The 46,986-nt window shown below is 46.7% G+C and carries 42 protein-coding genes, 2 rRNA genes and 2 pseudogenes (1 of these 46 running past the window's edge); 13 read left to right on the forward strand and 33 right to left on the reverse strand.

What is annotated here, in order from left to right; translation table 11 throughout:
* Positions 1-580: 580 nt before the first annotated feature.
* From glpX to G7035_RS23730, 7 genes are all read right to left on the reverse strand, one after another.
* Positions 581-1,558: a class II fructose-bisphosphatase gene (gene glpX / locus G7035_RS23700; protein WP_016818476.1), complete on the reverse strand. Its 978-nt coding sequence runs from the start codon at positions 1,556-1,558 to the stop codon at positions 581-583.
* Between the two features lie 217 nt (positions 1,559-1,775).
* Entirely contained in the window at positions 1,776-2,579 is an 804-nt protein-coding gene (locus G7035_RS23705) for a pyruvate, water dikinase regulatory protein (RefSeq protein WP_016818475.1), read from the reverse strand.
* A gap of 13 nt (positions 2,580-2,592) precedes the next feature.
* The gene (locus tag G7035_RS23710; RefSeq protein WP_223822107.1) at positions 2,593-3,207 is read right to left on the reverse strand and encodes a helix-turn-helix transcriptional regulator; all 615 of its coding nucleotides are present in this window, start codon (positions 3,205-3,207) and stop codon (positions 2,593-2,595) included.
* Positions 3,208-3,445: 238 nt separating this feature from the next.
* Positions 3,446-4,657 (reverse strand): ABC transporter permease, encoded by a 1,212-nt coding sequence (locus G7035_RS23715; protein ID WP_017428484.1) that lies wholly within the window; start codon positions 4,655-4,657, stop codon positions 3,446-3,448.
* Positions 4,654-5,373, reverse strand: a complete 720-nt coding sequence (locus G7035_RS23720) for an ABC transporter ATP-binding protein (protein ID WP_016818473.1) — start codon at positions 5,371-5,373, stop codon at positions 4,654-4,656. The genes G7035_RS23715 and G7035_RS23720 overlap by 4 nt, the downstream gene beginning before the upstream one ends.
* 6 nt (positions 5,374-5,379) lie before the next feature.
* The gene (locus G7035_RS23725) at positions 5,380-6,837 is read right to left on the reverse strand and encodes an efflux RND transporter periplasmic adaptor subunit (protein ID WP_019687138.1); all 1,458 of its coding nucleotides are present in this window, start codon (positions 6,835-6,837) and stop codon (positions 5,380-5,382) included.
* Positions 6,838-6,850: 13 nt separating this feature from the next.
* Positions 6,851-8,014, reverse strand: coding sequence for a TolC family protein (locus G7035_RS23730; protein WP_017428482.1), 1,164 nt, complete (start codon positions 8,012-8,014; stop codon positions 6,851-6,853).
* Positions 8,015-8,332: 318 nt separating this feature from the next.
* Between G7035_RS23730 and G7035_RS23735 the strand changes: the two genes are divergently transcribed.
* Complete coding sequence (locus tag G7035_RS23735) at positions 8,333-8,521, forward strand: hypothetical protein (RefSeq protein WP_019687137.1); 189 nt, start codon at positions 8,333-8,335, stop codon at positions 8,519-8,521.
* 181 nt (positions 8,522-8,702) lie between these two features.
* Here the strand turns inward: G7035_RS23735 and G7035_RS23740 are convergent, their stop codons facing one another.
* From G7035_RS23740 to G7035_RS23750, 3 genes are all read right to left on the reverse strand, one after another.
* Positions 8,703-9,026, reverse strand: coding sequence for an MGMT family protein (locus tag G7035_RS23740; protein ID WP_016818470.1), 324 nt, complete (start codon positions 9,024-9,026; stop codon positions 8,703-8,705).
* Positions 9,027-9,143: 117 nt separating this feature from the next.
* The gene (locus tag G7035_RS23745; protein ID WP_019687136.1) at positions 9,144-10,304 is read right to left on the reverse strand and encodes a rhamnogalacturonan acetylesterase; all 1,161 of its coding nucleotides are present in this window, start codon (positions 10,302-10,304) and stop codon (positions 9,144-9,146) included.
* 267 nt (positions 10,305-10,571) lie between these two features.
* Positions 10,572-10,994, reverse strand: a complete 423-nt coding sequence (locus G7035_RS23750; protein ID WP_019687135.1) for a hypothetical protein — start codon at positions 10,992-10,994, stop codon at positions 10,572-10,574.
* 168 nt (positions 10,995-11,162) lie between these two features.
* Between G7035_RS23750 and G7035_RS23755 the strand changes: the two genes are divergently transcribed.
* The 4 genes from G7035_RS23755 to G7035_RS23770 all read left to right on the forward strand — a co-directional run bounded on the left by G7035_RS23755 (position 11,163) and on the right by G7035_RS23770 (position 14,921).
* On the forward strand, positions 11,163-11,588 hold the full coding sequence (locus G7035_RS23755; RefSeq protein ID WP_016818467.1) for a CHRD domain-containing protein: 426 nt from the start codon (positions 11,163-11,165) through the stop codon (positions 11,586-11,588).
* A 199-nt stretch (positions 11,589-11,787) separates the two neighbouring features.
* Positions 11,788-12,981, forward strand: coding sequence for an acyltransferase (locus G7035_RS23760; protein WP_019687134.1), 1,194 nt, complete (start codon positions 11,788-11,790; stop codon positions 12,979-12,981).
* A 116-nt stretch (positions 12,982-13,097) separates the two neighbouring features.
* On the forward strand, positions 13,098-13,799 hold the full coding sequence (locus G7035_RS23765) for a response regulator transcription factor (RefSeq protein WP_029515018.1): 702 nt from the start codon (positions 13,098-13,100) through the stop codon (positions 13,797-13,799).
* Positions 13,800-13,814: 15 nt separating this feature from the next.
* Positions 13,815-14,921, forward strand: coding sequence for a sensor histidine kinase (locus G7035_RS23770; RefSeq protein ID WP_019687132.1), 1,107 nt, complete (start codon positions 13,815-13,817; stop codon positions 14,919-14,921).
* 15 nt (positions 14,922-14,936) lie between these two features.
* Here G7035_RS23770 and G7035_RS23775 read toward each other — a convergent pair whose 3' ends face one another.
* The 8 genes and pseudogenes from G7035_RS23775 to G7035_RS23810 form a co-directional block, all read right to left on the reverse strand.
* Entirely contained in the window at positions 14,937-15,692 is a 756-nt protein-coding gene (locus G7035_RS23775) for a LutC/YkgG family protein (RefSeq protein WP_019687131.1), read from the reverse strand.
* Positions 15,685-17,204, reverse strand: a pseudogene (locus G7035_RS23780) (LutB/LldF family L-lactate oxidation iron-sulfur protein). Before G7035_RS23780 ends, G7035_RS23775 begins: the two are co-directional and overlap by 8 nt.
* Positions 17,201-17,929, reverse strand: coding sequence for a (Fe-S)-binding protein (locus G7035_RS23785; protein ID WP_019687129.1), 729 nt, complete (start codon positions 17,927-17,929; stop codon positions 17,201-17,203). The pseudogene G7035_RS23780 and the gene G7035_RS23785 overlap by 4 nt, the downstream one beginning before the upstream one ends.
* Before the next feature lie 166 nt (positions 17,930-18,095).
* A complete protein-coding gene (locus G7035_RS23790; RefSeq protein ID WP_019687128.1) occupies positions 18,096-18,854 on the reverse strand; it encodes a DeoR/GlpR family DNA-binding transcription regulator in 759 nt (252 codons plus the stop codon).
* Between the two features lie 20 nt (positions 18,855-18,874).
* Positions 18,875-20,350, reverse strand: a complete 1,476-nt coding sequence (locus G7035_RS23795; RefSeq protein WP_019687127.1) for a rhamnulokinase — start codon at positions 20,348-20,350, stop codon at positions 18,875-18,877.
* Positions 20,347-21,567: pseudogene (gene rhaI / locus G7035_RS23800) on the reverse strand (L-rhamnose isomerase). The gene G7035_RS23795 and the pseudogene rhaI overlap by 4 nt, the downstream one beginning before the upstream one ends.
* 257 nt (positions 21,568-21,824) lie before the next feature.
* Complete coding sequence (locus tag G7035_RS23805) at positions 21,825-23,894, reverse strand: bifunctional rhamnulose-1-phosphate aldolase/short-chain dehydrogenase (protein WP_019687125.1); 2,070 nt, start codon at positions 23,892-23,894, stop codon at positions 21,825-21,827.
* Between the two features lie 273 nt (positions 23,895-24,167).
* Entirely contained in the window at positions 24,168-25,181 is a 1,014-nt protein-coding gene (locus G7035_RS23810; RefSeq protein ID WP_019687124.1) for an LLM class flavin-dependent oxidoreductase, read from the reverse strand.
* Between the two features lie 239 nt (positions 25,182-25,420).
* Here G7035_RS23810 and G7035_RS23815 point away from each other — a divergent pair, with 239 nt between their 5' ends.
* The 4 genes from G7035_RS23815 (at position 25,421) to G7035_RS27595 (ending at position 27,842) form a co-directional block, all read left to right on the forward strand.
* The gene (locus tag G7035_RS23815) at positions 25,421-25,903 is read left to right on the forward strand and encodes an Rrf2 family transcriptional regulator (protein ID WP_029515013.1); all 483 of its coding nucleotides are present in this window, start codon (positions 25,421-25,423) and stop codon (positions 25,901-25,903) included.
* A 30-nt stretch (positions 25,904-25,933) separates the two neighbouring features.
* Positions 25,934-26,815, forward strand: a complete 882-nt coding sequence (gene hslO / locus G7035_RS23820; RefSeq protein ID WP_019687122.1) for an Hsp33 family molecular chaperone HslO — start codon at positions 25,934-25,936, stop codon at positions 26,813-26,815.
* A 158-nt stretch (positions 26,816-26,973) separates the two neighbouring features.
* A complete protein-coding gene (locus tag G7035_RS27590) occupies positions 26,974-27,411 on the forward strand; it encodes a class I SAM-dependent methyltransferase (protein ID WP_230877348.1) in 438 nt (145 codons plus the stop codon).
* Between the two features lie 89 nt (positions 27,412-27,500).
* Positions 27,501-27,842, forward strand: a complete 342-nt coding sequence (locus tag G7035_RS27595) for a hypothetical protein (RefSeq protein WP_230877349.1) — start codon at positions 27,501-27,503, stop codon at positions 27,840-27,842.
* Position 27,843: 1 nt separating this feature from the next.
* Here G7035_RS27595 and G7035_RS23830 read toward each other — a convergent pair whose 3' ends face one another.
* Positions 27,844-31,173 carry an S-layer homology domain-containing protein gene (locus G7035_RS23830; protein WP_029515012.1) on the reverse strand — a complete coding sequence of 1,110 codons (3,330 nt, stop codon included), beginning with the start codon at positions 31,171-31,173 and terminating at the stop codon, positions 27,844-27,846.
* Between the two features lie 314 nt (positions 31,174-31,487).
* On the opposite strand from G7035_RS23830, the gene G7035_RS23835 reads away from it, so the two are divergent.
* Positions 31,488-32,357, forward strand: coding sequence for an aminoglycoside 6-adenylyltransferase (locus G7035_RS23835; protein ID WP_019687120.1), 870 nt, complete (start codon positions 31,488-31,490; stop codon positions 32,355-32,357).
* A gap of 103 nt (positions 32,358-32,460) precedes the next feature.
* On the opposite strand, the gene G7035_RS23840 is transcribed toward G7035_RS23835, so the two are convergent.
* The 12 genes from G7035_RS23840 to G7035_RS23895 all read right to left on the reverse strand — a co-directional run bounded on the left by G7035_RS23840 (position 32,461) and on the right by G7035_RS23895 (position 41,676).
* Positions 32,461-32,802 (reverse strand): cupin domain-containing protein, encoded by a 342-nt coding sequence (locus G7035_RS23840; RefSeq protein WP_019687119.1) that lies wholly within the window; start codon positions 32,800-32,802, stop codon positions 32,461-32,463.
* A gap of 114 nt (positions 32,803-32,916) precedes the next feature.
* Positions 32,917-33,252 (reverse strand): YolD-like family protein, encoded by a 336-nt coding sequence (locus G7035_RS23845; protein ID WP_016818450.1) that lies wholly within the window; start codon positions 33,250-33,252, stop codon positions 32,917-32,919.
* A gap of 12 nt (positions 33,253-33,264) precedes the next feature.
* Positions 33,265-33,459: a hypothetical protein gene (locus G7035_RS23850; protein WP_017428465.1), complete on the reverse strand. Its 195-nt coding sequence runs from the start codon at positions 33,457-33,459 to the stop codon at positions 33,265-33,267.
* A 104-nt stretch (positions 33,460-33,563) separates the two neighbouring features.
* Positions 33,564-34,052, reverse strand: coding sequence for a hypothetical protein (locus G7035_RS23855; protein WP_019687118.1), 489 nt, complete (start codon positions 34,050-34,052; stop codon positions 33,564-33,566).
* Between the two features lie 84 nt (positions 34,053-34,136).
* A complete protein-coding gene (locus tag G7035_RS23860; RefSeq protein WP_014599711.1) occupies positions 34,137-34,499 on the reverse strand; it encodes a response regulator in 363 nt (120 codons plus the stop codon).
* A gap of 354 nt (positions 34,500-34,853) precedes the next feature.
* Positions 34,854-35,852: a metal ABC transporter substrate-binding protein gene (locus G7035_RS23865; RefSeq protein WP_019687117.1), complete on the reverse strand. Its 999-nt coding sequence runs from the start codon at positions 35,850-35,852 to the stop codon at positions 34,854-34,856.
* A 35-nt stretch (positions 35,853-35,887) separates the two neighbouring features.
* Complete coding sequence (locus G7035_RS23870; RefSeq protein ID WP_016818447.1) at positions 35,888-36,736, reverse strand: metal ABC transporter permease; 849 nt, start codon at positions 36,734-36,736, stop codon at positions 35,888-35,890.
* Positions 36,682-37,389: a metal ABC transporter ATP-binding protein gene (locus tag G7035_RS23875; protein ID WP_170973163.1), complete on the reverse strand. Its 708-nt coding sequence runs from the start codon at positions 37,387-37,389 to the stop codon at positions 36,682-36,684. The genes G7035_RS23870 and G7035_RS23875 overlap by 55 nt, the downstream gene beginning before the upstream one ends.
* A gap of 216 nt (positions 37,390-37,605) precedes the next feature.
* The gene (locus tag G7035_RS23880; protein ID WP_019687115.1) at positions 37,606-38,625 is read right to left on the reverse strand and encodes an ABC transporter substrate-binding protein; all 1,020 of its coding nucleotides are present in this window, start codon (positions 38,623-38,625) and stop codon (positions 37,606-37,608) included.
* Positions 38,626-38,693: 68 nt separating this feature from the next.
* Positions 38,694-39,482, reverse strand: coding sequence for an ABC transporter ATP-binding protein (locus tag G7035_RS23885; protein WP_019687114.1), 789 nt, complete (start codon positions 39,480-39,482; stop codon positions 38,694-38,696).
* Complete coding sequence (locus tag G7035_RS23890) at positions 39,479-40,591, reverse strand: FecCD family ABC transporter permease (RefSeq protein WP_019687113.1); 1,113 nt, start codon at positions 40,589-40,591, stop codon at positions 39,479-39,481. Before G7035_RS23890 ends, G7035_RS23885 begins: the two co-directional genes overlap by 4 nt.
* Entirely contained in the window at positions 40,588-41,676 is a 1,089-nt protein-coding gene (locus G7035_RS23895; RefSeq protein WP_019687112.1) for a CobW family GTP-binding protein, read from the reverse strand. Before G7035_RS23895 ends, G7035_RS23890 begins: the two co-directional genes overlap by 4 nt.
* A gap of 231 nt (positions 41,677-41,907) precedes the next feature.
* Here G7035_RS23895 and G7035_RS23900 point away from each other — a divergent pair, with 231 nt between their 5' ends.
* From G7035_RS23900 to G7035_RS23910, 3 genes are read left to right on the forward strand one after another with little or no spacing between them, the layout of a single operon-like run.
* Entirely contained in the window at positions 41,908-42,909 is a 1,002-nt protein-coding gene (locus G7035_RS23900; protein ID WP_019687111.1) for a permease, read from the forward strand.
* An 8-nt stretch (positions 42,910-42,917) separates the two neighbouring features.
* Positions 42,918-43,895 carry a TIGR03943 family putative permease subunit gene (locus G7035_RS23905; protein ID WP_019687110.1) on the forward strand — a complete coding sequence of 326 codons (978 nt, stop codon included), beginning with the start codon at positions 42,918-42,920 and terminating at the stop codon, positions 43,893-43,895.
* Between the two features lie 18 nt (positions 43,896-43,913).
* On the forward strand, positions 43,914-45,023 hold the full coding sequence (locus tag G7035_RS23910; RefSeq protein WP_019687109.1) for a CobW family GTP-binding protein: 1,110 nt from the start codon (positions 43,914-43,916) through the stop codon (positions 45,021-45,023).
* 239 nt (positions 45,024-45,262) lie between these two features.
* On the opposite strand, the gene rrf is transcribed toward G7035_RS23910, so the two are convergent.
* Both rrf and G7035_RS23920 read right to left on the reverse strand, forming a co-directional pair.
* Positions 45,263-45,379, reverse strand: a 5S ribosomal RNA gene (gene rrf / locus G7035_RS23915).
* A gap of 152 nt (positions 45,380-45,531) precedes the next feature.
* Positions 45,532-46,986, reverse strand: a 23S ribosomal RNA gene (locus tag G7035_RS23920); it runs 1,493 nt beyond the window's last position.

Raw genomic sequence — 46,986 nt, forward strand, 5'->3', positions numbered from 1 at the left:
CATGATCTGTAAATCTAGCCTAAAACATAATTTCACATTTTCACGAACATTGTAAAACTAAAATCATTATGATTTACAATTACGCCCAAACCCCTTATCCTATAACAATTTTATCTTTACATGCCATTAACATAAATGTAACAAATTCAACCTGATATCATCCGACAAATTCCGCCTTTTTCCGCGCCCACCTTCAACCTCCTATATAATGGAACTAATTTAAAAAAAGCGCACACAAACCAAAATTAATAACTCTTTAAATTTTTAATAAACCGGGTTTTTAAGTAGTTCTAAAGAACTATATTATGCATAATTTTTTTTGACTCTTCGTCTAAAAAAATTAGTTCGAATTGATTTTTTCGCTTCCAAAGCTATGTTTTTTTCTTTTCAAGCCTAATAGAAACTTTTCAATTTTACTTCATAAGTACCTGTTTTTTAGAAATTTATATCCTTGATTTTACTCTTTCATCCCCCAAAAACAGTAACAGCAAACAGCAAGTCTCCCTTTAGTCAGAGACTTGCTGTTTTATAAGTTTATTATGATTGAATTCACCAGCGAGGGAAGTCTTGACTTCAAATTTCAAGAGGATGCCGCTGCCGCGAGCGTACCGGAAGAATCAGCAGTATGATGAATACTTCGCACGAAACGAATCGTTTTTGTATCTGAATGCATTACAACTGAATGGGTTTCAGCTCTGTGACCAGGCAGAGAACGAACCCCCTGCAACCACTCACCAGGCGTCACGCCTGTAGCGACAAACATCACGCCTTGGCGTCCGACCATGTCCTCCATCGACAGCAACGCCCCTGGATCAGTAATACCCATGCGTTTGCAACGTGCAATCTCTTCTTCTCCATGAGGTAGCAAGCGGCCCTGTATTTCTCCGCCCATGCATTTCAGCGCGGCCGCGGCCAATACACCCTCAGGAGCGCCGCCAGAGCCGATATGCAAATCTACACCGCTGTCCAGGCAGGTTTCAATTGCACCCATCACATCCCCATGACCAAGCAGCTTGATCCGAACGCCGCTTTCCCGCAGAAGCTGAATGATCCCGGCATGCCGTGCACGATCCAGAATGGACACCGTAAGATCGGACAAGGATTTCCCCAGTATGCGCGCTGCTTTTGACAATGTAGTCGGGATCGTGTCCTCTAGTGACAGCTTTCCAGCCAATGCCGGACCAACAGCTAATTTTTGCATGTACATATCCGGAGCGTGTAGTAGACTACCACGAGGTGCAGCAGCAATGACCGACAGTGCGTTATTCAAACCGTTCGCCACCGTTTCCGTCCCTTCGAGAGGATCAACAGCAATGTCCATGGCTGGCCCTCTGCGATTGCCTACTCTCTCCCCGATATACAGCATGGGAGCCTCATCCATTTCGCCTTCGCCAATCACGACCGTGCCGTCCATGGATACCGCATTAAAATGAGTACGAATGGCTACTGTTGCCGCCTCGTCCGCGCTATTCTTATCTCCACGCCCTGTCCATTGTGCCGATTGCAGTGCCGCTGCCTCTGTTACCCGAACGAATTCCAATGCCATTTGACTCTCCATACCTATCCCTCCACCTCTCCTAAAAATGATATTACCTACAGGCAAATAAATATTTTCAGGGCAGCTTTGCTGCCATTTTATTTATATCTTTATATAATCTCCTATATCCTACGGCCGATCCTTATCTTTAGAGCAGCTTTGCTGCCTTTTATATTTACACTCCTGTATCCCGTAATTATATTTTCTTTATAAGCGCTGCTTCTAAGTTGTTTCGCTTCTATAACATTCTGATAATCAAGCCTGCTGTCTCTTCAATGGCTTTATCTGTAACATCAATGACCGGACAATTCAGCTCTTTAAACAAAGACTGCGCATACGCGATTTCCTCTTCCACCCTTGTCGCTGTGGCGTATTGCACATTATTAGGAAGCCCCATAACCTTTAGTCGTTCACTGCGTATTTTCAACAGCAGCTCCGGCTGGATCGTCAATCCGAATACTCGGCCATGCTGAACATCCTTCAACTGAACAGGCGGTGTAAGCTCCGGTACAACCGGAATGTTGACTGTTTTATAACCTTTATGTGCGAGAAACATGGATAAAGGAGTTTTGGAAATACGTGACACTCCAAGCAATACTATATCTGCTTTGAGAATGGCGCTCACATCTTTGCCATCATCGTATTGAACTGCAAAATCCAGTGCCTCTACACGCCGAAAATAGTTGTCGTCCAGTCGGTGCAGTAGACCAGGCTTCTCTTTGGGATCGTTATGAAACGTATCGGCAAACGCCTGCATCATCGGTCCCATAATATCGACAGCCCGCACATTCAGCCGGACAGCCTCTTCTTTCATCGCCTCTCTCAATTCCGGCTGTACCAGCGTATAAGCTACAAAGCCTTTACGCTCGGCAACTTCCTCCATTACCCGACTCAGCTCGTCTTCATCCCTCACGTTCATAAATCTTTTGATCTCTGTGTCTGGTAACTCAAATTGGCGCATGGTCGCCTGTACGACAGCTTCTGCCGTCTCACCAATCGAGTCTGAACAGATCGCTATAAAATGACTGCTCGCCTGAACCATTCGATTCCTCCCATTAATCCTCTGCTACCATATCGAGCAACATTTTAATAATATTTGTTTTTGTAATACGTCCCACGACTTTCCAGTGCTCTCCTGGTTTGTCAGAATCCGAAGGGACGACGACAGGCAGGCTGTCGATTTGACGAGCAATAATTTTGCGTGCTGCCTCTAGTACGGTATCCTCTGGGGAAACAGTGACCACATTCGCCTGCCGGGTCATCACAAGACTGACAGGAATGGTTGCTGCATTGGGATTGCCTAACGTTACCTTGAGTAAATCCTTGCGGGAAGCCACCCCTGCCAAATCTCCGTCTTCATCGGTGACAATCAAATTGCTCACATTTTCCAAAAATAGAGCTACGACAGCTTCCTGAATTGTGGTTGTTTCACGTACGATGACTGGAACCCCGTGAAGATCACCGACTTTCATTTGCAAAAGCCGGAATTTTTCCTCCCGGTTCGGCGTGCCCCGCTTTCCAACAAAATAACCGACCTTGGGCTTAGCATCTATGTAATTCAGAATGCCCAATTTGGATAGGTCGGTCCGAATGGTCGCCTTACTGAGATTAAGCATTTCCGCAATCTGGTCACCCGTTATCGGGGCATGCTTTTGTACGATGTTTAAAATTTCTACTTGTCTTGCCGTAAGGTCGATGATGAACGCCCCTCCTTTTTTTGCTTGCGATCTGATATAGAATATAATACGTCATATATAATAATAAATCAACCTAAAAAAGCATATAAAACATCACATATATAAAATTAAAGTGGTTATTCATGTTTTTTTATCATTTAAAACACTTATTCCATACAAAAAACGGGTGCTTTATCCCCCCTCTTTCGAGTAAGGCAAAGCACCCTCTTTCCTATTCGTATCTTAAAGCATCAATCGGACGCAGCTTCGAAGCCTTGCGCGCCGGATATACTCCAAACAGTACGCCGACTCCCATGCAGCACAGAAAAGAGTACAACACTGGCTCTATCGAATACACAATCGGCATTTGGACGAATTTCTCAAGCAGCTTTGCACCCCCAAGACCCACCATTACACCGACTAGTCCACCCATTAGACTAAGAAAAACAGCCTCAGCCACAAACTGCAGCATAATATCACTGCGCTGCGCACCAATCGCTTTGCGAATTCCGATCTCCCTCGTACGCTCCGTGACGGACACCAGCATAATATTCATAATACCAACACCGCCAACACCGAGCGCAATTGCAGCTACACCGATCAGCAGCATATTCATAACCCGGTCAACCCCAGACACTGTTTTTAAGATTTCCGTCTGGGTCATGATTTGAAAATCATCGCCCTCTGATGGCTTTAGCTCATGTCTGGCACGCAGCACCTGCCGGATTTCAGCACTTGCCTGATCAATCCTGTCCTCCGTTGTTGCAGAGGCATTCACCTGCTGAATGCTCATATTGCCCAGCCGTTCCATTCCAGTTGTAATCGGTACATATACCTGCTGCCCGCTGTTGCTCATATTGGAATTGGAATTGGTCAGCACACCAACCACCTTAAAAGGCAACTGCTTGATCATGATGGTCTCACCGACTGCCCTGGAGGCATCCGGGCCAAAAATATTACGGGCTGCATCACTCCCCAGCACAGCCACATTCATCCGTTTATCCACTTCATAGTGAGTAAACGACCTGCCCTGAGCTAGCGACAGCTTTCTCACATGGACAAATGCCAGCGAAGTCCCCTCAATTTGCCCGCTGACCTTATTGCGACTCCACGTAATATCTGCACTGGTCATCGCACTTGGTGCTACCTCTGCGACTGCTTTTTGCTGCTCTAGCGCCTCGATATCCTCCAGAGATATCCCTTTCGTCTGATTGAACGACATGGAGCTGGACCCATCATATGGAGCATAAGGATAGATCATCAGCAGATTATTTCCCATACTATTGATCTGCGATGTAATTGTAGCGGTTGATCCTTTACCGATGGCTACAATCGCAATCACGGCGGCCACTCCGATAATAATGCCCACCATGGTCAGCAAGGATCGCAGCATATTGGTTCGCAAACTATTGAGCGATACACGAATAATTTCCTGAAATTTCATGCCTTCACTTCCTCTGCCGCCATTCTTCGTTTCTCAACAGGCTGATCCTTTTCAATCCGCCCATCTCGAAAATGAATCAGACGCTTGGCGTATTCCGCAACCTCCTGATCATGAGTAACCAGTACAACCGTTTTCCCCTGATCGTTCAGACGCTGAAAAATCCCCATGATTTCCACACTTGTTTTGGAGTCCAAAGCTCCTGTCGGTTCATCCGCCAAGAGAATAACCGGATTGTTCACAAGTGCACGCGCAATGGATACCCGTTGCTGTTGACCGCCTGACAATTCGTTTGGCCTGTTGTTCATCCGGTCGCCTAGACCTACACTTGTGAGGGCATCCATGGCCCGCAAACGACGCTCCTTGGCAGAAACTCCCGCATAGATCATAGGCAGTTCCACATTCTCCAAAGCTGTTGATCGCGGAAGCAAATGGAATTTTTGAAATACAAATCCGATTTTCTGATTACGTATAATAGCCAGTTCATCCTCGCGGGCATCTAAGATCGAATATCCATCCAAATAAAATTGTCCTGACGTAGGTAAATCCAGACAGCCGATAACATTCATCATCGTGGACTTGCCTGAACCAGACGGTCCCATAATCGCAACAAAATCACCGTCAGCAATATCAAGTTGAACCTCACGCAGAGCATGAATTTCCTGATCTCCGACATGGTACACTTTTTTCAAACCCTCAATCTGAATAACATATCTCATGCCCGTTTAAAAGCCCCCCTGCATGCCGCCCATTGCGGAAGGATCTGGCGGAGGTTCAGGAGCAGGCACAACAATCGTGTCCCCCTCCTTTACACCGGATTTAAGCTCTACTCGGTCTGGCGTGTAAAATCCGAGTTCTACGGGCTTAAATGTGCGTGCCCCGGGATTCGCAGCGTTAGCAGAAACATACACGCCATCCTGGCCTCCTTCGGATCTCAGTGCAGTCGCAGGAACGAACAGTACATTTTTGTGTACTCCCAAAATAACGGCCACATTCATAATCATGCCTGTTTTTAGCTTACCTTTCGGGTCATGTACAGACATCTCCATCAAATACGTCGTCATCCCTTCATCCGTAGAGGCTTCCGGTGAGACAAATTGCACCTTGCCTGGAAACGATTCACCCGGATATGCATTGGTCGTCAACACAGCCGTAAGCCCCTTTTTGACCTTGACAATGTCGGTCTGACTTACCTTCACAACTACCTTAAGGTCGTTGGAATCCGAGTTATTCATTACAATAAATGGAGCCGTCGGACTGGTCCCTACATCCCCGTTCACCTTTAAAATCACTCCGTCCCACGGCGCCGTGACCTGAAGCTTGTTTAACTCATTTTTTTTCTGCTCCAACTCAGTTGCCAGTCTTCGAACCTCTATCCGTGAGGATTGAATACTCGATGCATCAGCCGGAACCTGAGTCTTGTGAAGCTCAGCCATTGCAGCACGGTAGCCAATTTCAGCCTCTGAAATGGTGCGACGTTTTTGCGACATAATTTTGCGGAACTGTAAATCTAGATTATCATAGTCCGTTTGTGCTTTATCCAATGCTTGCTCAGCCTGCTCCAATTCACTATTGGATACTGCCCCGGCATCGTGTAAAAATTTTTGGTCTTCATATGCCTTCCGTGCCTGCTCCAACTGCTTTTTGGAAGCTTTCTTCTGACTCTCGGCTTCTTCCAGCTCAAATGATTCTTGCGCTGTATCGACAGCCATTTTGGCCCGAAGTACATTTGTTTTCTGAATTTCAATATCCTCCGCCTTCGGACCCTTCTCCAATTCAGCCAGCTTGGATTTCGATATCTCCAAAGAATCAGACGCACTTTGTATTTGCATTTTAATTTCTGAACTGTCCAGAAGCGCCAGCACTTGCCCTTTTTTGACCTTGTCCCCGGCTTTCACGTTCACCGCAGCCAGCTTGTTATCGCCTGCACTCGTAAAGTTCAGCTTCACTTCCTTGGATGCTTGCACGGTGCCGGACGTGTCCAGCTTCTCGCTCACATCGCCGCGCTCTACTTTAAACGTCTCGTCCTGAACTATAGGTGCTGCCTGCTCTTTGGGCATATTCAGATATACTGCTGCTCCGCCTCCGCCTACAATCAGCAAAACAATCGCAGTCCAGATCCACTTTTTTCTCCGTTTTCTCCGTAGCTTGATTAAAGCATCATTTAAAACCGTTTCTGCCAACGCCTTTTCCTCCCTATGTGCTCCATGGCTTGTTCAACGTATACTCATTTTGATCCAACTCGATCGCCAGCTCTTCCATTTGCCGTTCAATCTGGTTTACTTTCAACTGGTTGTTTTTCAATTCCATCTCAATAATTAGACCTCTGACCCACTTTTTGTGTGATAACTCCAAGGCTTCTTTTGCTGTACGCAAGCTTTCTTCCAGTTGTACGTATTTCTTTTGGTTTTCCTTAACCGTGGCATACAAATTGCGGAGTGATTCAGCAAAATCCTTTTGACCTTTGGCGAGCTCCTCCTTAGCTGTATCAACATCCATTTTAGCTAGATCGTAAGCACCTGCACCGTTATTAAAATCAAAATATCTCACATTGAGTTCCGAAGTTTTGATACTATCCTCCAGCTTCCATAAATTCGGATTCATGTCTGTCAGCTGTTGTATATGTAATTCAATATCCAGCTTCTTCGGTTCCTTGTACACGGGTCGATCCACCATTTCATAGGCTGTTCCGTTAGGCTGTCCCATAAGGAAGTTCAGAGCATCCCTGGATTTTTGCAACGCAATTTTTCCCTGCTCGACCGCTTGCTCCGCCTGGACTCTGGCCTGTGTACTCTCGTTTTTCGCATATTCAGACAGCTTGCCTCGCGCAAATTTGGCAAGTGCAATCTTTTCCTCCGCTTGGGCGATTTCAAGCGCCTCCAGATCATTTTTCACCTGATTCTCTGCTACAAACACACTTTGGTAGCTTTTCATTACATTAAAATAAATCTGGTCTTTGGCATATTGCGCTTGCTTTTTGCTGGCTAGATAGGATAGTGTCGAGGAACTGTAATTCCTCCAGGACGTTTCATTATCAACATACTCATTGTCTATATAATCGATAGGTGAATTACCCAGCTCCTTTTCGGCATTTTTCAATTCAAGTCTACGGCGCTCTACATCCCGCTCGGCGGTACGCGTATTGTAGCTGTTCGTCTGTGCCCATTCCACTGCCTGCTTAAGCGTTAATGGAGGTAGAGCCTGTCCCGTTACGGATGATGTCTTTGACGTAGCTGCAGCAGATGAATTAACTGACATATTTGCTGACATGCTTCCTGATGGACTGTCAGCCTGTACAGTGGTGACCAAACCTGTAGAAAAGGACAATACAAGCAGCACGGCAGCCGCTTTTTGCTTCATAAATGAATTTCTCCCCTTTCGGTGCATCTTCGAATCTTTTCCATTCTTTTCGACATAAATTTCCACGAATTCTTCGCATTCTAATTGTACTTTCAGGTTTATGTTGGTACAAGGTGTCAAAACAATACATTTTTGTAACCTTTGCTGCCAGATTACTCGTTGTAAACTACTTTACACCCCACCAGACATAGATTTAATCTGTTTTTACCTGAACTTTACCTAAATTTCAGCTAATTTTAAGGAAACTAACAGCATCTATTAAGGTTTGGAACATATACTAGAGAAAGAATAACAGCCGCTCACTAGGAGGGTTAATAGATGATAAAAGAATCTCGCATGACAACTACTAACGAACCGTCTGATTTATGGATGACTCGCTTTCTACGCGAATCAGATCAAAAAAAGAAACAACTCATTCGGGAAGCCCGAAAAAATAATGATATACCGCTAATGAACAGTATTTCTTTTCACCTTGCCCAGCGTGACCAGCAGCATCTGATTGGATAAGCTTAACTGGGAAATCTAGTGCTATATATGAATACCCCCCTTCGTTAATCTACATGATACGCCAGTTTAAAAAGAGACGGGACAAATCAAAACTATGATTTGTCCCGTCTCTTTTTGGCGAGGATTCAGACTAGTGTTATATTGTGTCTCAAAAACAATGCCACCTTTGCTCGTTCCTCGCCTATTCTTCCATCTCCGTCTGCGGATGATATAGATATTGATCCAGCGGGATACGTCCGTTTGCATTAAACTGTATGCCCTCTTCTTCCAAGTACAGGCGCTGCAGGGATGCGGACTCATCCTCCTGCAAAGCAATCTCGCCCAAGCGGTTGACTACTCTATGCCATGGAAGTCGATGTTTTTGGCTCAGTGTATGCAAAATTCGCACCACCTGTCTAGCACCTCTTGGGCTTCCGGCCTCTGCCGCAATTTGACCATAAGTCATTACTTTTCCCTCAGGGATCAGCAATATAATCTGAAGCACTCGGGCAGTGAAAGGCTGCATGTTCTAATTCCTCCGCGTTACTATTGCTTTTTTCCATTATTATAGCACCCTGAACAGAGGCCAAAAACCCCTGCTCCTACAAATGTAAGAAACAGGGGGGGAACCTATCATTGCAATTTAGAATCCACTCAGGCCCTGTCTTTTTAAATCCTGTGCTACCAATCGCGCCAGTTCCCTTGCACCCGCAAAGTTTGGATGTAGTGTATCACCGTTCATATACAAAGCCAGCGTAGCATCTTTGCCAATAGAGGTGAAATAAGCTGAACTAAGAACATTCAGATCGACTAAAGGCGTTTGTTCCTCTTGAGCCAGTGCCAAAATAGCGCTTCTATACCATCTGTTTTCAGCGTTGTGTACATTGTTAGCATTAAAGTCAGTGGCTCGGCCTTGCGGTGTTGACAGAATTACCGTCGCCCCCTTAGCCTTCACCTGCCGAATCATATCCCGCATCCAATCCTTAAACTCCGCTTCGCTTTCGTTATGCTTTGGATTGGTGTCATTAATGCCTAATTGGAGAATAAAATAATCCCCTGGCTTGATATATTGAACGATCGCCTCTAACTGACCATCGTGATGGAAGCCTCTAGCAATCTGGCCCCCTGACGCCATATTGCGAATTTGAAAAGTATTCGTGTTTACAAACTCTGGCAGCAGTTGACCCCATCCTGCCTGCACACTGCTATCTAGCGGATAATAGTTACATACCGTAGAATCCCCGCCGATATAAATCGTGCGATTCGTAACTGGATTGCTAGACAATTGCCTGATTTCCAGTGCACTGAGTGTGAAGACTGCGCCCTCTTTGCCTTCAGTAACTAGCAGATTTAATTGTCCGTCTGTCACTGGAATTTGAAAACGATCCTTAGCCCCATTTCCCGTCATATTTATGACCTGATACACCCCTTCGGCCGCAACACTCGAACGAGAAGTATTTCCTAAAGTAACCGACACCTCATACAAACCTGGAGGAAGATCGACGTCGAAAGTATTCTCGCTTTTCGTACCTGTAGCCAAGAATCGTACCGCATCACTTGCCACCCCAGTCCCCGATGCACTGACATTACGCATATTCTCAGGGGTACGAAAGCCATAGCCACGTGCTGAGTCATAGGACACCGAAGCGCTCACTCCGGTATACCCCGTTTCGACCGTACCCCCGCCAAAATCAAACTTGTACTCGCCAGTTGATGCATGTGCCGGGGTAGCTATACCCAGCCCCGGCGCACCACATAAAAAGGCTGCTAAAAGCATACCAGTCAATCCTTTTTTCCACTTCATTCTTCATTCCTCCTCCAGATTTTTAATTGCATGAAGCAAAGAATATTTTTGTAAGCGTATACATAAAATTCTACCCATGGTTGCAGGGTTGTACCTATGTCATTCTTATGCAATTGAAAAGTAGCTTATTCGTTAAGCTGAACTTGTACTTGTCAGCCTGCATAGTGAGTATGATCCAGTATATTATATGCCTGTACACAAAAAAGCTTCGCAGATCCAACTGCGAAGCTCCCTGAAGCAAAATTCCGTTAGTTCAAAACTACTGCATTAATCCGAAACCAAAATCCCGTCGAAGCTCTCTGGACCTACTCGTATTGTACCCAGCAGGTTAGCTGATACAAAGGCTGTATACACCAATTGTGGCGTAATCGGTGGGTTAAAATCATCTGCTGAGAACGCAATAACCTGTGGAGCTAATAAACTTAAATTAAAAGTTGACGTAGCCGAATAAACAACAGGGTCTGTTATCTGCGTACCTCTGACAATAGTAATTGTAATCCCCACTAAATCAAGTGGAATTTGAAGAGATATAGTTCCTTTAAGCAGAACCCGTGGTGTACCTGTAGCTCCTTGGGTGTTTAATCCGATCTGTCCGAACAATTGCGGCGTATTTAAAAGAGTGATTGGGATGGCAATAGAGTTGGCTGTCGAAGCATTTTGGGATGTTCTTCCATCAATAAATGTTCCCATAGTTTCTCCTCCTCTCTCTATCAGATACTCATAATCTATGAAAAAATCAGTTTTGTGCTTGGACTGAATAACTTGTAAAACACACAACTTCTGATGAATAGGCGAATGTACAGCCCCTTCTCTGATCCTGTGAATACACTAAACCAACACTGGGAAAGGAGGGACGTAATGTCCAATAAGTTTAGAGCCACGTTGAGGGGGGCTAATGAAGTGCCTCCTGTCAGAACGAATGCGACAGGAACTGCGGAATTTCGTTACCGTCCAGCGAGCCAGCAATTAAGCTTTGAGCTGACGGTTCGCAATATTTCACGGGTAACTGAAGCGCACATTCATCTGGGACGAAGAGGTGAAAATGGTCCTGTTGTTGCTACACTGTTTGGCCCTTCGAAGTTTGGGATTACCGTAAGAAGAGGTGTCGTTACCGGCGTGCTGCGTGCAATTGATCTTACCGGTCCACTCAGAGGCAGAACCATTAATGATTTGGTATGCCAAATTAGAGAGGGCAATGCCTACGTCAACGTCCACACGATCCGTCATCCGAACGGTGCCATTCGTGGGCAAATCAGACGCGCACCTATCAAACGTTGCAAATAACGAATGAACATGAGTACTAAAAAGAACTTCCATGCTGCTCATTTTGAGCCTATGGAAGTTCTTTTTTTTAATTCTTAACAAAAGTTAAGAAGTTCATAAGCGATTCTTAAGCCGCTCCCTTTCAGGTTGTTAAGAACTTTATCTTTTAATAGAAAGAGTTCAACAAGATACAGTTCACTACTGAAAGGAAATGAAGCTTATGAAGCCTACGACCAAAGAAAAAATTCCTGAATTACAGTTGGTCAGAGCCATGGCGATTTTAGCCGTCTTAATGGTACATGCCACTTCCTATGCAACAGTCCAACTTACAAATTCCAGCCTTTATGTTGTATATAATGCGCTCAATGTGTTGATGAAGTACGGTACCCCTGTATTTATCGCGCTTAGCAGTATGGTGCTGTTCTATAACTATAAGGATCGTCCGCTGGGACGACAGCTCTTGAGGCGCTTTTATAAGCAGAGATTGCTGTACATCCTCTTACCTTATGTCATGTTTTCTCTGTTTTATTTCATCCTGTCCCTTATGGCTGGCAGTACCGAACCATGGAGTATAATTACACTTGCGGAAAACCTTGCTCTGAAACTGGTTACGGGCAAAGCGTACACCCATTTATATTATATTTTTATCATGATGCAATTTTATCTTGCATTTCCATGCATACTGTGGCTGTTCCAGCGTTATCGGCAATTTCCGCAATGGTCTATTGTCATTGGGCTGCTGCTACAGTGGTCATTTATAATTAGCAACAAATTTCTTTTTCAGGTTCAAAATAAAGGCAGCTGGGCGCTGTCCTATGTGGCCTGCTACATGCTGGGCGCAGCTCTCGGCTATTACTATCCCCAGCTTCGAACTTGGTTTCTGGTACGTAAGGAGGAACGAAGCTTTACAAGTATGCTGACATGGATCGCAATTTGGGCTTTATGGCTGATTTCAGCCACCATTCATGTCTATATGTGGTACGAAAATAGATTGTACGGAACCTCGTACAATTCGCTAGTTTTTGAACTTATGTATAACATGTACAGCCTGTCTAGTACGCTGGTATTACTACAGATTTCCTTTTTAATGTATAGAAGACAACATTCCTTTGTCATTCGCAAGCTGGAACGTCTGGGCACACTGTCCTTTGGTGTGTATCTCATACATCCATTTTTCCTACTCTTGTATCGGCAGTTTTCACCACACATTGGCTCACCGCAGCTTATTCATGTGTGGTACGCTGGAGGTTTTTTCTGTGCACTTCTTTGTTCTTGGCTCGTCGTGTCGGTCATCGCCCGCTTCCTGCCATGTGCTTGGATTTTGTTTGGTCAGCTACCGGGCATAGGAAAAAGGAAATCCCCGCGAGAAGAGCGCATGTCTTCGCCCGAAACGCTACTATTCAAAGGCCGATGATATCCAACAAACGACCTGAGAAGAGTGTCCATAGCCTCCATCGCCAAAAAGGTATATAATACGCCCATATTGTATACTGCTGGAAAGAACAGAAAGGGTGCACAACCATGCATAACATGCATAACGGAACCATTTTATTAGTAGACGATGAACCTGAAATTATTAAGCTCATGCAAATATATTTAGAAAATGAAGGATATCGCTTGCTCATGGCACGGGACGGACTGGAAGCGCTGGAGCAGGTTAATCGGGAACAGATAGATGTAATGGTGCTGGATGTGATGATGCCCAACATGGACGGGATTGAAGCCTGCATGAAAATCAGGGAAACCGAGCATTTTCCGATCATTATGTTGTCTGCGAAGGGACAAGATATGGACAAAATTACAGGGCTTAGCGTTGGGGCCGATGATTATGTCACCAAGCCGTTCAGCCCGCTGGAGCTAGTGGCACGCATCAAATCCCAGCTACGTAGAGTACGGAAATATACCCACTCCTCTCCTATATTGGAGCATGAAATGGTACTGGATGAACTCTCCATTAACACTGTTACACATGAGGTCACTCTCGCTGGAGAATCCGTTAAGCTGACTCCGCGTGAATTCGCTATTGTTGAGCTTTTGGCTCGACACCGGGGTCAAGTGCTGAGCATGGAGCAGATTTATGAGAAGGTCTGGAAGGAACAATATCTGGAATCCAACAAAACGCTAATGGTACATGTGCGTAAAATTCGCGAGAAAATTGAGACTGATCCGCGAAAGCCCAAATACCTGAAAACAGTGTGGGGCATCGGCTATAAAATGGAAAAATTCGATTAATGGAGGACTTGCGTCTTGAAGGCAAAACGATACGATACGCTGGGATGGAAGCTGGCAGCCCTTAGCCTTGCCGCCTTCACTTTAACTGGACTAATTTTAATGGTGTTTTATTATGGAGCGTCTTTGCTGTTATGGCTGAATCCCTCGCGTTCTTTTTTTGGCACTCGGCTGATCCGCTGGACCGTCAATCACATTGGTTCCTCACTGATCTTGCTGGTGTGTGGGCTGCCTTTATATATTTATTTCTTTTTCCTTTTTACCAAAAATACGATTGGCTATCTACGCGAGATTACGACAGGGATGCAGAATTTCGCGGACGGAAATTTATCCTATTCGATTCCGGTATCTTCCGCAGATGAACTGGCAACCTTGGCAAAAAATATGAACACCATGGCAGACAAGCTCCGTCTTTCAATAGAAGAAGAACGGGCTTCCGCCAAAGCGAAAAACGACCTGATCACTGGTGTATCCCACGATCTTCGCACCCCGCTAACATCGGTGATTGGCTTTTTGGAGTATATTGAAACCGACCGTTACCGGGATGAAATTGAGCTACGCTATTATGTAAACATTGCTTATGAAAAATCGCTGACGCTTAAAAAGCTGATCGACGAGTTATTTGAATACACGCGTGTGAGTGGTGGTAGCCTGCCACTGGAGCTGGAGCCTGTAGACCTCGGCAAATTGCTCACTCAACTTGCTGAGGAATTTGTACCCTCACTGGAACAGGCGGACATGTCCTATCGTGTCCGAATCGTTGAGCCTGTTCGGATTTTGGCCGACACGGACGAGCTGGTGCGCCTGTATGAAAATTTATTTTCCAATGCGATTCGATACGGAAAGGATGGCAAGCGTCTCGATATCACGATAGGACGTGAAGGCGATGAAGCGATAGTGATCTGCACCAACTACGGCACCCCGATTCCACCGGAAGATGTCCCACATCTCTTTGAACGGTTTTACAGAGTGGACAAATCACGCTCCAAGGAAACCGGAGGTACCGGGCTGGGCCTTGCTATTACCAAAAGCATTACCGAACTGCACAATGGCCGCATTTCGGTTAGGAGCAATCGTAGACAAACGGATTTTGAAACCCGTTTTCCGATCTATCGCGCCCGTTAGACGGGCAGTATAACGCTAACCAACCAACAACGTATAAACGATACCTGGTCCGTGTACACCAATCGTCAAATCATTTTCGATATCCGACGAGCGGCTCGGTCCAGTAATAAAATGAATGCCTGCGGGTAATTGCTCACGCCCTGCTACGTCAAAACGGCTTAAAATCTCGCCCAGTCGTGTTCGCAGACGTTCCACGGGCAGGAGAATAATCAGCACGGTCGGCAGCAGACTGACCGAGCGCCCCTTCTCCGGCGAGGATAGCACTGCTACCGAGCCGGTGTAGGCGGCGGCCTCATCGGCCATGACGATGCCGATATCGGCCTCCGCGGCGCGTGCCTTCCAGTTTTGGGCTGGATCGGTGTTCCACACCGACAGTCGGACTTCCGGCAGCGCTGCTTCCAACTGGAGCGCATCCAGGTCCGGCTCATTCTGCCGGACGATATAGGCTGCTCCCAGCTCGCGCGCCTTGTGCGCGATCCAGTCTGCCGCCTTCTTCAGATCCGGCAGACGCACTACGTGTCCGCCAACACTTGTAAAGTTGGCGGTGAACTCCTCGATGCGCTGCTCCGCACTCCATTCGAATTCGTGCCAAAACGCAGGTGCGCCGCGAAACGGCTGCTTCGGTGGCTCTGTCTGTCGCGGACGCTTGAGCCGCGTCGCAATGCCTTCCATAAAGCGTGCCTGCTTGACACGGGATTCTGCTTGCATGTGATGAAGCCATGCTTCATGCTCCGCTTTTGCTTGCGCAGAAGGATTACGCTGTTCACTCATGCTGCATCCCTCCTTTTCTTCTATCCGCCAAGATCGTCTCCATTCGGCTGAGAATGTCCGGATGCATGACCTTGCGTTCCTGCTCCAGCTCACGCGCTAGTGTGTTCCAGTGCTGACGGAAGGACTTATTCGCCAGACTAGGAGCCACACGGTACGTATTCCAGCCTTTTAAGGGGCCAAGCTTAAGGGTAATTTCTCCCTTACGAACCACCGCTTTCTGTGCGATCTGCCCGAGACTGATCGCCGCAGCGAATCGCTTCGAGCTGGAAACTACCGCCGCAAAACCTTTCATCCCGATCGTCTCCAGCTTATCCCCTTGTCCTGCCTCCACCTTGCGTCTACGCAAATAAACCAGCATATCATGCAGTGGTATTTTGACCGGACAGGCTTCATAACACGCTCCACACAGACTGGACGCACTCGCAATATCGTTCCACTCTTCAATGTTGCCATGAAGGGCAGGCGTAAGCACTGCACCGATAGGACCGCTATATGTCCCGCCATACGCGTGCCCCCAATGTGTCGGTACACCGGACAAGCGTTCAGGCAAGCGCCGCAGCGGATGCAATTTAACAACTCTTGAAACTCAGGATTGCCTAGCTGAAGCGAACGCCCGTTATCTACGATAATAATGTGCATTTCCTCCGGTCCATCGGCATCCTGGCTGCGCCGGGGTCCTGAAATACCGGACATATACATCGTCAGCTTTTGTCCGGTAGCGGAGCGTGGCAGCAATGTAGCCATCACCTCCAAATCTGTCCAGGATGGAATAATTCGCTCCATACCCATCAGTGTGATTTGCGTTTTGGGCAGAGTAGAAACCATGCGAGCGTTGCCTTCATTTTCAAACAAAACCATGGAACCCGTCTCGGCAATGGCAAAATTGCAGCCTGTCATGCCAATATCCGCTTCTAGAAACTTTTCACGCAGCTTTTTGCGGACAAAGCCCGCCAAAATCGTCGTATCTGCGGACAGCTCCTCCCCTGCTTCTTTAGACAGCAGCTCGGCAATCTGATAGCGGTTTTTGTGAATCGCAGGGATCACGATATGAGATGGTGCCTCTCCCGCCAGTTGAATAATATACTCACCGAGGTCACTTTCAATCGTCTCGATATCCGCACCTTCCAGCGCCTGATTCAAATGCAGTTCCTCCGACACCATCGACTTGGATTTGACGACAGAACGGGCTTGATTATGCGCGGCAATGTCCAGTGTAATGCGCACGGCATCCACTGCGGTGTCGGCAAAATGGATATGCACCCCGTTGGCACGGGCATTTTCTACAAACAGATTTAGGTAATAGTCCAGATGGGCAATGGTATGAAGCCGAATTTGACGCCCCCGCTCACGCCATTCCTCCCAATTTCCATGCTGCTCTGAAGCTGTCCGCTTGCCGTTGCGCAGTCGCTCGGTAGTGAAACGAACTGCATTCCGCAAAAAATCATCATTCAGAGCCAGCTCTGCACGTTTTTTGACCTTTTGATTCATAGAGTGCGTATGTACAGCGGTCATGCGTGCTTCACCCCTTCGTATAACAGCTCTGCCAGATGCATCACCCGAACTGGCTCTTTCCGATATCTGAGATTACCGGCGATATTCATCAAACAGGCCATGTCCAGTCCGACCAGTACCTCGGCTTCCGTCTCCCTGATATGGTCCACTTTTTCAGTCACCATCGCTCCCGAAATATCGGGCATTTTCACCGCAAAAGTACCACCAAACCCACAGCAGTCCTCCGCAAAAGGAAGCGGCACTAATTGCAAACCCTTTACGCTGCCAAGCAGCTTCATCGGTTCCTCCTTTACGCCGAGCAAACGTGTTCCATGACAAGACGGATGATAGGTTACCGTATGCGGAAAAGACGCACCCACATCGGTCACGCCAAGCACCTGCACCATAAATTGTGTAAACTCATACGTCTTTTGCTCCAGCCTCCGTGCCGACTCCAGCCACTCAGGCTCATCCTTGAACAACTCCGGGTAATGATGAATCATATATGTGCAGGAACCGGAAGGAGCTACGACAAAATCACTGTTATTAAACGCTTTCAAAATCGTTTTTGCCGCTGCCCTTGTTTCATCCCAATAGCCGCTGTTATAGGACGGCTGCCCGCAGCATGTCTGCACCTTGGGAAATTCCAGCTCGACACCATATCTGGCAAGCAAGCGGGCCATCGCTTCCCCTACCTTGGGATACATCGCATCACTTAGACAGGTAATAAATAAAGATACCTTCAAACGGCACACCCCTTCCGTCCATTTTCCAAAGGAAAACTTTCATCATAAGCATAAGCTTGCAGTGGGATTCTCACCTATGTAGATCTTACTCATTAGAGAATCCCGCTGCAACAGCGATCGTAAATCAAATGAACCGCAGAGCGACCTCACGCCGGAAACTACCTGCTTACACAATCGTAACCGGAATGGACAACTCTACGAGCTGACTGCGAATCGGGTCCGACAGCCGCGAATCTGTAATAATTTCGGACACTTGCGTCAAGTTCACGACATGGGTAAACGCCTGCTGCCCGAATTTGCTCGCATCTGCCAGTAAAATTACCCGATCCGCAATGCTGACCATTTTCTGCTTCAAACGAGCTTGCAGCTCATTTGATTCACTAATGCCGCGATCCAGATGAACTCCCTGACTGGAAAAAAACAGCTTATCCACATAATAGGTTTCTAATGAACGCTCTGCGAGCGGGCCCACGAATGACAGTGAACGTTGAAGCAGCTGTCCTCCCGTCGAAATGACCTCGATTTTTTCCTTACCTGCCAGCTCTGTAGCTACCCGAATCGAATTCGTCAGTATCGTTAAAGGAATATCCGGCAGACTGGACGCCATATACCAGGCAGTCGTACTGGCATCCAGCAAAATGCGATCGTGCGGCTGAATCTGCTTGACCGCTTCCTCAGCAATCCGACGCTTTTCCTCCGCGTTCATAATTTCCCGTACCGCATAGGGCGTTTCAGGCTGCTCGTTTTTGACACTAACCGCTCCCCCATGAGAACGGCGCAGTCGTCCCGCCTGCTCCAGACGATCGAGATCGCGGCGAATCGTTTCTTCCGTTACTTTACACAGCTCACTCAATTCGGACACCCGTATGCTTCCTCTTTCATTTACGAGCTGCACTATCATCTCATATCTTTCTGCGACCAGCATGGCAATCTCACTCCACATCTTTAATGTACAAAAAGTCCTGTCACCCGCCGGAACCGCCCGTAGGCATCCTCCCACGCTTCTGACTCGGCAGGTTCATATTCCTCTACGGTAATAGAATCCGCAATGACCCGGCGTGCTTCCCATATATCGGCGAACTTTCCCTGTGTCATCCATTGTACCGCAAGATTGCCGATTGCGCTCGCTTCTGCGGGTCCTGCCCATACGGGTTTTTGAATCGAATTGGCCGTCCATTGGCACAGCAAGCGATTTTGAATCCCTCCGCCGACCATATGCAAACCATTAAAACGCTGTCCTGACACCCGTTCTGTAAGCTCCAAAATGTAGCGATACTTTAACGCCAGACTTTCCAGAATGCAGCGCGTAATCTCTCCCGGCGTCTCCGGCATTAGCTGCCCGGTATTGCGGCAGTATTGGCGTATGCGTGTTTTCATATCCCCGGCATGCAGAAACAGTTCATCATCCGGGTCAATCAAACAAGTGAACGCTGGAGCCTGTTCTGCCATATGAACCAATTCAGGAAAGGAATAGGAATTTCCCTGCCGTTCCCATTCTCTGCGCGCCTCCTGTAGAATCCACAGTCCCATGATATTTTTTAGCAGCCTGTAGGTTTGGCCTACGCCGCCTTCATTTGTAAAATTAAATCGAAGCGTATCATCATTAATTACTGGCTGTGCGGTCTCCGTTCCCATCAGGGACCATGTTCCGCAGCTCAAGTACGCAAAGGACCGCTCCAGCGCTGGTACGGCAGCCACTGCTGATCCTGTGTCATGCTCTGCTACTGCAATCACAGGAATCGCTCCAATACCCAGATCCGTCATGACCGATGAACGGATTGTACCTGCAACACTTCCCGGCTCCAGTACCTCTCCAAACCAAGAGCGGGGAATGTTGATTCCAGACAAAAGCTCATCATCCCATTTTTGCTGTAACGGATGATATAATTGCGTGCTGGTTGCATTAGAAAACTCATGATACATTTCACCTGTCAGAAAATACCGCAGCAAATCAGGGATCATCAGGAAATGTTCTGCCTGCTCCAGCAAGGGTGATCTTGCATTTCGCATAGCAGCCAGCTGATAAATCGTATTAAACGCCAAAAACTGAATGCCTGTGCGCTGAAAAATAAAATCTTTTCCCAGCCGTTCCTGTACTTCTTCCATTACTCCATGGGTGTGCCAATCCCGATAATGATAAGGGTTGCCCAACAATTCGCCGGTTTCTCCAATCAGTCCAAAATCGACCGCCCAGGAGTCAATCGCCAGGCTGGATGGATTCACTCTCATATGCTTGGCTTTGAGCAATCCTTGCTGAACCTCGTGATAGAGACGCAATATATCCCAGTGCAGGCGCTCCCCAACCTTGACCGGATCATTGGAAAAGCGATGGATTTCCTCCACCACGATACGTGAATCGGTTAATTTTCCGAGTAGAACCCTGCCGCTGCTTGCCCCCAAATCATAAGCGAGGATGCTCACCAGCTCGCACCACCCTTGCCTCTTTGCAAAATCTGCGTACCATACTCAGACGCCAAATAGGATTTCATTGGATCTGCAGGTAATCCTTGCTCTTCACGGATTGCTTTGAGCAACGGGGCCACATCAAACTCAAATGCTTGGCGTACGGCATCCTCCGCACCCAGCACATCCTGACGGCTCACCGCTTCCTCCACCTCTGCATGATTGATCAAAAGTGCCTTCGCATATTGAGTCTGCACATTTAGGACCGAGCGAATCATGGCCGGAATTTTGGGTTCGATATTGTGCGACTGATCGATTAAATAAGCAATTTTATCGACAGTATGACGGATATCTGCATCGACATCCTGAGCTGCGTTCAAAATCTGATAAAAGATTAAAAACAGCTCATACGGATTGGAGGAACCCACGATCAGATCATCATCCGCATATTTATAACTGTTAAAATGAAAGCCACCCAGTCGCTTCTCATCCATTAAAAACGCAACAATATGCTCCACGTTGGCTCCCGGTAGATGATGCCCTGTATCCACCAGCACCTGTGCCTGCGGCCCCTACTTGGTCGCGTAATGGTACGCCATGCCCCAATCAGCAATATCCGTATGGTAAAAAGCCGGCTCAAACGCCTTGTATTCAATCAGCATGCGCATATCCGGCGTAAGCGCCTTATACATTTCATGGAGCGCCTCCAGCATCCAATTTTTGCGTTTGCGAATGTCCCCCTGACCGGGATAATTCGTTCCGTCCGCAAACCATAGGCTAAAGTCGTTGGAGCCTGTTTCCTTTGCAATATCCACGCATTCCAGCAAATGGTTGATAGCCTTGCGACGGATTGCCGGGTCTACATTAGTAACGCTACCGAGCATGTAGTCCTCGTCTTGAAAGAGATTGGGATTTACCGCCCCAATTTGCAGGCCAAGACTTTCGGCATGACTGCGAAGCTTGCCATAATTGTCAACTTTATCCCACGGGATGTGAATGGCAACGGACGGACACAAGCCTGTCAAGGCATGAACCTGTGCGGCATCCTCCAGCTTTTCGAACGGATCACGCGGCACACCCGTTTTCTGAAAGACTTTAAAACGTGTACCTGAGTCGCCATATCCCCAGGAAGGTGTTTCTATGCTAAGCGCTTTCAGTTTGGTCTTTACTTGCTCTAGGTCAATGCCTCGTTGTTGCTGTTGTTCCTCGAATAAGGCGTACGCTTTGTCACTCATCGTGGTTCCTCCTTGGAAAATGAAGTGAGTTATGGGAGGCCGCTTCGCTGCTTACCACCCATAAAGTCACTTCTAATTTAAAGTGTTGGTGTATATATAAAAGGATGAAAACACGCAAATAAGTGTTGTTGCTTATTTACGTGTTTCCCAGAGTATTTTACATCCCTTCGGAACTATGGGCTTGTGCCCTCGATTAATGAAATGGATTAGTGAAATAGAAATGAGTCTATCGCTTACAGAGATTCATTTGAATTTGGCTAGCGTGTAAAGGCTGCTGGGACGCCGCCATCGATGGTCAGCATACATCCTGTTGTTTTCTCCGCCTTGGATGAGGCGAAAAAGGCTATGCCCTCCGCGATATCCTGCGGATAGATATTGACCAGCAGTGTCGTCCGCTTGCGGTAATGCTCCTCCAGCTGGTCTGGCTCGATGCCGTAGGCAGCGGCGCGTTCATTGCGCCAATTGGAGTTCCAGATTGCCGAGCCTTGCAAAATCGCATCCGGCAAAATAGTGTTTACGCGGATACCGTATTCCCCGCCTTCTGCGGCAATACAGCGAGCCAGATGCGCTTCCAGCGCCTTGACCGAGCTGTAGGCCGTTACATTTTTGCCTGCGTAGATCGAGTTTTTGGAACCGACGAACACCATGCTGCCGCCAATTGTCTGTTCCTTCATCAGCTTGAACGCTTCACGCGCGACTAAAAAATAGCCTGTTCCCAGCACGTTTACATTTAAATTCCATTCCTTTAATGATGTTTCATCGAACGGACTGGATGTAGCAAGCCCTGCGTTGTTAACGATGACATCTACACCACCATAGATCAGCGCCGTCTCGGCATAGGCCGTCTGGATTTGCTCCTCCTGCGTCACATCCATTTTCACGGCAATTGCACGGTTTTCACCGTAACTGCTATTGATGTCTGCAGCTACCTTTTGCGCACCTTCCAGATTGAGATCTGCCAATACAACATGCGCACCTTCATCTACTAAACGCCGTGCGGTTGCACTGCCGATTCCGCCTGCACCACCCGTAATGAATGCAATTTTGCGTGAAAATTCTGCTTCTGCCGGCGCAAGTGACAGCTTATAAAGCTCCAGCGGCCAGTATTCCACGTTGTAAGATTCATTTTCACTAAGCGAAACAAATTCTCCTAACGCCGTTGCTCCTCGCATGACAGCAATGGCACGATGATATAAGGCGCCGCTCACCTGCGCATTGCTCCAGCTTTTGCCTGTGTTGATCATACCGATACCCGGAATTAAGATGACACGCGGTGCTGCTTCAAATCTCACGTCTCCTTCATGTCGATTGCGCTCAAAATAAGCTTGGTACTGCTCCTTATAGGTTGCTATACCCTCGGCAAGCTTAACTTTCAACCCCTCTACATCCTCCATATCCGGTGTCCAATCTACATAGAGCGGCTTCATTTTGGTATGAACCAGATGATCCGGGCACGCTGCCCCAATCTGAGATAAAGCAGTAGAATCCTGGCCGTTCACAAACTCCAGCACATCCTCCGCGTCATCAAAGGTGAGGATCATCTTTTTCTCATCACTGACTGCACCTCGAACGGATGGCATGATCTGGGACACCATGCTGCGCCGCTCCTCTAAAGTAAGCGCTTTATATTTTACGCCTCCAAATGCCTTCTTTTCCTCTTGGCAAGCTTTAATATAGCTTTCTGCTTCTTGGATGATTTCAATCGTTTTGGCATAAGCTGCTTCGGAAGTGTCTCCCCACGTAACCAAGCCATGCTTTTCCATCAGTACCAACTCAGCTTGTGGGTGCTCGAGCACCCCTTGGGCAATCATTTTCGACAGCTTAAAGCCAGGACGGATATAAGGTACCCATACAAAACGTTCACCGAAAATTTCCTTAGCGATTTCCTTGCCGTTATGCGCACAGCACAAGCTGATGATCGCATCCGGATGTGTATGATCGACATGCTTAAATGGCAAAAATGCGTGTAGCAATGTCTCAATTGAAGCCCGCGGATGCTTGGCATCTATCATACAGTTCGCCAAATATGCGGTCATATCCTCGTCAGACATCTCTTCCCGTTCAAACAGTGGACGAATATCCTCCATACGAAGCCCTGTGAAGTTATGCGCTTTCATTGTTGCGAGATCGGAACCGCTACCCTTAACATACATCACCTCTACTTCACGCCCGCGAAAATCTTGTATCGTCGTTTTGGCCGAAGTGTTGCCGCCTCCCCAGTTGCACACGCTCCGATCTGTGCCAATCAGGTTAGAACGATATACGAGCTGTTCCAGCGTGCTTTTCTGCTCAGATGCTTGCGAAGAATTCCATAGACTTTGTACCATAGGAAAAAGACCTCCAAGTTCTGTTTTGGTTTTGAATGGCTTTATTAAGGTGGATATTTTTATTTACGGAGACTATAACACTTTTGTTTAAATTTGAAAATATAAAATACAAAAATAATCAAAAATAATTTTTAATTTTATCCATATGTAAACACGAATATATACATCTGTAAAACAATCATGACCACACAGACACACACAGACAATAAAGGCCGTGCCAGGAATGGTTATAAGAACCTCTCTGGCACAGCCTCGTTTGTTTAACTCAATTATTTACCCATCCATGCGCATCACTTGAGCTAGCAACTCGTACGAACGCAAACGTGCCTGATGATCATATACCTGAGCGGTGGTAATCAACTCATTGGCTCTCGTCTGGTTGATTATAAAATCCAGCCTTTGCTTGACTGTGTCAGGACTACCGATTGCTGAATACCCCAGCATATTACCACGAACCATCTCCTTCTCCTGCTCACTCCAAAGCTTATCCATGTCATCGACTGGTGGTTTTAGTCCTCCGCTATGTCCGCGCAGCACATTTAAAAATTGTTGTTCTTGTGAAGTAAAAAGCCGTTGTGCTTCTTCATCAGAATCTGCAGCAACCACATTCACACCAACCATCACATACGGTTGATCCAGTGCCTTGGACGGCCGGAAATTACGGTGATACAATTCCAGCGCCTGTAGCAAATGAGCCGGGGCAAAGTGGCTAGCGAACGCAAACGGCAGCCCAAGCTGACCTGCCAGCTGAGCACTGAATCCGCTTGAGCCCAACAACCAGATAGGTATATCCATCCCTTCTCCTGGAATCGCTCTCACCCCCGGCACGGCTCCGTTTAACGCTGGATTCAGGTAAGAGCGGAGCTCATTCAGTTGCTCGGGGAAATCTTCCCCCGTGGTGTGCAGCCCTCGCCGCAATGCTCTCATTGCAGGTTGATCCGTGCCGGGAGCCCGACCAAGTCCCAGATCAATTCGCCCCGGATAAAGCGACTCTAAGGTTCCAAACTGCTCCGCAATCATGAGTGGAGCATGGTTAGCCAGCATAATACCACCTGAACCGACCCGAATCTTGTGGGTATGTGCAGCCACATGTCCGATGATCACAGAAGTAGCAGCGCTGGCAACCGCCTGCATATTATGATGCTCCGTTAGCCAATAGCGTCGGTACCCCCATTGCTCAGCATGCTGGGCAAGATCCACCGTATCACGAAAAGAATCGGCAGGAGTACCGCCTTCAATGACAGGTGCAAGATCTAATATAGACAGTGCAACATTCCGCGTGGTCATTTTATATAAACCTCCTGTCAAACTATTATTTTACGTATTTCTTTCAACGCCTTAATTCTTTGACCTATCAATTGATGCATCAACTATAATAATGCGTCGTCTTATGAATTGCAAATAATTTAAATTTTTAGTATTTATCAAAAAATAGTTTACTTTTACGATTAGCTCGTCTATCATGCTCTTATGTGGATAATGATTATCCATGTTAGCCTGGTTATAACATATTGAGGTGATTGCTAGTGCATATGAAAACAGGTGTCGAACAATCTGTCTACGCTCTCCTTCTGCTCACGATGCTACCGGACAAAGCCGTTTTACCTGGAGAGGCCATTAGCCAGCAGTTAGGCGCTTCACCTACTTATTTTCATAAGCTGTTACGAAAATTGGTTAGCTCTGATTTGATTACTTCTGTACCTGGTGTCAAGGGCGGATTCAAATTAAAGAAAAAACCTGAGGATATACGAGTATTTGATATTTATCTGGCGATTGAGGGACAGCAAACCCTCTATTCTTCCAGCGGTATATACAACGATATGCTTGAATTAAAGAAAGACGATCAGTGCTGTTTACTGGCAAATTTGATGGAAGAAGCGGAAGCCTCCTGGCAAGCCGTTCTGAAAAGAGAAACCATCGCGTCACTCTCTGCTGACTTTTTTAAAGAAGGATATGATGCGAAAATTACTTCTTTGAAGAACTGGATTCAAGAAAAAATGGTCTTGTAAAGAACTTCAAAAACAGAAAGGGATATGAACATGAATGATTATTTAGTAAAAGCTCTTGCCTACAATAACCAGGTGCGGGCTTATGCTGTGAGAACAACGGAAACGGTAAGTGAAGCCCAGCAGCGTCATTATACCTGGCCAACAGCATCGGCTGCATTGGGACGTTCCATGACGGTGGGCGTGATGCTGGGAGCTATGCTTAAACATGAGGATAAACTGACGATTCGGATTAACGGTGGAGGGCCTATCGGCACTATTCTTGTCGATACCAACGCCAAAGGAGAAGTTAGAGGTTATGTAAAAAATCCGCAAACCCATTTTGAGCTTAATCAGATCGGGAAATTAGATGTCGCCAGAGCCGTAGGAACAGATGGAGCGCTGATTGTATCCAAAGATATCGGCCTAAAACAACCATTTGTTGGACAGGTCCCTCTCATATCGGGTGAACTGGGCGAGGATTTCACCTCTTATCTCGTTCAATCCGAACAAATTCCTTCTTCTGTGGGAGCAGGGGTTATTGTTAACCCGGATAACTCCATTCAGGCGGCTGGAGGTTTTATTATTCAGCTGATGCCGGGTACACCGGAAGAGGTTATCAGTTTTATCGAGAGACGGATTGAGAGCATTCCGAGCATCTCCGCAATGGTCATGGAAGGTCTTACGCCAGAGCAGATTCTGGTCCAGATTTTGGGAGAAGGCAACATGAACATACTGGAAACCATGCCTGTACAATTTCATTGTCCCTGCTCAGAAGAACGAGTTACCAATGCCATTATCAGCTTAGGGAATCAGGAAATAGAAGACATGATTTGTACCGATGGACAAGCTGAAGCCCATTGCCATTTTTGTAACGCACATTACCACCTTACCAAAGAAGATCTCGAAAACATGTTGGAAACAAACATCATTTAAATACGGGCTGTTCCCAAAAGTAGTTTTAGCTACTGGGGAACAGCTCTTTTCTTTCTCAATGCTTTCGATGGATGGTTTCCTTGGCCAAAAACGGTAGACTTGTTTATGACGCAAGTGTTAATGTTATATTATTCCAATTACATGAAGTGAGATGCACTATGTTCGAAAAAGATACGCATGAAATTCTGGCTTATTATGATGGCGGTGCAGAAATAGGCAGATTCGAGCGAGGCATCGGAAAAATAGAGCTGGAAAGATCAAAAGAAATCATTTCCCGTTATCTCAGCAAGTCCACTCATGTTATTTATGATATCGGCGGCGGTGTAGGGGTCTACTCTTCGTGGCTGGCAGAACTGGGATATGAAGTTCATCTATTCGATCTCTCTTCGCAAGCCATTGAATTCGCTCGTCAGCAGCAACTGAATAAACCCATCATCAGCAAGCTGGAAATCGCAGATGCCAGAAATCTTGATCGTAAAGATGAAAGCGCGGACATCGTGCTATTGATGGGACCTTTATATCATTTAACAGAACAGAAGGAAAGAGTAAAAGCACTGCAAGAAGCAGCGCGTGTCTTAAAGAAGGGGGAACGCTGATTACTTCGGCTATTTCCAGGTTTGGCTCGCTACTGTGGGGGCTATCGGTGTACGGCGAGTGCAATACCATTGTGGAGGAAGATGCGTTCATGGATATGGTCAGACAGGAGTTAACAGATGGTCAGCATGTACGACCGGCGGCTTATCCCTCTTTTATCACACGCTCCTACTTTCATACACCGGATGCCTTGCGTGCAGACTGGCAGGCGGCTGGATTGCAGGAGCCTCGTGTACTGGGTGTCGAAGGCCCCGTCTGGATTGCACCCGGATTTGAAGAGAAATGGGCCATTCCTTCTCATCGCAGACGTTTGCTGGATATAGCACAGCAGGTTGAAGAGCAGGATTCTGTCATCGGCATGAGCCCGCATATGCTTGCGGTAGGTATCAAGCAAAAAGACGAGCCAAACAGGCTCGCCTCTGTATCATTCTAGATTACTGCTCCAAACTTTCCAATACGGTTTTAATTTCGCTGTTCAAACTAAGTGCATTATAAATCGCAGTCAAGGCTTCAGCACGTGACGCATGATACTTAGGTCCAAACTGACTCGTACTTATACCCGAAAGCACACCGGCTTGTGCTAATTGTTTAATCGTATCAGCCGCAAAAGAAGCGGATAAGTCGGTGAAGCTTTTTTCATTCAAGGTGTCCTTTTTCAATCGGTCTAAATCCAAGATCCGCGCCAAAATGACAGCCATTTCTTGACGGACAATTGTTTGATCCGGTTTAAAAGTACCATCCTCATAACCGTTTAATACTCCAGCTGCGGTCAATTTTGTTATGGCATCCTGCGCCCAGTGATCCCCAATATCGTTCAAAGCCACAGGCTGATTTCCACCACTAATATCGAAGATTCTAGAAATGATAGCAGAAAACTCCGCACGGGTAATTTCACCATCAGGTCTGAAACTGCCATCCTTATATCCATTTACGATACCCAGCTTAGAAAACGTGTCGACCGTCTTTTCTGCCCAATGTCCTTGTAGGTCTGACGGTTTAACACTAGTAGAAGAATTTAAAGCAGATTCTGCTTTGGACTTTATATTCTGCAGTACTTTGTTGTCTGCAACCACTACGTTACTGTTGAATATGTCTTGCACAGGAGCAGTTGGCTCAGTCACCAATTCTTCAGATACAGGTACAGTTACTGGTTCTTTAGATACAGTCACCGATGGAGATGATACAGCTGATGTTGCCGTATTGCTGCTGGAATCATCGCTAGAACGGTCCCTGTTTCGATGCCCAGACCCGCCGCCACTGGAACTACTGGAATCACTGCCAGCATTATTGGGTGCGGGAGCAGCAACAGCTGTTACGGTAACTGGAACATTAAAGCTATATCCGCTGTATGTGGCGGAAATTACCGTGTTCCCTTCTGAAAGTGCTCTAATCTCTCCCTGAGTAACCGTAGCGACATTCGCATTGCTGGAAGTCCAAGTTGCTTCTTCACTGACATCAATCTCTGATGAGTCCGATTTTACAACTTTTGCTATAGCCCGTTCTGTACCCCCTACCAGCATTTGACCATTATTGATAGAAACACGCAATTCCGTGTGACTATCATCTGTTGGTATCGGATCTGGTGTTGGCACCGGATCTGGTGTTGGTACCGGATCCGGCGTTGGTACTGGATCCGGCGTTGGTACCGGATCTGGCGTTGGTACCGGATCTGGTGTTGGTACTGGATCTGGCGTTGGCACCGGATCTGGTGTTGGTACCGGATCTGGTGTTGGTACTGGATCTGGCGTTGGCACCGGATCTGGTGTTGGTATCGGATCTGGCGTTGGCGTCGGATCTGGTGTTGGTACCGGATCTGGTGTCGGTGCTGGGTTGATAGTGAATGCAACGGTAGCTGTTGAACTCTTCGCATCTAATGCTCCGTTCGTTGTACCGTCATCAATCACAGTATAATCAAAACTTGCCGGGCCCTGGTAGCCTGAATTCGGAGTGAATAGTACAACCGCTCCGTCTAGAACTACCGTCCCACCTTGTGCATTTTCTACCGATGCGATGCTCAGATGTTGTAAGTTCTCGTTGACAGGGCCTGCCGTGTCGTTTGCTAAGAGTTCATCAATAGCGATAGATTGTGCCCCTGCATTTGCCGATAACGATGGTAGTGTATCATTCACAGCTATCGGACTGTTGTTTACCTCACTCACAGTGATTTTGGCTTGGTTCGGCTCGCTGATCCCTGTTCCACTCATATCTAGTGATGATTGTACGTCGAAACTGAAATGATCACCTGACGGAGAGTTAGCATAAAGATTTGGCGTAAATTTAAGCCCTGCTTCGCCATCCGCTACAGAAATAAATTGACCATCTCGGATTTCCATTACCCCATCATTTTTATAGAGGGTTCCACCAATAATGTTTGAGATTCTAAAGTACGACACGTCAGATCCATCCACTTGATTACGAGTAATGATCAAACCGTCAAAGCTTTGCTTGTCTTCCTCTGTCAAAGCATCAGTCACGTTAGGGACATCAGCGACGGAATTTACTGTAAAAGAGGCTTGCTTGACCACCGACTGCGGGACTGAGACGCCGTTCGATGTTCCATCATCGGTGACGGTAAAAGAGAAGCTAGCGGTTCCATTAAAATTCGGCTGAGGTGTAAAAATTACATTGGTTCCATCTAAACGTACAGCCCCTCCTGCGATGCTGCTGACTGAGGATATCGTTAGGTGTTGACCATTCTCATTCGGACCGGCAGACGCATGCGCAAGCAGTTCTGCAAAAGGAATTGTCCGCTCTCCTGAGTCTTCTGTAATGGAGGATAGCGTTTCGTCTTGCGCTGCCGGGGGATCGTTTACTTCCGTAACATGGACAACAGCCTTAGTGGCATCGCTCAGTCCATTACCCGTTGCACTCTGAGCCGCCTGCACATCAAAAGAGAAGGTATCTCCCGCTGCGTTGTTGGCGTTTGCCATAGGCACAAACCTCACGCCATCCCTAGCTTCTGCTGCTGTGATAAACGTTCCGTTGGAAATCTCGGTGATACCATCGCTATGATACAGCCTGCCTCCGATAATGTTCGTAATTTGATAATGTGTCACTACCGTTGAATCTTGCGGGTTGGGTGTAATGGTTATATTGGATGTTGGGATATCTTCCTCAGTAGTTACAGCAGCTACCTCAGGCATTTTAGACGAAACAGCTGGGGCTGATGTTTCCAATATCAACTGGGGAATATCTACGCCGTTGTCGTCGGCTGAATATGTAATTTCCGAATAGTCTCCAGGGTTCCCTGCTTCATTAGCAAGCAATGCAAATGAGACCATACCATCCGTCTGTTGTTGTACAAAATGGGTAACATCAAAATCAACCCATCCTACTTGAAGGTCTGAGCCTGTTTTCGTATCCGAAGGCTGATCCAGCGGGTTTAGCGGAAAAGCTCCGCTGCTCCAAACATCAGCAGTCGATCCATACACGATCAAAAAAGGATTCTGGTTAGAGCTGTAGCTGATAGAAGAGATATGAATACGCAAGGTTGCCTTCGTTACAACCTTCCCAGTCAGCTCAGGCATTTTAAACTGAATCGCTGATCTGTAATATCCTAACACTGCATCCGAAGATCTGCCAACATAGTTTTCTGGTGCATCCATCCAAACGTCGGCAGACTTGCTCCATGTTCCATCTTGGATTAATTTGGGCTGTTCGGTTGGTGCCGCACCAGCATCCGCCACTAAAATTGCCGATGAAAAGATTAGTGATACTGCTGTTAATGCACATGTTAATCGTTTAGTAGACTTGCAAAAATGCATACCTTTCCTCCTGTTGAAATAAATCTATGATTGCTGCTTGATATTATACAATTTCGTCACTGAACAAATTCTGAACAATTGCATTTTATCCTTCTATTCAACCAGCTCAGCAAGAATACGAGCAATTTGCCCGCTGTTTATTCAGTTGAATGGCTTCCGTGGATGAGCTATTGTAAGGATAGGATACTTTTGCCAGATAAAACAACTTACAGGAGGTCGTTTTTCTTGATGATCCTTGAACTGGTGGGCTTTATTTCTACTGTTGTCTTATCTACGTTTTTTTCCTTTCGATACCGCTTGTGGAGACAACTATAGTGAGAAGTGAACAAGAGATGCTGCATACCATTCTCCAATTTGCTCAAGAAGATGAACGGGTACGTGCCGTGATTATGAATGGTTCACGCGCCAATCCACATGCTCCACGAGATATTTTTCAGGATTATGACATCGTCTTTCTCGTATCTTCCATGGACAGCTTTATTCAGGAACGTCACTGGATTCGCCGCTTTGGAGAATTGATCATTATGCAGACACCCGATGAGCATGTGGAGCCTACTGTGACGTTCCGTGATCGCTTTGCTTTTCTCATGTTATTTACGGATGGCAATCGCATTGATCTTACCCTCTGCCCTGTGACTAACATCGCCAATTGGCCCCGAGACAGCTTAAGTGTACTGCTGCTGGATAAAGACGACCTGGTGGAGCCTTTCCCACCGCCAAGTCTTCAGGATTATAAGACGGTCCCTCAAACCGCCCAAACCTATGCGGATTCCTGCAACGAATTCTGGTGGGTCAGTACTTATGTGGCCAAAGGATTATGGCGACATGAGCTTCCCTATGCCAAATTCATATTGGATCGACCTGTAAGAGATGCGCTTCACTTCATGCTGGAATGGCATATGGGTATACAAACTAACTTCACGGCAGATCCAGGTAAGCAGGGAAAATATTTCGAGAAGCACCTTGAGCCTGAACATTGGACGGCCTACATCCAAACATTTGCGGATGCAGATTATGAACATATGTGGCAGTCTCTTTTTATCATGGGTAATTTATTTAGAGAAGTTGCCCAGAAGGTGGCGAACCATTATGGTTATAGATACCCGATTGAGGACGATCAACGTGTAACAAACTATCTCTATCACGTAAAAGCTCTCCCTGCAGATGCAACGGGCATCTATTAAAGAAAAAAACCAGTCGGGCACTTGATTTACATGTGCTAGCCTGGTTTTTTATGCTCTAACATTATTTGACCTATATACGTTTGGAATCTGCTGTCCCCTAATATTAGTTTTCGGTCAGCACCCGGTCGCCTCTGCTCGCAGGCTGAGAGATAACCAAAAATTCAACATCCTCACTCGTTTCATTAAATATTTGATGAGGCACCATAGGAGGAACCTCACACCCTTCCTGAGATCCTAATTGGATGCGTTCACCATCCACTTCAAGTACCGCTGCACCTGATAAAATAAAGAAAAATTGGCGCGCATGATGATAATGTCTGACTTCATGTGTATTTCCCGGCATGCGCTCATGAATAATACTCAAATCATCATTTTTCACCAAGCGCCAACCATCACATTGTTCTCCCCATATATAATGTTCAGCATTATGTTTACTTATTTTCAAATTGACTCCCCCTTTGTAGTTACAGTTTTATTGTAAATCTGGATTCACTGAGCTACAATCTTAATTATAAAAAACGATAGAACCCATGTAAAAAAACTCTGAGTCCGACCATTTTTAGATATCCGCCTCGATAATTTCCTCCAACTTAATCCAGCTAAAATCCTCTTCCCCACGAGATAGCTTCACTTCTCGCCGACTTGTGTTAATCACTGTAACCAGTCCGCGCAGCTCCTCATCATCAAACGGATTAAACACTCTTAGTGTAATAGGCTTCCGTTCGTTATAGGATACGATAATGGCCTGTTCAATCTGCTGTATCTCCTGATCGTCCAGTGTCGGCTTGCCGCGTCTTCCCTGCTCCTTCATCAGTCTTACATATGCCTCCCGATGCTCAGGCAAAATCATACGCGAGCTTTCCCATATGCCATTTCCTTCAAGCTTTTTCCCCATCGTAAGCCCCTCCTATGCTGTTCTGGTTACCGGATGCCATGCCAATACATGATCTAATCGAAAAACACGTGGCTGACCAGTTTGCAAACAGGTGGCCCGGATCAAACCATTCTGCACACGATGCACCTCTATCTGCCGATGAGACAGTTTGCCCTTTCGGTCCATATACACGATTTCCACGATCTGTCCCACATATTTCTCCAGCATCATCCTTCACTCCTCATCAGAACGTTTGTTTGTATTATATGCGAACATGCGTTTGATTATCAATGTAAAAAAATCCCCTGAGGGAGTTGCCTCTCTCAAGGGATTTAAAACTCATAGGTGGACAGCTTAATATCCTCTTTATTCAAATCTTTCAGCGGATACACAGGGCCATTCCAATAAGTCAAAATATTAAGCGGCTCATTAGTACCATGCTCCTTTAAAGTGTGAGATAATTCGAGCAATACATGTGGAAGTTGGTAAGAGCTTGTTAAAAATTGATATTCTTCTGGACTTTCGCAGTCTTCTGCTCGATAAAATACAAAGTAACCCTCGGTATAATCCCCAATGAGTACAATATAACGAGCAAGAAACATAATTTCACCATTGGCAAAAGGAATGGAAAATGTCGAAGCAGAGATTAAATGTGTCTCTAATGCCTCTATACGAACGGTGAGTTCATTGTTTAGAGCATCCATTTTTCCCCTTTGTTCACTGATGAGGTGTTCATAATTTATAGGAACAAGCCCCCCACTCTTGATCGTAGCGATCAGTTCATCTATAAATACTTTTTGAGACAATACTCGATTGCTCATCCTATTCATCTCCATATTCGTGAAAAATAAGCATGAAACTCCCGCTTCAATATGTTCAATATTATGTATTAAAAGCTTGATTCATTAATTATCCAGCATTTTTGTGACGGCATTCACGACCCTTTCCATCTCAAATGGCTTCACAATAAAATCTTTTGCCCCTGCCTTAAATGCTTGTATAATTGCTTCCTGCTGACCCAAAGCGGAACACATTAAGATGTTGGCTTTAGGATCAAGCTCTACAATCTTTTTAACAGCCTCAAGCCCATCCATTTTAGGCATATTAATATCCATGGTAATTAAATCGGGTCGAAAGTGTGCATATTTCAAAACTGCATCATATCCATTTTCCGCTTCTGCAATAACAGAGTGACCTAAATCCAACAGAATATCCTTAAGCACAGAACGCATAAATAAAGAATCATCCACTATTATAACTGTTGCCAAGTTAACCTCTCCAATCCGTTGTCATATGATATGCACGCCCAAACTTCAATATCGGTGAAAAAACTAGTTATATTAATAGAAAGAATCTGTAAAAAGAAAAACGCTACCATTGAATTATAAAAGGAATTTGAAACTAGCTACTACAGCATTAATTTCAATAAAAACGTTTCGCAATGACGTAAATCATTCCTGTAGTATGAAGATTACAAAGTACTAGGTATTCAATGAACCCTTAGCACTATGCAGGAGAATTTAAAGTGAGAAGAATCATTGGGTCAACTCCTTAAACAGATATAAAAAAAGACATCGGTATCATACCGACATCTTTTTTTAAACTATTCGTTTAAAGTTTGCTTATTCATTCAGAGCTTTTTTCAAAGCCTCCAGATTGTTTTTCATCACACCAAGGTAATCCAGGTTTTTCTGCTTGTCTTCATCCGTCAGTCCTTCAAGCGGATTCAGCACATCCGTTTTCGAACCAATTTCAGTAGCTACGGTTTCAGCAACCTTCGGATCAACCAATGTTTCAAAGAAAATTGTCTTTACATTATTTTCTTTAGCAAACTTGATAATACCTGCCAATTTGTCCGGTGTAGGCTCTTGCTCTGGAGATAAACCAGCAATGGGAACTTGGGTCAGACCATATTGCTTCGCCAAATAGCTAAAAGCAGCATGCTGCGTAATAAAGTCTTTACGTTTTACATCTTTCAGACCCGTTTTGAACTCGTTATCCAGTTCTTTCAGCTTAGCGATATAAGCATCAGCGTTTTTCTCATAGTCTGCTTGGTTTGCAGGATCGGCTTTTACAAGCCCTGCTTCTATAGCTTCTACTTCTTTTTGAGCTAAGACCGGATCAAGCCATACATGAGGGTCCAGCACATGATCGTGATCATGGCCTTCCTCTGCGTGTGCTTCTTCTCCTTCTTCCTCCTCGGCAGATCCTTCCATCAGGTTCAACCCTTTGCTTGCTTCAACTACTACACGCTTATCATTCGATGCGCTGCTCAAAGCCTGTTCTGCCCAACCTTCGACGATCCCGTTATATACAAATACGTCAGCATCCTTAACCTGTGCCATATCCTTGGCGCTTGGCTCCCAATCATGCGGCTCAGCACCGGCAGGAATCAACGCGGTTACGTTAGCATGGTCTCCGGCAACTTGCTTGGTGAATTCATACATCGGATAAAAAGTGGTGACTACATTCAGCTTTTTACCACTGTCCGCTGTTTGTGCTGGATTAGATTCGGTTTGGGATGTATTCGTGGCTGCATGATCAGTTTTAGCTCCACAACCGGCCAAAATAAGTGCTAGCCCCGCAGACAATACAAATGATTTTTTGAACCATGTATTCATATTCATAACTCCTTATGTGTTAGTTTTTTATAAACTCACTGACCTGCCGCATTCTTACGTCGGGAAGCCTGTTGCTTGCCAAGCTTACGGACCAGCTTTTGAATACTAGCTCCTACGATCAGGAATAATAATAGCACCATAGCAATCGTCCCACCTGGGGGTGTACTGAGTTCATATGATGCGGTTAATCCCATAAATACGCCGATCAATGCGGTGATCATGGATATCCAGATAGCTGCCGCGAAGCTCGGTGCAATTCGAATCGCCAGCGCAGCAGGCAACACGATTAGTGAGGAGACAAGCAGCACACCGACAATCGGCATGGCTGCGGCTACAATCATCCCAGTCAAAATACTAAACGCAAACGAGATAGACTTGACAGGAAGACCATTGGTCTTTGCCGTTTCTTCATCAAAGGTAATCTGGTACAAAGGCCGTCGGAACACGAAAAAGAAAATACCTCCGATGACAGCCACAACGATCATCAACATCAGCTCGGTCTGATTGACGGCTACTACCGAACCAAACAAATAAGCGGAAAAGCCTTTGTTAATGCTCTGATTCAGATTCATTAAAATAACAGCCGTTGAGAGGCCACCTACCATAATAATAGCCACAGAAATCTCACTATACGTTTTATAAGATCTGCGGACGTATTCAACAATAATCGCACCGATCACCGCAACAATAAATCCAGTTATCGTCGGGTTAATCCCTAAATAGGCACCTGCTGCCACCCCTGCCAGCGATACATGCGATAGCATGTCCGCCATGAGAGCCTGACGCCGTAGCATCAGGTATACTCCAAGCACCGAGGCCAGCAGTGCAATTACCCCACCGGCACAAAATGCCCGCTGCATGAAGTCGTAGTGCAGCATTTCCATCCGCCATCTTCCTTCCTTTCAAGCTCAATAATACGATCCAGATAATGTTGTACTTCCGATAGTCCATGGGTAACCATGACTACAGTTCTTCCATATTCCTTAACCTGCTGATTCATCAGATCGTAGAAGTGATGTCGGCTTTCCTGATCCATTCCGGTCGTGGGCTCATCCAAAATGAGCAAATCCGATTCCTGAGCAAGTGCCCTTGCCACACAAATACGCTGCTTCTGTCCACCAGACAATTCGCCGATTTTGCGATGCCGTAAATCCCACATCCCTACTTGACGAAGCGCCTGCTCTGTCAGATCATGATCCTCAGCCCGCATCCGGCGCAGCCAAGAGCCATGAGTATATCTACCCGAACGGACAAATTCCAGGATGGTACTTGGAAACCCTCCATTAAAGGCAGCAATTTGTTGTGATACAAATCCGACAACGAGCTTTTTACCTTCACCTGTACGGTCGGACATAAACACTTTGCCCTTCCAAGGCTGAAGTAAACCGAGCAGCAACTTGAGCATCGTCGATTTGGAAGCACCGTTCGGTCCAGTGATTGCCACAAATTCTCCGGAAAAAATTTCAACATTGGCATCTACCAAGTTAGGAACATCTCCGTAGCCAAATGTGACCTGTTCCAATGAGGCCAATAACATGACGCAAATCTCCTTTTCCTTTAAAAAGCCTGGAGCCATCTGAGCGGTCGTCATAGCGCAGATTCTCCAGGTCGTTTATGATCATTAAACCATCTACCGTAATTATTACGATTTGGTAATAAAAAAATAAGCGCTTGATAAACGTAACCTTTACGCATTAGCAAGTTTAACAGTTTAGGCAAGGTTCGTCAATGTTTTGGCAACTCTTTTGTTTGTTTATTTCACTTTGTCCGGGTACAAGCCTGCTGCCAAGGTTTTCAGTGCAATCGGTGCTCGCACACCTTCAGCCGCTGCGGATAGAGGCAGCACCACAAATCGTTTGTTTTTGATCGCTTCAACACCAGCCAGCGCGGGCTTGCTCAACAGCAGCTTTTCTTTATCCGCCAGTGAAGTATCTCCGTAGTCGAGAATAATAATAACATCAGGGTTGCGGTTCACGACCTCTTCCCAGCTTACTTCCGTAAAACTTTTATCGATATCATCAAAAATATTTTTCGCCTTCACACTTTTAATCAAAGACGTCAGATAATTGTTGGCAGCCGTAAATGGCTTGTCTTCGCCGCTGTCATAAACAAAAACCTTGGGTGCCCGTTCAACCGTGCCAATTTGAGTCTGAATGGACTGCACTTGTGCACGAATGTCATTTACCAGTTTTTCTGCACGCTCCTCAACCCGGAAAATACGTCCTATATTTAGTATATCCCGATATACATCTTCTAATATAGGACCCGGCTTATTGGAGGATTCCTGTACATAGGTTTGCACGCCCTGTTGGGCAAGCTCCTCACGGGAACCCAAATTTTTATCATTAAAGGCACTCTTCCAGCCCGCATAGGCAAAATCCGGTGCAGCTGCCATAAACACCTCTTTGGACGGATATTGTTTGGCTAGAACCGGGATTTTATCATATTGAGTCTTATATTTCGGTAAAATCTGATCATCCAAATATGCAGTTCCTACCATGGAAGATTCCAGTCCAAGGGCCAGCATAACTTCTGTCGCATGCTGGTTCAATGTAACCGCACGTTTGGGCGCTTCGGGAAATACCATTTTTACACCCATGTTCTCAATCTCTACTGCCTTCTCTTGGGTTGTTGATTGCGATGCATCAGATTGCTGCCTGTTTGCAGATGAATTTGTGGTTTGAGCCGTGTTTCCTGCTGCGCAGGCCGATAATAACAGCATCGCCAAAGCTAGCATAACCAGCGGTAATGCGGGTTTGCTACATTTATTCATATGTAACGTCTCCTCTTTCATTCACAGTTTTATCTTACCTTATCGAATCACCATTCTGCCTGTTAATGTCATAGATGGTCTCCACCTCTAAGAGAATCCGGTAAAAAGGTAATACTCGGTTTCCCGGTTTTCGGATGAATGCGAATTTCTGTTTCCACCCCGAATACACTGCGTAGCAGGTCAGGCTGAAGCACATTCTCTGTTATGCCGGAGGCTACCACCTTGCCTTCTTTTAATACATACAATCGGTCACAATAACATGCCGCCAAATTTAAATCATGCAGTGCAGCTAAAGCAGTGATCTGAAGTGTTTTGACCAAATCGAGAATTTGCAGCTGATACCGGATATCAAGATGATTCGTCGGCTCGTCCAAAATGAGAAATTTCGCTTGTCCGGCCAAAGCCCTGGCGATCAATACCCGTTGCTTTTCACCGCCCGACAGGGTAGCAAACCCCTGATCCGCTTGAGCATTCATGCCTACCCGCTCCAGCGCCTGCTCAACCAGCTCATGATCGAAGACAGTATCTGCTTCCAGCAGTTTCTTATGAGGATGGCGGCCCATCAGGACGATGTCCCGTACTGAAAAATCAAACGTTTGGGGCGCATCCTGACTCACCACTGCCATTTGTCGCGCCGTCTCTTTGTACTTCATCCGCAATAAATCCTGGCCATCCAGCGTCACCAAACCACTGTCAGGCCTTAACACCCGATACATATTCTTAAGCAACGTAGATTTGCCGCTGCCATTCGGACCGATCAGCCCGACCAGCTCTCCTGTTTTCACTTGGAGACTGATGCCGTCGATCAACCGTTTATCGTGAATACTGAAGGTCACGCATTCGACTTCTATATTCATTTTTCACCTCCAAACGAGTAGGAACTGCGCCGCAGCAGCCACACAAAAAAGGGTCCGCCACACACAGCCGTTACAATACCAATCGGCAGCTCTTGTGGAGCCAGCACGAGCCGGGCACATACGTCTGCCCACACGACAAAGATAGCTCCCGAAAGCAGGCTGACGGGCAGGACACGTCGATGATCCGATCCCACTATTAGCCTAACGATGTGTGGAATCATAAGCCCAACAAAACCAATCGAGCCACTCACTGATACGACTGCCCCGGTTAAAAGGGAAGCGACAACAACCAATAATACACGGAACGCCTGCACGTTCACACCGAGCGTTACGGCGGCTTCTTCTCCTGTCAGCAAAGCATTCAATGAGCGGCATCGGGTCAAAAGGACAGCCGTTCCCACGGCTATAATAAGGCTTGGAATGAAAAGCGTATCCCATTGAGCGCCTGCCAGACTTCCCATCATCCAATACATCGCGTCACGGATGCCTTTTTCATTCGGGGCCATCGTAACGATAAAGCTAGTCACAGCCGACAGCATCATAGATACCGCCACCCCTGCCAACAGCAAGCGGGTCGTCGATATCCGTCCGGCCACACGAGCTAACGCAAACACCATAAGCATCGCAGCTAGAGAGCCTATAAAAGCAGATATGGGCAGTGTAAGTCGTCCCAAAAATCCAAAAGCTCCAAACACAATAACTAACGTCGCAGTCACTGAAGCACCTGACGAGACTCCTAGAATATAGGGGTCCGCTAACGAATTGCGAATTAATGCCTGTATAGCCGCTCCGGTAACAGCAAGTCCTGCTCCCACGACAACACCTAGCAGCACACGCGGAAAGCGAATTTCCCAGACGATATATTGCTCTGGTTTGGTCCATGTCACGGGTATCCACTGATCCAGCCAGGGCAGATGGGACAGCGCAATTCGCCATACTGTCCCTGGGGCGACAGCCACAGGACCCAGCATGACCGCAAGTGTAACTGACAGCACCAGTCCCGCAGTTAATAACAGCAGAATTGTTGTAAATCTCCATGGAGGCTTCCCTGCTAGATCAGCTCGAGAATGAGGCTTGGATGAATAAACGCTATTTGTTCTCGAAATCATGAACTAGCCAGTGGCTTTGCAGCCGCTTCAAGCTTTTTCAATCGTTCCCCGATCTCAGAAGCAGAGAAATTCTCGCCCATGATCACCGCTACATCGTTCACTGGCTTTTGCGGTCGGATCGGGATGATTTCCAGCTCACGATAGGCAAATTGAAACATCATCTGGCCCTCCGATTCCAAAAATCGCACGATTCCTTTGGCCCGGTAAATTTCAGCAGGCAAACTGCGGAACAACTGTTCAAACTCGAAGCGTGACACAGGTTGTCCAAAAAAATACGTATGAACAACTACATGGTCGTAGGAATGATAATGCTCTCCGTGTTCATGTTCATGGTCGTGATGCTCGGGCTCATGATAGTCATGAGGATGATGGCCTGTATGATCATCATGACCATACGTGTGAAAATGAGCTTCCGCATGCTGATGATCATTCGCGATATCGACTGTGGACTCCTTTTGCCGTGAAACATCCATCCGTTTCTCTCCTTGAATGGAGAAAAAGGCACCCAAATCTACGTCACTACGCTCCGTGCTTACAGTCAAAGCATAAGGATTTAATTCTTTTACAAGGGCCTGTACTTTTTGCAATTCTCCCGCAGCCAATAAATCAGTCTTGTTAATAATCAGTTTGGAAGCACATCGCAGCTGATCCTGCATCAAACGAAACGACTTGCTTCTCTCACTACCCAAGGAGAAATCCAGAAATTGACGCGCATCCACGACCGTGATAACAGATTGTAAAACCATAGAAGAATATATGGAGGCATCTGTCACTGCATCTACAATCTCCATTGGATTAGCCACTCCGGTACATTCTACAATAATCACATCTGGCTTATATTCCTCGGCAAGATTCATGAGCTCGACGCCCAAATCTCCGCGAATGGTACAGCATATACAGCCACTGAGCATTTCCTTCATGGGGGCTTGGTCGTTCACCAAACTGCCGTCCAGATTAACATCACCCAACTCATTCATCAGAATAGCTGGCTTGAGCCCCTGCTCCTTGTAGTAAGCCAGCGCATGCTGAAGAAGAGTTGTTTTCCCGCTGCCCAAAAATCCGGATAAAACAACAATCGGTATCATATAATCCTCCTTGTCTTTACAACACTAATATGGATCGTACCGTAAAAGTTTTCTTCTTGCAATCATTTATCGGATTTTAATCGTAATAATTACTATTAACAAACATAAATATATATGACCACGCTTTGAATTGTCAATATAGGAGGTGATTCAAGCATAATCCTGCGGCATGATTGTCCCAACACAGGCATAGGATGTAGATAAGAACCCTTATTCCCAAGGAGATGTGGAATGAAAAACAGTACGCTGTTGAAGATGCTGCCTTTTATGATTCCGTTTGCCTTTCTCATCCCTGTGCTTATTACGCTATCTCCTCAGTGGCTTCGTTTGTTAGATATAGGGCAGCTGCAGTCATTAAAGACGGTATTTATGGGTATTTTTCTGGAGGCTGTTCCGTTTCTCCTGATCGGTGTGCTTGTTTCATCCCTTTTACAGTGGCTTGTACCGGAGACATGGATTCGTAAAATAGCGCCTGCCCATCCTGTGTCGGGTGTCCTGCTCGCCTCCTTGCTAGGTATGCTGTTTCCCATCTGTGAGTGCGGCATGATCCCTGTCGTTCGCCAATTAATGCTCAAGGGAATGCCTGCCTATATGGGTATCACTTTTATCTTAAGCGGACCTATTATCAACCCCGTAGTACTGGCTGCGACGATGATGGCTTTCCCTTCCCATCCTGAGGTCACTGTCGTTCGAATGGGTTTGGCATTTGTCGTTTCCGCGACCATCGGATTGATCATATATGCCTTTGTGCGTGTGCATCCGCTCAAACGGTCTTTGCTCTCTTTTAACCAGCAAAAGCAGAACAATCAGACTCATCGGCATAACCGCACATGGCGGGGATTTTTTGTACATGCTGGCGACGAGTTTTTGGACATGAGTAAATATCTCGTTATCGGCGCATTATTGACAGCTTGCATCCAAGCCTTTATCCCACGTGACGAAATGCTTTCGTTAAGCAATGGAACGGCTGGCTCGTACGCCTTTATGATGGGCTTTGCCTACGTGCTATCGCTATGTTCCACCTCTGATGCCTTTGTAGCTACTGCTTTTTCACATACCTTTACACTGGGTCCGCTGGCAGCCTTTCTTGTACTCGGCCCGATGCTTGATTTCAAAGGCACACTCATGCTGCTCAGCACCTTTCGCACCAAATTTGTCGTGATCTTGGGCTTGCTCATTATTTTACTCGTCCTGATGGGATCTATAGCTACTGAATGGTTATTGGGGAGGTAAAAACAAACGTGAATTCAACCTTTAGCATCCGCTGTCAATATGGCATGCGCTCCTTGCTCATGATCGGATTAGCTGCATACATCATCACATTACATCGCACAAGTGCACTTCATTACTACTTGGCTCCGCACATGCAAAAGCTGCTTTTACTCTGTCCTGTGCCACTCATATTCATCGCTTTGGCGATGGCATGGCACGTAATCGTGGGAAGCCGGGATGGTGAAGATGTATGCGATTGCGAACATCCTTTACCGCAAAGCTGGTTCAAAAAAACTCTCGTATATGGAATGCTGCTCATTCCGTTGCTGTTCGGATCACTGCTGCCCAATCAGGCGCTTGGCAGTGATATGGCAGCCAAAAAAGGTATGTCCTTCACCTATCCCAACCCGGATATCCGACGAAAAACAGACATACAAACCACGAACACACCCGCAGCCTCCCTTTTATCCACTCCATCTTTCACACCAACTTCGCTCCCTCTAAAGGGAAAATGGAGTCAGGAAGCGCTGGATAAGCTGTTCGTTCCGCCCGATGAGTACAATGTAGAATTCGCCGAGCTGGCGAAACGTCTGTATCAGCAACCCATTATACAGATCCATCCGGAGATTTTTTCCGAAACTATAGGAGCGATCGAACTGTATAAACACGCTTTTCAAGGAAAAAAAGTACAGGTGACCGGCTTTGTCTATAAAGACGACAATCTACCGGGTAAAGGTCTATTTGCAGTAGGAAGGTTCCTCGTTATGTGCTGTACTGCCGATGCCATGCCATTCGGGATTATCGTCCAATCCCAGAACCCTCCGTCCTTTGACAAGGATACCTGGGTGACTATTGAAGGAACACTGCATGCAACGCAAAAGGATAATGCACCCGTACTTGAAATTCGATCCGATAAAATAACGACTGTCAAGCAGCCAGAATCCCCTTATGTCTATACCCAAGCAGACTCGGTAGCAACCTATGATCGCTTGAATACGGCACACTAAACCCGCCAAGGAGGAAAAATGATGAACAAAGTTCCTGTTATATTAATCAGTGGTTTTCTTGGAAGCGGCAAAACGACACTACTTTTGCGGCTGTTAGCCTATACTCGTCAGATTCCTCTTCGTGCTGCTGTTTTAATGAACGAAATGGGCGAATATGATGTAGACAGCGCTATTATTTCAGAGGAAATGCCTGACGTAACAGTGGAAGGACTGCTAGAGGGGTGCATTTGTTGCAGCAAAAGAAATGAGCTGGCTGGCGCACTGCACACCCTGCTCAGCCAAGAGCCGGATGTGATCTTCATGGAGACCACCGGAGTAGCCAACCCCGAGCAGGTGTTGGAGGAACTTCGCTCTCCACTGCTGGCAGATCGGCTGTATCTGGTTCACGGCATCAGTGTGGTGGATGCTGAGCTGTTCCATGAATACAACAGCCGCTTCACTGCAGACAAGGAGCTGGTTCGGACTCTGCACGGACAGCTTCGCTCCGCCGAATTTATTGTTGTGAACAAAACGGATGTCGCAAGTAGCCGTGAAGTGGCTAAGGTCGTCAAGAACATCCGCAAGCTCAACGATACGGCCAAGTTGCAAACTACTGAGTATAGCCGCATTGACCTTGAACCACTGCTGGAACCTGTCCTGACCTCCGTATGGGTTGACCCGAAACCTGTACAAGTATTTCAACATACATCGGCACAGATGCAGCCCAATGATGCAGAAGCATCGCCTATCCCAATTCCCGCTAAAGATAACGAAAGACCTAGCAGTGCCTCCAGAAGTACCGCATTCAAAGTGATTTCTGCACACCGTCAAAACCACAGTCACGATCACGACCGCCCCCATTCCTTTTCCCGTCTGGAGAGCTTAACACTGCATCAATATTCTCCTCAGCCATTGGAAAAGCAACGATTAGAAGACTTCCTGACTGGGCTAGGTTCCTCGCTGCTTCGTGCGAAAGGTTATTGTGTGCTTCCGCATGAGGGTACAATGCTTTTGCAATTCTCAGGAAGTCACTTGGAATGGCAGCCCACCGCACTTCCGGTGAGCCAGGGATATGTCACACTCATTGGAGAGCAGCTTGACAAAGCGTCCATTACCGAGCAATGGGAACAGTGCTTCGTTTCGCTGTAGTCGACAGATTCGGCTCGAAATGAAATTTCCCTCCAAAATGTCTACGAAATTAAATTATAAAAGGCTGTTCCTTTGACCTTTAAAAGTCATGGAACAGCCTTTTTTTGTAACTATCATAAATTTGCATATACGCAGTATATACCTTATAGGATGTTATGTTGAATGATGGGAAAATAAAAAAAAGCCGTCGAGGCATTCTCGACGACCTGAGTACGACTTGCAGAGTCATACTATTAATTGCTTGGCGGCGTCCTACTCTCCCAGGACCCTGCGGTCCAAGTACCATCGGCGCTGGAGGGCTTAACGGTCGTGTTCGGGATGGGTACGTGTGGAACCCCTCCGCTATCGCCACCAAACATGAATTTGCCTCGCAAATTCCTTCGTAAGGTTATTCGGTTCATCACAGATTGTGTGAATGAATCGCCATACGCTTGTCGTATGTACTTCTACATACCTTCAAGGTGTTACACCCTGAAAACTGGATCCGAAACTCATTGCGTCTTGTCTTTAGGATAAGCCCTCGACCGATTAGTATTGGTCAGCTCCATGCATTACTGCACTTCCACCCCCAACCTATCTACCTCGTCGTCTTCAAGGGGTCTTACTAATTGGGAAATCTCATCTTGAGGGGGGCTTCACGCTTAGATGCTTTCAGCGCTTATCCCTTCCGTACATAGCTACCCAGCGGTGCTCCTGGCGGAACAACTGGTACACCAGCGGTACGTCCATCCCGGTCCTCTCGTACTAAGGACAGCTCCTCTCAAATTTCCTACGCCCACGACAGATAGGGACCGAACTGTCTCACGACGTTCTGAACCCAGCTCGCGTACCGCTTTAATGGGCGAACAGCCCAACCCTTGGGACCTACTTCAGCCCCAGGATGCGATGAGCCGACATCGAGGTGCCAAACCTCCCCGTCGATGTGGACTCTTGGGGGAGATAAGCCTGTTATCCCCAGGGTAGCTTTTATCCGTTGAGCGATGGCCCTTCCATGCGGTACCACCGGATCACTAAGCCCGACTTTCGTCCCTGCTCGACTTGTAGGTCTCGCAGTCAAGCTCCCTTCTGCCTTTGCACTCTTCGAATGATTTCCAACCATTCTGAGGGAACCTTGGGGCGCCTCCGTTACTCTTTAGGAGGCGACCGCCCCAGTCAAACTGCCCACCTGACACTGTCCTCGCACCGGATCACGGTACCAAGTTAGAACCTAGATACGATCAGGGTGGTATCCCAAGGATGCCTCCCCTCAAGCTGGCGCTCAAGGCTCTACGGCTCCCACCTATCCTGTACAGATCGTACCCAAATTCAATATCAAGCTGCAGTAAAGCTCCATGGGGTCTTTCCGTCTTGTCGCGGGTAACCTGCATCTTCACAGGTATTAAAATTTCACCGGATCTCTCGTTGAGACAGCGCCCAAGTCGTTACGCCATTCGTGCGGGTCAGAATTTACCTGACAAGGAATTTCGCTACCTTAGGACCGTTATAGTTACGGCCGCCGTTTACTGGGGCTTCGGTTCATAGCTTCGCTCTTGCGAGCTTACCACTCCCCTTAACCTTCCAGCACCGGGCAGGCGTCAGCCCGTATACTTCGCCTTGCGGCTTCGCACAGACCTGTGTTTTTGCTAAACAGTCGCTTGGGCCTTTTCACTGCGGCCCCCTCGGGCTATTCACCCTACCGAGGCACCCCTTCTCCCGAAGTTACGGGGTCATTTTGCCGAGTTCCTTAACGAGAGTTCTTCCGCGCGCCTTAGAATTCTCTTCTCGCCTACCTGTGTCGGTTTGCGGTACGGGCACCTTCTCCTGGCTAGAGGCTTTTCTTGGCAGTCTGAGATCATGACCTTCGCTACTATAATTTTCGCTCCCCATCACAGCCCAGCCTTACGATGTGCGGATTTGCCTACACATCAGCCTCACTGCTTAGACGGACATCCATCAGTCCGCGTCACTACCCTACTGCGTCACC

Source organism: Paenibacillus polymyxa (assembly GCF_015710975.1).
GTDB classification, from domain to species: Bacteria; Bacillota; Bacilli; order Paenibacillales; family Paenibacillaceae; genus Paenibacillus; species Paenibacillus polymyxa.

What these genes read in the sequence shown, in the direction of transcription:
- G7035_RS23910 (WP_019687109.1), top strand. Translation starts at nt 43,914, where the DNA reads ATGATGAACAAAGTTCCTGTTATATTAATCAGTGGTTTTCTTGGAAGC.
- G7035_RS23735 (WP_019687137.1), top strand. Translation starts at nt 8,333, where the DNA reads ATGATAAAAGAATCTCGCATGACAACTACTAACGAACCGTCTGATTTA.
- G7035_RS23705 (WP_016818475.1), bottom strand. Translation starts at nt 2,579, where the DNA reads ATGGTTCAGGCGAGCAGTCATTTTATAGCGATCTGTTCAGACTCGATT.
- G7035_RS23810 (WP_019687124.1), bottom strand. Translation starts at nt 25,181, where the DNA reads ATGACCACGCGGAATGTTGCACTGTCTATATTAGATCTTGCACCTGTC.
- G7035_RS23870 (WP_016818447.1), bottom strand. Translation starts at nt 36,736, where the DNA reads ATGGAAATGCTGCACTACGACTTCATGCAGCGGGCATTTTGTGCCGGT.
- G7035_RS23880 (WP_019687115.1), bottom strand. Translation starts at nt 38,625, where the DNA reads ATGAATAAATGTAGCAAACCCGCATTACCGCTGGTTATGCTAGCTTTG.
- G7035_RS27590 (WP_230877348.1), top strand. Translation starts at nt 26,974, where the DNA reads ATGTTCGAAAAAGATACGCATGAAATTCTGGCTTATTATGATGGCGGT.
- G7035_RS23890 (WP_019687113.1), bottom strand. Translation starts at nt 40,591, where the DNA reads ATGATTTCGAGAACAAATAGCGTTTATTCATCCAAGCCTCATTCTCGA.
- G7035_RS23865 (WP_019687117.1), bottom strand. Translation starts at nt 35,852, where the DNA reads ATGAATACATGGTTCAAAAAATCATTTGTATTGTCTGCGGGGCTAGCA.
- G7035_RS23790 (WP_019687128.1), bottom strand. Translation starts at nt 18,854, where the DNA reads ATGCTGGTCGCAGAAAGATATGAGATGATAGTGCAGCTCGTAAATGAA.
- glpX (WP_016818476.1), bottom strand. Translation starts at nt 1,558, where the DNA reads ATGGAGAGTCAAATGGCATTGGAATTCGTTCGGGTAACAGAGGCAGCG.
- G7035_RS23895 (WP_019687112.1), bottom strand. Translation starts at nt 41,676, where the DNA reads ATGATACCGATTGTTGTTTTATCCGGATTTTTGGGCAGCGGGAAAACA.
- G7035_RS23875 (WP_170973163.1), bottom strand. Translation starts at nt 37,389, where the DNA reads ATGTTATTGGCCTCATTGGAACAGGTCACATTTGGCTACGGAGATGTT.
- G7035_RS23805 (WP_019687125.1), bottom strand. Translation starts at nt 23,894, where the DNA reads ATGGTACAAAGTCTATGGAATTCTTCGCAAGCATCTGAGCAGAAAAGC.
- G7035_RS27595 (WP_230877349.1), top strand. Translation starts at nt 27,501, where the DNA reads ATGGATATGGTCAGACAGGAGTTAACAGATGGTCAGCATGTACGACCG.
- G7035_RS23745 (WP_019687136.1), bottom strand. Translation starts at nt 10,304, where the DNA reads ATGAAGTGGAAAAAAGGATTGACTGGTATGCTTTTAGCAGCCTTTTTA.
- G7035_RS23750 (WP_019687135.1), bottom strand. Translation starts at nt 10,994, where the DNA reads ATGGGAACATTTATTGATGGAAGAACATCCCAAAATGCTTCGACAGCC.
- G7035_RS23845 (WP_016818450.1), bottom strand. Translation starts at nt 33,252, where the DNA reads ATGGGGAAAAAGCTTGAAGGAAATGGCATATGGGAAAGCTCGCGTATG.
- G7035_RS23900 (WP_019687111.1), top strand. Translation starts at nt 41,908, where the DNA reads ATGAAAAACAGTACGCTGTTGAAGATGCTGCCTTTTATGATTCCGTTT.
- G7035_RS23830 (WP_029515012.1), bottom strand. Translation starts at nt 31,173, where the DNA reads ATGCATTTTTGCAAGTCTACTAAACGATTAACATGTGCATTAACAGCA.
- G7035_RS23850 (WP_017428465.1), bottom strand. Translation starts at nt 33,459, where the DNA reads ATGCTGGAGAAATATGTGGGACAGATCGTGGAAATCGTGTATATGGAC.
- G7035_RS23760 (WP_019687134.1), top strand. Translation starts at nt 11,788, where the DNA reads ATGAAGCCTACGACCAAAGAAAAAATTCCTGAATTACAGTTGGTCAGA.
- G7035_RS23755 (WP_016818467.1), top strand. Translation starts at nt 11,163, where the DNA reads ATGTCCAATAAGTTTAGAGCCACGTTGAGGGGGGCTAATGAAGTGCCT.
- G7035_RS23740 (WP_016818470.1), bottom strand. Translation starts at nt 9,026, where the DNA reads ATGCAGCCTTTCACTGCCCGAGTGCTTCAGATTATATTGCTGATCCCT.
- G7035_RS23775 (WP_019687131.1), bottom strand. Translation starts at nt 15,692, where the DNA reads ATGAGTGAACAGCGTAATCCTTCTGCGCAAGCAAAAGCGGAGCATGAA.
- G7035_RS23765 (WP_029515018.1), top strand. Translation starts at nt 13,098, where the DNA reads ATGCATAACGGAACCATTTTATTAGTAGACGATGAACCTGAAATTATT.
- G7035_RS23885 (WP_019687114.1), bottom strand. Translation starts at nt 39,482, where the DNA reads ATGAATATAGAAGTCGAATGCGTGACCTTCAGTATTCACGATAAACGG.
- G7035_RS23720 (WP_016818473.1), bottom strand. Translation starts at nt 5,373, where the DNA reads ATGAGATATGTTATTCAGATTGAGGGTTTGAAAAAAGTGTACCATGTC.
- G7035_RS23730 (WP_017428482.1), bottom strand. Translation starts at nt 8,014, where the DNA reads ATGAAGCAAAAAGCGGCTGCCGTGCTGCTTGTATTGTCCTTTTCTACA.
- hslO (WP_019687122.1), top strand. Translation starts at nt 25,934, where the DNA reads ATGAATGATTATTTAGTAAAAGCTCTTGCCTACAATAACCAGGTGCGG.
- G7035_RS23715 (WP_017428484.1), bottom strand. Translation starts at nt 4,657, where the DNA reads ATGAAATTTCAGGAAATTATTCGTGTATCGCTCAATAGTTTGCGAACC.
- G7035_RS23855 (WP_019687118.1), bottom strand. Translation starts at nt 34,052, where the DNA reads ATGAGCAATCGAGTATTGTCTCAAAAAGTATTTATAGATGAACTGATC.